The organism is Thermocatellispora tengchongensis (genome assembly GCF_014202315.1).
Classification (GTDB): Bacteria; Actinomycetota; Actinomycetes; order Streptosporangiales; family Streptosporangiaceae; genus Thermocatellispora; species Thermocatellispora tengchongensis.
This window is the reverse complement of sequence record NZ_JACHGN010000002.1, coordinates 632,346-686,797: the sequence shown is the minus strand read 5'-3', so window position 1 is coordinate 686,797 and position 54,452 is coordinate 632,346. Positions and strand designations below refer to the sequence as shown.

The window sequence follows — 54,452 nt, the reverse complement described above, 5'->3', positions numbered from 1 at the left end:
CGTTACTCGAAAGGATCACGCGATGGCCGTCGTCTTTTCACGACGCCGCGCTTGTGACCAGGTCAAACTCGTACACCACTTCCGTGGACGCAACCCAGCTCGGCGCGGCCCGGCCCCACCCGGCACCGCCTGGCACAACCCCACCGCCCGGCTGGCCCGGCCCCGCCCGGCCCGCACCGCCCGGCCCGCCACAGCTCGGCGCGGCCCGGCCCCACCCGGCACCGCCTGGCACAACCCCACCGCCCGGCAGGCCCGGCCCCGCCCGGCCCATGCTCTCCGGCCCGCCACAGCTCGGCGCGGCCCGGCCCCGCCCGGCACCGCCTGGCACGACACCCCACCGCCCGGCTGGCCTGGCCGGGCGGGGCCGCGCTGTCCGTTCTGGCACGGCTCGGCGCGGCCCGGTCTGGCCCAGCGCGGCCTGGGGCGGTTCTGCGTGGCCTGGCTCCGTCTGGCGCGGCGCGGTTCGGCGTGGCCCGCTCCCGATGGCGGTGGGGGGAGAAGGCGGGGGCGTCGCGTTCGGGCGGGCTCCGGCACTCCGCCGCATCTCCCTTGTGGAGGATCCGCCCACTCCCCCGCCCCGTTCTGAGGGGAATCGCGACGGGCTGGGGCTTCACTGCTGGGGCCTCGCGGTGGGTTGCGGAGGGAAAGTAATGAGGTTCGGGGTGTGAAGGGGATTGGGGGGATTTATGATTCCTGTCCCATGATGGAGTTCGCGCCGGTCGGGGAACTGGCCGAGGTGACTGCCGCGGAGCAGGGTGGGTCGTCGTCCGGGGGGCGGATTCTCGGGATCGATCTGGCCCGGGCTCTGGCGGTGTTCGGGATGTTCGCGGTGCATGTGGGGCCCGATCCGGAGAGTGTGTCCCGGCTCGCGGGGGTCGTGCTCTGGCTGGCGCAGGGGCGGTCGGCGGCGTTGTTCGCGACGTTGGCGGGGTTGTCGCTGGTGCTGCTCGCGGGGCGGGTGCGGCCGGTGGACTCGCGGCGCAGGGTGCGGCGGGTCGCGGTGCGGGGTGGGATCCTGCTGGTGCTGGGGACTCTGCTCACCATGCTGGGCACCCCGATCTCGGTGATCATCCCCTACTACGGCGTGTTCTTCCTGCTCGCGCTGCCGTTCCTGTGGTGGCGCGCCTCCGCGCTCGCGGTGGCGGCGCTCGTGGTCGCGGCCGTCGGGCCGGTGGTGGCGCTGGCGCCGATGGTGATCCCCGGGGAGTGGCTGGACACCTTCGCCGCGTACGACCCGGTCAACATGATGAGCGGGCGGGGCTTCATCGACCTGCTGCTGGCCGGGGCGTTCCCGGCGGTGAGCTGGATGGCGTACGTGCTGGCCGGGATGGCGCTGGGGCGGATGGACCTGGCCTCCACCGCGGCGCGGGTGCGGCTGGCGGGGGCCGGGGCGGGGCTGTGCCTGGCCGGGTACGGCGTGTCGTGGCTGGTCGTCAACGTGTTCACCGGCGTGGGCGCGGAGGTCGCCCAGGGGTCGGCCGCCGCCGCCGCGGCCGGGTCGGAGTACATCGTGCAGGACCAGGGGTCGGTGGCCGCCAGGCTGCTGGTCGCCCTGCCGCACAGCAACACCTTCTTCGAGATCGCCGGGAACATCGGGGTGGCGATCCTGGTGATCGTGGCCGCGTCGGCGGCCATGGACGCGCTGCCCCGGCTGCGGCGGCTCGCGGCGCCGGTGGTGGCGGTCGGCGCGATGTCGCTCACCGCGTACGTCGCGCACCTGCTGGTGATCCGGTTCGTGGAGGCCGAGCGGTACCTCGGCTCGCCCACCGCGGTGCTGGTCGCGTTCGTGCTGACGATCACGGTGTTCGCGGCGGTGTGGAGCCGGTTCTTCCGGCGCGGGCCGCTGGAGTACCTGCTGTACGTGGCCTCGGGCGGCCGGCGGCGGGCGCCGCGGCATCCCGCCCCCGCCGCCGTGTCCTGACCCGCGTGCCGTCCGGATGGGGCATGCTGGGGGTGGACGCGACTGGCGGCACGAGGATGGCGGCAACCATCGGGGAGCTTGTCGCGGGAGTCGCCCGCCTGGGCTCCCGCCGGGAGGAGCCGCCATGTCCGCCGTCGCCCACACCGCCCGCATGCTGCCCGGCGGCCCGGTCGCCGAGGCCGTGCTCGCCGACGTACGCGCCCGGGTCGCGGCGCTGCGCGACCGGGGGGTGATCCCGGCCCTGGCCACGGTGCTCGTCGGCGACGACGACGCCAGCGCCGGGTACATCCGGATCAAGCAGCGCCAGGCCGCCGAGCTGGGCTTCGTCTCGCCGCACGAGCACCTGCCCGCCACCGCGACGCAGGCCGACCTGCACGCGGTGATCGCGGCGTTCAACGCCGACCCGGCGGTGCACGGCCTGCTGGTGCAGTACCCGGTGCCGGGGCATCTCGACTACGACCGGGCGCTGCAGGAGGTCGATCCGGACAAGGACGTCGATGGCATGCACCCGCTGAACATGGGCAGGCTCGCGCTCGGCATGCCGGGGCCGCTGCCGTGCACCCCGGCCGGGATCGAGGCGCTGCTGGCGCACTACGAGATCCCGGTGGCCGGGCGCGAGGTGGTGATCCTGGGCCGCGGGGCGACGCTCGGCCGGCCGCTGGCCATGATGCTGGCGCAGAAGCGGCCCACGGCCAACGCGGCGGTCACGGTGGTGCACACCGGCGTGCCCGACTGGCCGCGCTACACCCGGCGCGCCGACATCCTGGTGGCGGCGGCGGGCGTGCCGGGGATCATCCAGCCGGAGCACGTACGGCCGGGCGCGGTGGTGATCGGCGGCGGCGTCCGGTACGAGGGCCGCCGCCTGCTCCCGGACGTGGACGAGTCCTGCGAGCGGGTGGCCGGGGCCATCACGCCGCGCGTCGGCGGGGTCGGCCCCACCACGGTCGCCATGCTGTTCCGCAACGCCGTCGCCGCCGCCGAGCGCGCCCGGTCACGTATGCCGTGAACGTTCTGTAATGGGGTGCGTCGGACAGCGATTCCGATCTAAGATGTCGCTGGTAGTCCGGGTGAGGCCGTCTGGGGAGTTGGCGAGTGAGCGACGAGGGAGAGGTTCCCCGCCACGTCGGTGGCTTCAGCGCCAGGACCCCCAACGCCGCCCGCATGAACGACTACTACCTCGGCGGCAAGGACAACTTCGCCGCCGACCGTGAGGCCGCCGAGAAGGCCCTGGCCATCGCCCCGGAGATCAGGGAGATGGCCCTGGAGAACCAGGCGTTCCGGGCCCGCTCCGTCCGCTACCTCATCGAGGCGGGCGTCACCCAGTTCGTCACCGTGAGCGGGGGCCTGCCGACGCAGCGGAACATCCACGAGGTCGCCCGGGAGCTCGATCCCGACGCCCGGGTGGCCTACGTGGACGACGACCCGGTGGTGCTGACCCACGCCCGCGCGCTGCTGGCCACCGACCCCCGCACCGCTGTGGTGAAGGGCGACGTCATGCACCCGGAGGAGTTCCTGGCCGATCCGGCGCTGCAGGCCGTCATCGACCTGGAGCGCCCGGTCGGGGTGCTGATCTACGGGGTGCTGCAGTACATCCCCGACGAGGACGACCCGTACAAGAGCATGGCCCGGTTGCGCGAACTGCTCGCCCCGGGCAGCCACCTCGTCATCGCGCACGTCGTCTTCGACTCCCGGCCCGACGCCGCCGAGCCGCTGGTGCGCATCTACCAGGAGGTCTTCGGCCGCACCGAGGACGCCTCCCGCACCAAGGCCGAGGTGGCCCGCTTCTTCGACGGCTGGGAGCTGGTGGAGCCGGGCCTGACCTACATCCGCGAGTGGCGTCCCGACTCCCCCAACGCGTACGGCCGCCCCGACCGCGCCTGGGTGGCCGTCGGCGTGGCCCGCAAGCCCGCCTGATCCCGGCCGCAGGCCCTCATCCGCGCGTCGCGCACGTGCGCCTCGCCGGCGTGCCCGTCCGCACGCCCGGCCGGCGGGCACACGCGATCTGAATCAGTCGGCAAACTGACTATTTCAAAACCTGCACCGGCGCTATATGGTCGCGTTGCGTCCTGAAGCGCTCAACTTCGGTCGCTTCCGGGCGCGCTCCGTGGGGGGATCCGGCTCGTTCAGGTCAAGGAGACGACATGAACAGACCCTCCTGGTGGGGCCGCCGCGCCGCGGTGGCGTTACTCGTGGCGGCCGGCGTGCTGACGGGCGTGCAGCAGCCCGCCGCCGCCGCACCGCCGCTGACCACGCCGTGGACCGCGCAGGTCTCCACCTCCAACCCGCTGCCGGAGTATCCCCGGCCGCAGCTCGTACGCTCCGAGTGGCAGAGCCTGAACGGCATGTGGCAGTTCGCCGGGACCGGCTCGATCGACAGCCCGCCCACCGGGCAGAACCTGGCCGAGCGGGTGCTGGTGCCGTACCCGATCGAGTCGGGGTTGTCGCAGATCCAGCGGCACGAGGACCGCATGTGGTACCGGCGCACGTTCACCGTCCCGGCCTCCTGGTCGGGCAGGCGGGTGCAGCTCAACTTCGGCGCGGTGAACTGGGAGGCCCGGGTCTGGGTGAACGGGACCGCGGTGGGCTCCCACACCGGCGCGTACGACCCGTTCAGCCTGGACATCACCGGCGCGCTGCGGGCGGGCGAGAACGAGATCATCGTCGGGGTGTGGTCCCCCGTGGACGCGGCCGGCATCCCGGTGGGCAAGCAGCGCCGCTCGCCCGGCGGGATCTTCTACACCGCGGCGTCCGGGATCTGGCAGAGCGTGTGGATCGAGCCGGTGAACCCGGCCAGGATCACCCGCCTCGACACCACGCCCGACGTCGCGGCCGGGCAGCTCGACCTGGTCGTGCACGGGGCGGGGATCAGCGGCCAGCAGGTGCGCGCCGAGGCCCTGAGCGGCGGGCAGGTGGTCGGCACGGCGACGGGCGCGGTGGGGGCGCACCTGCGGGTGCCCGTGCCGAACGCCCGGCTGTGGACCCCCGACGACCCCTTCCTGTACGACCTGCGCGTGACGCTCACCGGCACCGGCGGCGGTGACACGGTGACCGGCTACTTCGGCATGCGCTCGGTCGGCAAGGCCATGGTCGGCGGCGTGCTGCGGCCCACGCTCAACGGCAGGTTCGTCTTCCAGTTCGGCACCCTCGACCAGGGCTACTGGCCCGACGGCATCTACACCGCGCCCACTGACGCCGCGCTCCGCTTCGACCTGGAGCAGCAGAAGGCCCTGGGCTACAACACCGTGCGCAAGCACGTGAAGGTCGAGCCCGCCCGCTGGTACTACTGGGCCGACCGGCTGGGCCTGATGGTGTGGCAGGACATGCCGTCGATGCGCACCGGCGTCAGCCCGTCGGCGTCCGACCGGGCCAACTTCGAGTCCGAGCTGCGCCGCATGGTGGACCACCTGCGCGGCTTCCCCTCGATCGTGCAGTGGGTGCCGTTCAACGAGGGCTGGGGCGAGTACGACCCGGCCCGCATCGCCGACCTGGTCAAGGGCTGGGACCCGTCGCGGCTGGTGAACAACAACTCCGGGTCCAACTGCTGCGGCTTCGACGGCGGCAACGGCGACGTGATCGACGACCACATCTACGTCGGGCCGGGCAACCCGCAGCGGCCGACGGCCACGCGGGTGGCGGTGCTGGGCGAGTACGGCGGGTTCGGCCTGCGCAGCCCGGGGCACGAGTGGCCGGGCACCGGCTTCGCCTACGAGATGGCGCCCGACGCGGCCACGCTCACCGACCGCTACGTCCTGGCGGCCGAGCGGCTCAAGCCGCTGCTGCTCGACTACGGGCTGTCCGCGGCGGTCTACACCCAGCCCACCGACGTGGAGAACGAGGTCAACGGCATCTGGACCTATGACCGGGTGGTGCGCAAGATGGACGCGGCCCGGGTGCGGGCGGCGAACCTGGGGGTGCTGGCCGCGGCCTCCGGCCTGGTGCCCGACCGGCTGGTCTCGCTGCGGGTGACCACGCCGGGCTACACCGACCGCTCGCTGCGCCACCAGGACTCCCTGGCCCGCACCGACGTGATCGCCGCCGGGAGCGGCGACACGCCCAGGCAGGACGCGTCGTTCTTCGTACGCCGGGGCCTGGCCGACCCCGCCTGCCACTCCTTCGAGTCGCGCAACTTCCCCGGCCACTACCTGCGGCACAGCGGTTACCGGGTGCGCAAGGACGCCCGCGACGGCACCGCGCTGTTCGACCGCGACGCCACCTTCTGCGCCCGCGAGCCGAGGGCGGGCGCGGGCGTGACGCTGGAGCCGGTCAACCTGCCCGGCCACTTCCTGCGGCACTACAACGAGGCCGTGTACGTGGCGCGCGAGGGCGGCCCGAACCCCTGGGACGCGCCCGCCTCCTTCGCGGCGGACGTCACCTGGGCGGTCACGACGCCGTGGTGGCGCAGCGGGGCGAACCTGGCCGAGGGCGCGGCGGTGTCGCTGCGGGTGACGACGCCCGGGTTCACCGACCGCTACCTGCGCCACCAGGACTCCCTGGCCCGCACGGACGTCGTCACCGCCTCCAGCGGCGCCACGCTGAAGCAGGACGCCACCTTCCTGGTGCGCCGGGGCCTGGCCGACGGGAGCTGCTACTCCCTGGAGTCGCGCAACTTCCCCGGCCACTACCTGCGGCACAGCGACTTCCGGGTGCGCAAGGACGCCCGCGACGGCACCGCCCTGTTCGACCAGGACGCCACCTTCTGCGCCCAGCCGCCGCGCGCGGGCGGCACCGGGGTGGCGCTCGCGTCGTACAACATCCCGGGGCACCACGTGCGGCACTTCGCCGAGGCGGTGCACATCGCGGTCCCGGGCGGCTCGCACGCCTTCGACGCCCCGGCCCGCTACGACGAGGACGTGACCTGGGCGGTCGCGCCTGCCTGGGCGCCCTGATCAATCTCCGGCAATCCGCCGGTCAGGCGGGCTCCCGCAACCGATCCGAAGATCGTCAACGCCCGCGCGGCCCCGGCCGCGCGGGCGTCCGCGGCGCCTACCGTCCGGCGCGTGAAGATCACACGAATCGCTTTCGCATTCGCCGCGGCGGCGTTCACGGCCCCGCTGTGCACCGCCGCCCAGGCCGCACCCGCCGCGCCGGGGGCACCGGCCGTGCCGGCCGCACCGGCGGCACTGGCGGCACCGGCCCTGCCTCCGCCCCCGGCGTCCGCCGCGGTCGCGCTGGTCCGGCTCGGCGAGCTCCAGGTCCGCCCGGCCGGGCCCGCCACCGGGTACTCGCGCAAGAAGTTCCCGCACTGGTCCACCGTGTCGGGCGCCTGCGACACCAGGGAGGTCGTGCTGCGCCGCGACGGCTCCGGCGTCACCACCGACGCCGAGTGCCGGGCCGTCGAGGGGACCTGGCTGTCCCCGTACGACGGTGCGGTCTGGCAGCGGTCTTCCGACATCGACATCGACCACATGGTGCCGCTGTCGGAGGCGTGGAAGTCGGGCGCGTCCGAGTGGACGACGCAGCGGCGCGAGCGGTTCGCCAACGACCTGGACTCCAGCCAGCTCTGGTCGGTCACCGACAACGTGAACCAGGCCAAGGGCGACAAGGACCCGGCCGTGTGGCGCCCGCCGCTGCGCGGCTTCCACTGCATGTACGCCCGCTCCTGGATCGACGTCAAGGCCACCTGGGAGCTGTCGGTGGACGAGAAGGAGAAGCAGGCGCTGGAGGAGATGCTGCGCACCTGCGGCTGACCGAAGCACCGTAAATCCCACATGTGACCCCAGACGGCCGCTACGCTGCGCTCTCGTGATCAAATCGCGGTGGGCGGGCGCGGTCGTCTGGGTGCTGGTGGCGCCGTTCGCGGTGTGGACCGCGCTGTGGTTCGGGGGATGGACGCCCGTCTGGCAGTGGGTGGCCCTGGTGGCCTTCACGCCGTACGTCGCCGCCGCCTCACTCGTGCCGCTGCTGGCGGCCCTGGCCATGCGGCGGCGCCTCGCCGCCGGGGTCGCCCTGCTGGTCTGCGTGGCGCTGGCGCTGGCCGTGGTGCCCAGGCAGGTGCCCGACGGCGGGGACGCGGCCGAGGCCGACGCGGGGCGGCGGCTGCGGGTGCTCGCCGCCAACCTCGCGGTGGGCGCGGCCGACACCGTCATGCTGATGGACCTGGTGCGGGACCTGGACCCGGACGTCCTGGCGATCCAGGAGCTCACCCCCGAGGCGCGGGAGCGGCTGGAGGAGCGCGGGCTGCGCAAGACGCTGCCGCACCGCGTCAACCGCGCCGAGCCGGGCGTGGGCGGCTCGGGGATCTACGCCAGGCACCCCCTCCGCGAGCTGCCGATCATCAAGGAGGGCAACTTCGGCCAGGCCAGGGCGGTGCTGACGCACCCGGGCGGGCTTCAGGTCGAGATCGTCTCGGTGCACCCGTGCGCGCCCCGCTACGACTACAAGGTGCCGTGCTGGGACAGCGGCCTGGCCGAGCTGCCCCGCGCCGGCGGGATGCCGCGCGTGCTCGCGGGCGACTTCAACGCCACCCTCGACCACGCGCGGCTCCGGGAGCTGCTGGCGAGCGGCTACCGCGACGCGGCCGACGTCACCGGGCAGGGCTGGACACCGACCTGGCCGCGCCAGGGCTGGGAGCCGGTCCCGGGCGTCACGATCGACCACGTGTTCGCCGACGAGCGGATCGCGATCCGCGACTTCCGGGTGCTCGACCTGACCGGCACCGACCACCGCCCGGTGTACGCCGATCTCGTGCTGCCCGCCGCCGGCGGGTCACAGCGCGAGTAGCCGCCCCGCCTGCACGATCCGGCGGGCGCCCTGCCACAGCAGCGAGGGCTCCTCCAGCGGGTTCCCCTCGAACAGCACCAGGTCGGCGACCGCGCCGGCGCGCACCCGGCCCAGGTCGGCCCGGCCGATCAGCTCGGCGTTCACGGAGGTCGCCGAGCGCAGCGTCTCCAGCGGACCTTCGACCTCCACCTGCAACCGCAGGCCCTGGAGCTGCTCGTCCTCCAGCGCGCCCATCAGGTCGGTGCCGAAGCCGATCCGCACCCCGGCCGCCCGCGCCAGCTCCACCGCGCGCCGCCCGGAGTCCAGCACCTCGCGGTTCTTCTGCTGCGAGATGGGCGCCAGGCCCAGCTCGGGCCCGCGCCGGTCCAGCGCGTCGTACGCGGCCAGCGTCGGCACCAGGAACGCCCCGTGCTCGGCCATCAGCGCGGCCGTCGGCTCGTCCATCAGGTTGCCGTGCTCGATGGAGCGCACGCCGTTGGTCACCGAGTGCGCGATGGCCTCCGGCGAGTACGCGTGCGCGGCGACGTAGCTGCCACGCCGCGTGGCCTCCTCGGTGACCGCGCGCACCTCCTCCGGCGAGTACTGCGGGATGCGGATCGGGTCGGTCAGCGACACGACCCCGCCGGAGGTCATGATCTTGATGGCGTGCGCGCCGCGCCGGAACCGCTCGCGCACCGCCCGGCGCAGCGGGTCCACGCCGTCCACGATCTCCCCGGTGTGGGCCCAGCAGCCGCACAGGTCGGAGTCGCCGGGACGCGGGTCGCCGTGGCCGCCGGTCTGGGTGAGCGCCGGCCCGGTGTACAGGTAGCGCGGGGCCGGGATCATGCCCTCGGCGATGGCCCGCGCCAGGCCGGGGTCGCCGCCGGCCACGTCGCGCACGGTGGTGAAGCCGCGCGCCAGCGCCGCGCCCAGCCTCCTGGCGCCCGACAGCGCGACGTAGCTGAGCGGGGTGGACTCGATCTCCAGCAGGCCGAGCCCGATGCCGTACGCGTGGCAGTGCGCGTCGATCAGGCCGGGGATCACGGTGCCGCCGCGGGCGTCGATCACCTCGTCGGCGTCGCCGGGCGCGTCGCCCACCGAGACGATCCGGTCGCCCTCGATGTGCACCGGGCCGTCGAGCAGGTCCGCGGACTCCCCGTCGAAGACCTGGGCATTGACGATCGTGAGACTCATGCGCGGAGCCTAGCGGTCGCCTCGGCGTCCACCTCGAACGTGGCCGGGTCCACGGCCACGCCGTAGTCGCGGGCGGCGGCCTCGACGCTGACGAAGCCGTTGCGTACGTCCCTGGCCACCCGCGCCGGATCGCGCAGGAACGGATCGCCGTAGCCTCCGCCGCCGCCGGTGTTGTTGACCAGCACCTCCCCGGCCTCCAGCCGGTTGTAGCTGCCGCCCTGCACGACCTCGCGCTCGGTGCCGGGGTTGAGCACGATCTGGTTGGGCTTGCCGGGGCGTCCCCCGCCGATCGCCCACGGCTCGGTCTTGGTCTTGTAGACCAGGCAGATGCCGGTGGACGGCGCGGTGAACCGGTACGTACGCCCGACGCCCACTCCGCCCCGGTGCAGCCCCGGCCCGCCGGTGTCGGGGCGGTAGCCGTAGGACTCGATGAACATCGGCGACTTGGTCTCCAGCACCTCCACCGGGTTGTTGCGGCAGCCCGGCTCCGACAGGTGCATGATGCCGTCCTCGCCGTCGCCGCCCGCGTGGGCGCCGAAGCCGACGGCCTCGTTGGTGGCCTCCAGCCACGCCTCGCCGGTGCGCGGGTTGACGCCCAGGCCCATCATCGAGCAGACGTCGCCGCCGGAGCAGGCGGGCACCTTGTCCGGCATGCCCTGGGCCAGCGCCTTCAGCACGACCTCGCCGCCGAGCAGGCCGGTCCACAGGGTGAAGGTGGGCATCGGCGGCACCGCGTGCACCACCGAGCCGGGCTCGGTGATCACCCGCAGCGGCCGGAAGTTGCCCGCGACCACCGGGGTGTCGGGGGTGGTCATCGCCTTGAAGATCAGGCTGCAGAACGCCTCGGTCTGGCCCACCGGCAGGTTGATCGGGCCGCGCACGTCCTTCTCGCTGCCCGTCCAGTCGATGATCATCTCGTCGTCGGTGATGGTCACCGTGGCGTTGAGCTTGATCAGCCGGTCGGTGTCCACGCCGTCGCTGTCCACGAAGTCGTGCGCGGTCCAGGTGCCCTTGGGCAGCTTGGCCAGCGCGAGGCGGGCCAGCCGCTCGCCGTGGTCGTTGATGGCGTCCATGGCGGCCAGCAGGGTGCCGGCGCCGTACTTGGCGGCGATCTCGCGGGTCCGGCGCACCCCGGTGACGCAGGCGGAGACCTGGGCCTGGATGTCACCGATGGTGCGCTCGGGCATGCGGCTGTTGAACCGGACGATGTTGAACACGTCCTCGTTCAGCACCCCGCGCCGGTACAGCTTGGAGCAGGGGAAGAACAGCCCTTCCTGGTACATGTCCGTGGAGTCCAGGACGTACCCGGCGTCCTTCTGCTTCAGGTCCAGCACGTGGATGCGGCAGGAGGCGAAGCCGATCAGCCGGTCCTCGTGGTGGATGGGCGCGAACACCAGCGGGTCCAGCGTGTGCGCGGAGGCCCAGTAGGGGTAGTTCAGGATGAACACGTCGCCGGGTTCCATCTTGTCCTCGCCCAGGAACTCCAGCGCCCGCTTGATGCCGTGGTCGTTGCCCCGGGTGAACACCGCGATGCCGGGCGCGTCGGCCACCACGTCTCCGGCGGCGTCGTGGATGCCGATGCCGTAGTCGTGGATCTCGTAGACGACGGTGTTGTACGCCGTGCGGCACAGGTTGCGGGCCATCTCCTCGGCCGCGGCCAGCAGGCCGTGCCGGATGATCTCGGTGGTGATGGAGTCGGTGCTCGCCGCGGTGCTCGCTGTGGTGCTCGCTGTGGTGCTCACTTGGTGACCTCCTCGGTCCGGTCGTGCACGGAGATGACCAGCTCGCCGTACTGCCCCACGCGGAGCGTGTCGCCGGCGTGGATGACGGTGGTCGCGGTGTGCTCGGCGATCACGGCCGGGCCCGCCACCTCGTCGCCGGCGAGCAGCGCCTCGCGCGTGTAGAGGGCGTAGGGGACCTCCGGCTCGTCCTGGGAGAGGTAGACCGGGCGGGCGCCCTCGGCCTGCGGCCCCTCCCCCGCCGGGCGGGCGGCGATGCGCGGCAGCTCGGGCTTGTCCACCGAGCCGGTCGCGCGCAGCCGCAGCGTGGTGATCTCGATCGGGTCGTCCATGGTGTGGCCGTACTGGCGCTCGTGCAGCTCGGCGAAGCTCGCCGAGACCGCCTCCGCCATCGCGGCCGGATCGGCGGGGAAGGCGACGGTGACCGAGTGCTCCTGCCCGGCGTAACGCACGTCCAGGGTGCGGGTGAGCGTGCGGCCCTCCGGCCCGAAGCCCTCCTCGGCCAGCCGCGCCTCGGCCTCGGCCTCCATCTCCCGGTACGCCGCGTCGGCGGCGGCCGGGTCGAGCGCGTCCAGCGGGGTGACGGCCGTACGGGCGTAGTCGTGCTGCACGTCGGCCATGAGCATGCCGAAGGCGGAGAACGCGCCCTGGCCCGGCGGCACGATCACGGTGGGGATGCCCAGCTCCCGGGCCACCTCGACCGCGACCAGGCCGCCACCGCCGCCGAAGGACAGCAGCGCGAAGTCCTTGGGGTCGCGGCCCAGCTCGACGGTGATGGCGCGCACCGCGCCCATGATCTTCATGTTGGAGATCCGCACCACGCCGCGGGCCAGCGCCTGGACGGTCATGCAGAGGCGGTCGGCGATCGGCTGCAGCGCCTTGGCGGCGAGGTCCGCGTCCAGGGTGAGCTTGCCGCCGAGCGGGGTCTCCGCGCCGAGGTAGCCGATGGCGAGCGCGGCGTCGGTGAAGGTCGGCGCGGTGCCGCCGCGCCCGTACGAGGCGGGGCCGGGGGCCGCGCCCGCGCTCTGCGGGCCGACCTGCAGCGCGCCCGCCTCGTCCAGCCAGGCGATGGAGCCGCCGCCCGCGCCGATGGTGTGGATGTACAGCGACGGCGTGTTGATCGGCAGGCCCTCGAACTCCGCGCCCTGGTACAGCACGGGCTCGTGGTCCAGGATCAGCGAGGCGTCCAGGCTGGTGCCGCCCATGTCGATGGTGATCAGGTTGGGCGTGCCCAGCGCCCGCGACAGCGCCGCGGCGCCGATCACCCCGCCCGCCGGGCCGGACAGGATCAGGCTGACCGGCTGCTCGCGGGCCGCGGTGGCGGTCATCGCGCCGCCGCCGGAGCGGGTCATCAGGAACCGGCCGCCGAAGCCGCCCCCGGCCAGCTCGCCCTCCAGCGCGTGCAGGTAGCGCCGCACGATCGGCTTGACGTAGGCGTCGAGCACGGCGGTGCTGGTGCGCTCGTACTCGCGGTACTCGCGCGACAGCTCGTGCGAGAGGGTGACCGCGACGTCCGGGGCGACCTCGGCGAGCACCTCGCGCATCTTCAGCTCGTGCGCCGGGTTGGCGTAGGAGTGCAGGAAGGCGACCGCCACCGACTGGTAGCCGCGCTCGGCGACGATCTCGGCGACCCGGCGGGCGTCGTCCAGGTCGATCGGGGTGTGCACGCTGCCGTCGAACAGGCTGCGCTCGGCGACCTCGAAGGTGTCGTAGCGCTCCAGCAGCGCCGGGGGCTTGCGGTAGGTGATGTCGTAGTTGGTGCGCCGGTCGGTGCGGCCCAGCAGGTAGACGTCACGGAACCCCTTGGTGCCGATCACGGCGGTGCGGGCGCCGGTGCGGGTGAGCAGCGCGTTCAGGCCGAGCGTGGTGCCGTGGGTGAACATCCCGATCTCCGGCACCGGCGCCTCGGCGAGGCCGAAGGCGTTCATCACGCCGCGCGTGGGCTCGTCGGGGGTGGTGGGCACCTTGTCGAAGCGGAGCACCCCGGTCTCCGGGTTCAGCTCGACGACGTCGGTGAAGGTGCCGCCGACGTCGATGGCGAGCCTGCTCGTCCTATTCATCGTGTTCTGCCTTCCTTGTGGAATCTGCGGGGCCGGGCAGGTGCACGGCGGCGAGGTACGCCAGCGCGTGCTCCGGCACGCCCCTGCCGTCGTCGTGGCGGGGCCAGTGGACGGCGATCTCGTCGAAGCCCAGCTCGGCCAGGCGGCCGGCGAAGTCCGCGTACGCGCCCGCGCCGCGGAACGGCCAGGTCACGTCCAGCGCGACCTGGGCGATGCGGCGTACCGCGCCCGGGGGCCTGCCCTCGGCGGCCAGCGCCTCGTCCAGTGCGGCGCCCTGCGCGGCCAGCGCGGCGAACCACTCCTCCGGGTCGTCCCGCCCCCGGTACGGCCCGTACGTCACCCATGCCTGCCCGTGCCGGGCCGCCAGCCGCAGCGCCCGGGGGCCCGCGGCGCCCACCGTGAGCGGCACGCGGGGCCGCTGCACGCAGCCGGGGATGCGCCGGGCCTCCACGGCGCTGTAGCGGGGCCCGCGCACCGTGGTCACCTCGTGGGTGAGCAGGTGGTCCAGCAGGCCCAGCCACTCGGCGAAGCGGGCGAAGCGCTCGCCCAGCGTGCGCTGCGGGTCGCCGAGCACCCGGGAGTCGGAGCTCTCCGCGCCCGCGCCCACGCCGATCTCCAGCCGGCCGCCGCTGAGGTGGTCCAGGGTCACGATCTCCTTGGCGAAGGTGACCGGGTGCCGGTAGTTCGGCGTGGCGACCTGGGTGCCGAGGCGCACCCGGGTGGTGGAGACGGCCGCGGCGGCGAGCATGGGCACGGCGGCGTGCCAGGGCGCGTCCTGCAACGGCTGCCAGGTCAGGTGGTCGTAGGTCCACACGGTGCGTACGCCCATCGCCTCCGCGGCGCGCACGTCGGCGACGAAGCGCGCCGGGTCGCGGTCGGGCAGGACCAGGACCGACAGGTCGGGCACGGTGTCATCCTTCACGGGCGTCGTCCCCACGGGGTCTTCTCCCACGGGGTCTTCTCCCACGGGGTCTTCTCCCACGGGCGTCCTCCGTCATGGGCCTGTTCGCTCATGGGCGTGTTCCCTCGTGGGCGGGCCGCCGCTCGTCCCGCCCGGCCCAGCTCCCGCGCACGTGGCCGATGTGCGCGGTCATGAGCCGGTTCAGGCCGTCCGGGTCGGCGGCGGCGATCAGGTCCAGCATGGTCAGGTGCTCCCGCGCCGAGGCGGTCAGCTCGCCGCTGTCGGCCAGGCGCGTCAGGCCGTACAGGCGGGTGCGGGCGCGCAGCTCGCCCACCAGCGCGACCAGGTGCTCGTTGCCCGCGAGCGACAGCAGCTCCAGGTGGAACCTGCGGTCGTGCTCGACGTAGGCGATGAGGTCCTTCTCCCCGGCCGCCGCCACGATCCGCTCGGCCATCGGGCGCAGCCTGGCCAGGTCGCGGGCGGCCGCGGCGCCCGCGGCGCGGACCGTGGTGGGCACCTCGATCAGCAGCCGGATCTCGGTGATCTCGTCCAGCTCCCGATCGGACAGGTCGGTGACCCGGAACCCCTTGTTCGGCACGGTCTCGACCAGGCCCTCGTGCGCGAGGTCGAGCATCGCCTCGCGCACGGGGGTGGCGGACACGCCGAACCTCGCGGCCAGCGCCGGCGCGGAGTAGATCTCGCCGGGGCGCATGTGCCCGGCGACGAGCGCGGCGCGCAGGGCGTGCGCGACCTGCTCGCGCACGTTGCGCCTGGCCCCGATCGGGGCCAGGGAGAGGGACGGCTCTGCCATGGCCGGGCGCGGGTTACCGGCAGCCGGCGGCGAGTGCCTTCTCGGTGGCCTCGCGCACGATCCGGGCGTGCTCCTCGGTGAGCGGCACCCGGGGCGGGCGGCACGGGCCGCCGTACCGGCCGGCGATGTCCATGGACAGCTTGATCGCCTGCACGAACTCGGTCTTGGAGTCCCAGCGCAGCAGCGGGTGCAGCGTGCGGTACAGCGGCAGCGCGGTCTCCAGGTCGCCGGCCGCGGCGGCCTCGTACAGCGTCACGCAGGAGCGCGGCAGCGCGTTGGGGTAGCCGGAGATCCAGCCGGTGGCCCCGGCGATCACCAGTTCCAGCGTCACGTCGTCGGAGCCGGCCAGCACGTCCAGCTCCGGCGCCAGCTCGGCGATCCGGTACGCCCTGCGCACGTCGCCGGAGAACTCCTTGACCCCGACGATCAGGCCCTCCTCGTGCAGGCGGGCGAGCAGTTCGGGGGTGAGGTCCACCTTGGTGTCGATCGGGTTGTTGTAGGCCACTACCGGCAGGCCGGCCTTGGCGACCTCCCGGTAGTGCCCGAGCACGGCCCGCTCGTCGGCGCGGTAGGCGTTGGGCGGCAGCAGCATCACCGCCTGGCAGCCGGCCTCGGCGGCGTCCTCGGCCCAGCGGCGGGCCTCCTGGGCGCCGTACGCCGCGATGCCCGGCATGACGGTGAAGCCCTCGGGGGCGGCGGCCACGGCCGTGCGCACGACCGCGCGCCGCTCCTCGGGGGTGAGGGTCTGGTACTCGCCCAGCGACCCGTTCGGCGTGACGCCGTGGCAGCCCTCGGCGGCGAGCCACCGCACGTGCTCCGCGAACCGGTCCAGGTCGATGCCGAGACCGTCGTCCATGGGCAGCGCCGTGGCCACCAGCACCCCGTGCCAGGGCTGTCGTCGCGCTCGCATTGGTAAGGCTCCAATCGTCGGGAGGGGTTCTGTGGCGTCTATCTGCGTTTGCTCGCGGCGCTCAGCGCGACCGCGGCGAGGATGACGACGCCGGTGGTGAGGTCCTTGAAGAAGGGGTTGGCGTTGAGGATGTCGAAGCCGTTGTCGATCAGGGCGAGCAGGTACACGCCGCAGACCGAGCGCCAGATCGCGCCCACGCCGCCGTAGATGCTGGTGCCGCCGAGGATGACCGCGGCGATGGCCAGCAGTTGCAGCCCGTCGCCCGCCTGGGGCTGGCCGCTGCCGATCCGGGAGACCCCGATCGCGGCGGCGACGCCGGCGGCCAGGCCGCTGAACAGGAAGGTGTACAGCTTGACCCGGTCCACCCGGATGCCGGACAGCTCGGCCGCCTCGGCGTTGCCGCCGACCGACAGGACGTACCTGCCGAAGGTGGTGTAGTTCAGCAGGAAGCCGGCCAGCAGCGCGAACAGCAGCAGGATCACGATCGCGTAGTAGACCGGGCCGATGCCGCCCCGGCCGAGCGCGGTGAACCCGGGGGCCTCCACGCTGATCAGGAAGCCGCCGGTGATCAGCACCGCGAGGCCGCCGTAGACCAGGCTGGAGGCCAGGGTGGCCAGGAAGGAGTGGATGCGCAGCCGGGTGATCGCGGCCCCGTTGACCGCGCCGAGCGCGGCGCCGACCAGGGGCGCGCAGAGCAGCCCGAGCACCGGGCTGCCGGTGTTGACCGCGACCCAGGCTGCGACCACATTGGCCACGCTGAAGATCGCGCCGGTGGACAGGTCGAAGCCGCCGCAGATGACGACCAGCGTCCCCGCGACCGCGATGATCGCCAGCGGCGCGTTCTGGTTGAGGATGTTCAGCAGGTTCGTCACCGTCAGGAACGACGAGGTCGAGACGCTGAGCACCACGAACAGCACCGCGAGCATGATGAGCACCGCGTAGCGGCGGATGAAGGGCAGCACGCCGGGCGGTGCCGCCGGCGCGGGGCGCGCCGATGCGCTGGCTGTCATGACTCTCCTCTGCTCTCTTCGCCGACCCCGAACAGGCGCTGCAGGATCTCGTCCACGCTGGTGTCCGCGGGCACCTCGCCGATGAGCGCGCCCTGGCGGACGAGGTGGACCCGGTGGCTCAGGCCGACCACCTCCTCAAGCTCGGAGGAGATGAGCAGCACGGCGGTGCCCGACGCGGCGATGTCCACGATGAGCTGGTAGATCTTGGCCTTGGCGCCCACGTCCACGCCGCGGGTCGGCTCGTCCAGGATCAGGAACTCCGGCCGGCCGAGCAGCCACTTGGCGAACAGCACCTTCTGCTGGTTGCCGCCGGAGTAGACCGACACGTCGCCGTCCACCTGCGCGGGCCGCACGCCCAGCCGGTCGATCAGCTCCTTGACGGCCGCGCGCTCCGCGCGCCGGGCCAGCACCCCGGCTCGGGAGAAGCCGCGCAGGTGCGGCAGCGTGACGTTCTCGAAGGTGGGGCGCAGCAGCACCAGGCCCTGCCCGCGCCGGTCCTCGGGGATCATGGCCATGCCCCGGGAGATGGACGCGCGCGGGGAGCGGGCGCCGACCGGACGGCCGCAGAAGCGGATCTCCCCCGAGTCCACCCGGTCGCAGCCGAACAGCGCCCGCGCGATCTCGGTGCGCCCGCTGCCGACCAGGCCGGCCAGCCCGACGATCTCGCCGGGCCGCACCGCGAGCGACACCCCGCGCACCGCCGTGCCGCTCCACACCTCGCGCATCTCGACCACGGGATCGGCCTCGGGCGACGGCGGCGGGGGACGCTCGGGCAGCAGCACGTCGGCGGGCTCGCCGAGCATCGCCTCCACCAGACCGGACTTGGTCTCGGTCGCGGTCTCGGACGTGCGGATGACCCGGCCGTCGCGCATCACGGTCACCCGGTCGCAGTTCTCCAGCACGTCTTCCAGGAAGTGCGTGACGTAGATGACCGTGGTGCCGCGCGAGCGCAGCCAGCGCATGATCTCGTGCAGCCGGGCGGCCTCGTCTGCGGTGAGGGAGGACGTGGGCTCGTCCATGACGATGATCCGCGCGTCGCGGGCCAGCGCGCGCATGATCTCGACCTTCTGCTGGTCGGCGATGGACAGGCTCTCCACCGGCGCGTCGGCCGGCAGGCCGAACCCGCAGACCTGCTCCAGTTCGGCGTACCGCTGGACGAGGCCGGGGTGCAGGACGCCGAACGTGCTGCGCTCCCGGCCCAGGAAGACGTTCTGGGCCACGCTGAGCGCGGGCACCAGGCACAGCTCCTGCGCGATGACGACGACCCCGGCGTCCTGGGCGCGCTTGGTGTCCCAGCGGCGCACCGGGCTGCCGAAGATCTCGATCTCCCCGGAGTCGGGGTGGTAGAGGCCGCCGATCATCTTGCCGAGCGTGGACTTGCCCGCGCCGTTCTCGCCGACCAGGCCGTGCACCTCGCCGGCGGCGAAGGAGAGCGTGACGGAGTCCAGGGCCTGGGTGGAGCCGAACCGCTTGGACAGGCCCCGGACCGCGGCGGCGACCGCCTCTCGCGTGGCCGCCGGCATCAGTCGGCCCACTCGCCCTTGAAGCCGGGGTGCTGGTCCAGCACCTCCTTGGTCACGATGACCGGGACGGGGCCGAGGGTGTCGGCGTCCACGACCGGGGTGACCGGCTTGCCGCGCACGGCGTTGACGACCTGCTCCAGGGCGGCCTTGCCCATGCTGTTGGGGAAGTCGATCTGGTCGGCCGCCCACTTGCCCGCGCGCACCTGCTTGACGGCCTCCTGGCTGCCGCCGCCGCCCGTGACGTACATCTTGCTCAGGTCCATGCCGGCGCTCTCCAGCGCGACCTGCGCGCCGATGGTCTGCTGGTCGGCGTTGGACAGCACCACGTCGAGATCGGGGTTGGCCTGGAGGATGTTCTGCATCGCCTTCAGTGAGGTGTCGCGGTCGTAGTTGCCCTGGCCGGTGGCCACGACCTTGATGTTCTTGTGCGGGTCCAGCACCGACCGGTACGCCTTGTTGCGCAGGTTGTCGAAGGGGAACTGGAGCTGGCCGATCAGGATCGCGACCTTGCAGGGGTCCTTGTCCCGGCAGTACTCCACGACGCCCTCGGCGAGCTTCTTGGAGTTCTCCTCGGTGTCGGCCGCGACCGTGGAGACCACGCCGTCCACCTGCGGCGTCAGCTCGGTGAGCTTGGGGCCGACCGGGAACAGCGTGGTGACGACCGGGATCTTGGCCTGGGCGGCGGCCGGGATGGCGGCGGCGATGCCCACGTTGTCGTTGGGCACCAGCACGATGCCGTCGTAGGTGCCCTGGCTGGCGACGTTCTGCACCTGGTTGAACTGGGTCTGGCTGTCGAACTTGCCGTCGAAGATGGTCACCTCGACATCGCCGAGCTCCTTGGCCTTGGCCACGGCGCCGTCGTAGACGGCCTTGTTGAAACCGTTCTGGCTGGAGGACGCCAGCAGCGCGATCTTCACCGGCCCGGTCTTGCCCGAGGGCGCCTCGCTCGCGCCGGAGTTCACCTGGGACACGTCGGAGTTGCAGGCGGCGAGCGCCAGGCCGAGCGCCGCGGCGGCGGCCGCGGCGACCCCCCGGCGGAGGAGGAGCGGAGTTCCGGACACGGTGGTACCTCACAGATTTCTTGGGGGCCCTGTGATGCGCTGAACGCGTTTTCCCAGGTCGAAGACCTTGAGGCCAGTACAATGTCACACTACAACAGCGCGGTCAATGGAACCGGGCCCCATCGTTCACGATCACTCGCTACACTCCCGCGCGGATCACAAGCGAAGCGGAGACCATGGACACCTCCCCCACGCGCCGTGCCTTCCTCGCGGGCACCGGCGGTCTGATGAGCCTGCCCCTGCTCGGGGCCGCCCCCGCCGCGCGGGCCGCCGCCGCGCCGGCGTCGTCGTCGGCCTCGCCGGCCTTGTCGTCGCCGGCATCGACATCGGCGGCGAGGCTGCCGAAACGGCCGAACTTCGTCATCGTGCTCGCCGACGACCTCGGCTGGGGCCAGCTCGGCTGCTACGGGCAGACGAAGATACGCACGCCCAACCTGGACCGGCTGGCCGCCGAGGGCATCCGGTTCACCAGCGCGTACGCCGGTGCGCCGCTGTGCGCCCCGTCGCGCACCACCCTGCTCACCGGCCTGCACGCCGGGCACTCGACCGTGCGCGAGAACCCGGAGGGCGGTGAGCAGCACTCCCTGGTCAAGGCCGACCTCACCTTCGCCGAGCTGCTCAGGCTCGCGGGCTACCGCACGGCGTGCATCGGCAAGTGGGGCTTCGGCCCCGAATTACCGGGACAGCCCTCCCACCCGAACGCGCGCGGGTTCGACGAGTTCTTCGGCTTCATCACCCACAAGCACGCCCACCAGTACTTCCCGCAGTACCTGTGGGAGAACGGCCGCACCGTGGAGCTGGGCGGGCGGGTCTACGCCCCCGACCTGTTCCTGAACCGGGCCAAGGAGTTCATCCGGCGCAACGCGGACGAGCCGTTCCTGCTCTACTTCCCCACCATCCTGCCCCACTCGCCGAGCGCCGTTCCCGACGGCTACGGCAGGTACCAGGACAAGCCGTGGGTCCGGGCCAACCGGGGGCACGCGGCGCAGGTGAGCCGGCTCGACGCGCACGTCGGCGAGATCGTGCGCACGCTGCGCGAGCTGGGCATCGCCAAGGACACCGTGCTGCTGTTCACCGGCGACAACGGCCCGCACCACGAGAAGGGCGTTACCCCCGAGCTGTTCCGGTCCAGCGGCCCGTTCCGGGGCGTGAAGCGCAACCTGTACGAGGGCGGCGTCCGCGTCCCGATGATCGCCTGGTCGCCGGGCCTGCCCCGGCGCGGCGCGGTGGAGGACACGCCGGTGATCTCCTACGACGTCCTGCCCACGCTGGCCGACATGGCGGGCGTGCCGCAGCCGGCCAACCTGGACGGCCGCTCCTTCCGCGGCCTGCTGACCGGCGGCGGCCACACCGGGCACGACTACCTGTTCTGGAACCGGCCCCGCAAGATGCAGGCCGTACGCCGGGGCTCGTGGAAGGCCATCCGCTTCGCCCCGAACATCGCCGGCGCGGGCCCCGAGGGCCGGATCGAGCTGTACGACCTCGACGGCGACCAGGGCGAGCGCAACGACCTGGCGGCCACCCTGCCCGACATCGCCGCCGAGCTGAACGGGCTGATGGACGCGTCGGTCGGCGACGACCCGCGCCTGCCGTACGGGATGCAGGTGACGGCCGGGCGGCAGGCCCCGCGCGGCGTGCCGCTCCAGGTGCGGGTGACCCTGCACAACGGCTCGGTGTCCACCTGGGACAACGTGCGGCTGCTGCTGGACGCGCCGGCGAGCTGGCGGGTGGAGGGCGGCGAGCGGCTGCCGTCGCTCGCGCCGGGGGCCTCGGCGACCGCGACGTTCACCGTCACCCCGCCGGCCACCGGCCCGGAGACGGTCACCAAGAACCTGTTCTCGCGGGCGGTGTTCTCGGCCGAGGGGCGCACCGTGCGTTTCGTCCGGCCGCGGAGCGTGACCGTGCTACCCGATCCCGCCGCGGTGTAACCACGGCAGGACATACCGTTACCTGGCAAACCTCTGGCGTACTCGCCACGCGGATCGCAGACTGGGAAGAGGACATATCGCGCAAACAACTGGAGGGTGTCGTGCACAGTCACCAGACTCAGATGCCCGCGCTGGTTCCTGTGCTGTCGCGCGGCAGGCACAGGAACCCCAACAAGGGCGCGTGCTTCATGGAGTTCGCGTCCTATCTCGCGGGGGAGCGCTGGAGTGACCATCCGGCCTGCACCCACCCCCTGCTGGCGGGCCTGGCGCGGCTCGTCAACGACTACACCTCGGACTCCGAGCGCAACAAGCTCGCCCCGCTGATCCCGCTGGTGATCGGGCTGACGAGCGACGACCTGCGGGTGGACGCCCGGATCGCGCTGCGCTGCGCGACCACGGCGCTGCCGGTCGTCGCCGCCGACCTCCAGCTCGCCATGGCCGTGTCGGTGCTCGCCTCCGAGCAGATGCTCGCCGAGCTGGAGGGCCGCGAGCCCGGCAGCATGGAGGATCAGAGCCGGGCCGCGCTCGCGCTGGTCCCGCGGGCCGCCGAGGGCGCGCGCAAGCTCAGGCGGGGCATCCGGGTCTCGGCCCGGGGCTTCCGCCGCTTCGCCGCGCCCAACACGGTGCAGCTCGCGGCCCGGGGCGTGGCGCACGCGTGCGTGAAGGACCCCGACGCGCTGCTGCGCACCATGCTCACCGAGGCCATCAACGACTGCCGCGCCCTGATCCTGCCCGAGCCCGCCCCGGCCCCGGCCCCTGCCCCGATGAGGGAGGCACGCACCCCGGTGTGAGCCACGGGATATTGAAAGAAAGGTAAGGCTAAGCTAAGTTCGGCGGTATCCGAGATCGCCGAGCGAAAGCAGCCTGATGAGCGTCACCAGCCCACAAGCCGTACAGAGCCGCGAAGAGCCCGTCTACCGCCCCTTCCATGTCGAGGTACGGCGGGCCGAGCGGCTGAGCCCGAGCTTCCTGCGCGTGACCTTCACCGGCGAACTGGACGACTTCGCCGACCACGGGCTCGACCAGCGGATCAAGCTGGTCCTGCCCCTGGCCGGCGAGGACCCCGGCTACGGGTTCCTCGACGGCACCCCCGACTGGTTCGGCGCCTGGCGCGCGCTGGCCGACGACCGGCGCAACCCGCTGCGCACCTACACCGTGCGCGGCCTGCGCCGCGACCCCGCCGAGCTGGACGTCGACTTCGTCCTGCACGGCGACTCCGGCCCCGCCACCCGCTGGGCCAACCGGGTCACGCCCGGCGACCGCCTCGTGGTGGTGGGCCCCAACGCGCGCTGCGCGGGCTCCACCCGGGCACTGGAGTGGGCCCCGCCACCCGGCGCCGACCGGCTGCTGCTGGCCGGCGACGAGACCGCCGTGCCCGCCATCTGCTCGATCGTCTCGGCGCTGCCCCCGGGCGTACGGGGACGCGTGCTGCTTGAAGTGCCCGACCCGGGCGACGCGCTGCCGCTGGCCGCGCCCGCCGGCGTGGAGGTCTCCTGGCTCCCCCGCCCCCACGGCGCGGCCCACGGCGACCTGCTGATCCCCGCCGTGGCCGGCGCGGTGCGCGACCTGGCCGCCCCCGCGGCCCCCGCGCCGGTGGACCTGGAGGACGTGGACATCGACACCGCCATCCTGTGGGAGTCGGCGGCCGGCGAGGGCGGCGACGGCTTCTACGCCTGGCTCGCCGGAGAGGCCGGCATGGTCAAGACCCTGCGCCGCGTCCTCGTCCGCGACGCGGGCGTGAACCGCTCCTCGGTGGCCTTCATGGGCTACTGGCGGCTGGGCCGCGCCGAGAACTGAGCCCGCCACCGGAAGGGATAAATCACCGCGACACCGAGGTCCAGGTCCGGTACCGTGGCCGATCAAGGGGCGGCTCCTGGACGTGCTTCCTTCTCCAGTCTGTAAAACTGCCTGAGCGCGTCCGATCTCCGCCCCCCTTTTCTTCGCTTCACCACGGCAAGGGGGGCCGCGATGGACCGTCTCGCAGCGATGCTGCTCCGGCACGGCCGCGTCGCCCCCTCCCTGCTCGCGCGCGAGCCGGCGCCCGAACTGCCCGGCGGCACCCCCGAGTGGCTGCGCGGGCGCGCGCTGAACCACGCCCCCGCGCCCGCCGACGGCCTGCTCGCGCTGGAGTCCGACCTGTTCGAGCTGGGCTTCGTGCTCTCGGCCCCGCTCCGGCGGCGCCTGGCGGCCATGGACGCCGGGGAGCTGCCCGCGGTGGGCCGCGCCCTCCTGGGCGGCCTGCTGGCCCGGCTCGGCGGCGCGGTGGACCACGTGCCGCTGTTCCGCGGCTTCCCCCGCAGCGTCCCGGCCGACACCTTCGAGCTGTACGTGCGCCGCGTGTTCAGCGTGCTGCTGCAGGAGCCGGAGCAGCCGTGCGTGCTGTGCGGGCGGGTCGCGACCGTGCACCCGGTGGCGCCGTGCGCCCACCTGGTGTGCCGGGCCTGCTGGGACGGCGCCGACTACAGCGCCTGCCCCATCTGCCACCGCCGTCTCGACCCTGCCGACCCCTTCCTCCGCCCTGCCTCCGAGCCGCCGGCCGACGCCCGCCCCCCGGTTGACCCGCGGCGCCGTACCCTGCTGTCGCTGTGCGAGGACCCGATGGAGGAGGCCGGCGCGATCGTGCGCGCCGTCCTCACCCGGCAGAGCCCGCCCCGCCCCGAGGACCGCGACGAGGTCCTGGCCGCGCTGGACGCCCACTGGCCCGCCGCGCCCTCGTGGCTCCCCGAGGCCATCCCGGTCCGCGAGACCCGCGCCGCCGTCCTCGCCGTCGCGCTGCGGCACGACCCGGCCGGGTTCGCCGAACTGCTCGACCGGCACGCGGGCACCGCGACCGACGTGCTGCGCGTCCTGTACGCGGCGATGGGCGGCGACCCCGGCCTGCGTACGCGCCCGCCGCGCCGCACCACGCTCCCCCGGCCCCTGCGCCGTACGCTGCTCGCCGCCCTGGACCGTCTCTCCCTGCCCCTGCTGGTGGAGGACCTGGAGCGGCACCGGGCGGCGTGGGTGCACATGGCCGAGGTGCTGCACCCGCACGAGCACCACCGCCGCTTCCCCACGGCCGCGCTCGCGTTCGCCGCGCTGCGCGGCACCCCGCTCGGCACCGGCACCCCCTTCGCCCGCGCGATGCTGGACCACGCGGCCGGGCACCCCGGCGTGCTCGCCTTCGACGGCGTACGCCTGCGGCCGGTCACGTTCGCCCGCCGGATCGAGTCCGCCCTGCGCGCCGGCGACCTGCCCGCCGCCCTGGCCCTGCTCCGCACCCGCCCCGGCGAGCTGGCCCGCCGCCTCGCCCACCTGGCCCGCCTCGCCGACGGACCGGACGCGGCGGCGGCCCTGGCCGCGGCGGTCACCGAGGCCGCGCCCCGCGTCTCACCCGCGGTGCTCGTCGCCGCACTCGGCCGGCTGCGCACCGCGCCCGGCGGCGCCCGCCTGTTCTTCCCGCGCGGCGGCGCGGCGAAGGCGATGAGCGTGCTCGACGAGCGCCCGCCGATCCCCGCCGCGACGGTGGCCGCCGTGTCCGGCGCGATCGAGGCGGAGATGCTGCGCCGCGCCGCCGCCCTCCCGCCGCTGCGCCTGGCCCTGCTCGACGAGGGCCTGACGGACCTGCTGGCCCCGGCCGCCGAGCGGTCGGCCTCGGCGGCGCTCGTCCGCATCCCGCGCGGCAGCGTGCAGCCGATCCCCGGCGGCGAGCGGATCAGGCTGTTCCTGCACTGGGCCGACTCCCCGGACGAGCGGGTGGACCTCGACCTGTCGGTGGCGGTGTTCGACGAGCGCTGGCGGTTCGTCGGCCTGTGCGACTACACGAACCTGACCCTGGGCCCGAGGGCCGCGGTGCACTCGGGCGACCTGACCTCGGCCCCCGAGCCGCTCGGCAGCTCGGAGTTCGTCGATCTCGACGTACGCGCCGTACGCCGCCTCGGCGGGCGCTACGTGCTGCCCACGGTGCTCAGCTACAACGACGTCCCCTTCGAGAGGCTGGCCCGCGGCTTCGCCGGCTTCATGGAGACGCCGCCCGGCCAGTTCGGAGAGGACGGCGGGGACGGCGAGGCGTTCGACGCCCGCGCCGTACGCCAGCGCTTCGACCTCGCCGGCCCGGCCAAGGTGCTGCTCCCCCTGGTCGCCGACCTGTGGTCGCGCACCATGCGCTGGACCGACGTCAACCTCGGCGTCTCCGGCGAGATCCACGACATCGACCGCCACGCCCGCTCCCTGGCCCGCCTCGCCTCGGCCATGGAGGACGTCTACGGCCTGGGCGACCACGTCACCCTCTGGGAGCTCGCCCGCTGGCACGCCGCCGCCCGCGCCGAGGAGGTCCTGATCCGCCACCGCGACGGCACCACCACCCTGCACCGCCGCACCCCCGGCGAGCCCCCGGCCGCCTTCGCCGCCCGCCTGACCCCCCTCCCGTCCCCCGCCCCGGCCCCCACCGGCGACACCCCTCTCCCCGACTTCGCCGCCCTGGTCACCGCCGATGTCCCCCTGGCCCCCGGCGCCCAGGTCTACGCCCTCTACCCGGCCCTCCTCGACCCCACGACGACCACCCTCCTGGACGCCGCCGACCTCCTCACCCCCCTGACCCCCGCCACCCAGCTCACCCCCGCATAGCACGCCCCGCCCGATGCGCCGGCGGCGCGAAACGCGTCCGGATGACCGCCCTGCTGAAGGGGCGCACGGGGAGAGTCGCGCGGGACGCAGGGCGCAGTGCACGGACGCGCGTGACGAGCGCGCGCACCTCACACTCGGCCGCGGGCACGACGCCGGACGCGCCCACCCCATGGCGGGCACGACCACGGGCACACCCACCCCGTGGCGACGCGACGACGGGAGCGCCCACCCTGTGCCGGGCACGACCAACGCCGGGCACGACCACCCTCCACACCCATCCCACCGTACCCGGGACACCACCTACCCCCGGCACAACCACCCGCCACACCCACCCCACCCCACCCCGGACACCACCAACCCCCGGCACAACCACCCGCCACAATCGGCGGGGTGAGGATCGCCGCGGTCTGGAGGTAGTCGCCCTCGACCCGGGACCTCAGCATGGCCGGCAGCCGCTCGGCCTCGGGCTCGACCCCCGTCTCGACCAGGGCCGTCACCACGTCGGCCATGCCGCCGACCTCGGGGCACCCGTCGGGACGGTGTTCCAGCGTGCCCGGGTCGCATCCTCCCCTTGCACCAGGCAAAGAATCATGTCCGGAATGCGAACCTCGGCGGGGCTTCTCGGGTCGAACGGCGAGAGAGAGCACACGAACGAAAGCCGCGAATCCACAATTCACTTGTCGGATTGTTCAACGAAACCTACCGTGAAGGCGAAGGCGCTCCCCCACCGACGGAGGTGCTGTGCGAATGTGGCGCAAGGCAGCGGCGGTCGTGATCGGGTTACTCCTGGTCGGCTTCGGGGTGCCGAGCCTGATCGGGGCGCTGGGCGGGTTCGAGAGCACGGCCGCGGGCGAGGTGGCGGTGGTGCGTGACGGCGGGCCGTTCGACGACAGCGAGATCAGGGCGGTGCTCGATCCGGGCTCGGGGCTGACCTGGACCGGGCTGTGGTCCACCACGCACACCTATCCCGCCCAGCAACGGTTCTACACGATCACGGCCGACCCGAAGCGGGCGACCTCGCTGGGCGTGGACGTGGTGACGACCCCGAGCAGCGACGGCGTGAACCTCGGCATCGAGGGCACGCTGTACTTCACGCTCAACCTCGACCACGAGGTCCTCAAGCGCTTCGACGACAAGTTCGGCACCCGCACCTTCCGCGGCCAGGACAACCAGGCCAGGCACGCCTGGGAGGGCGATGAGGGCTGGTCGGCGTTCTTCGGCCAGGCCATCCGGCCGGTGGTGGACAACGCGCTGCGGGTGCAGGTCGGCGCGCTGCGCTGCGCCGAGCTGGTGCCCTCGTGCGCGCTGGTCGAGGGCACAGCCGACGGTCTTGAGGCGCGCGGCACCAACGCCAACGTGGCCAAGGTGCAGCAGGGCGTCAACGACACCCTCCAGCGCGACCTGCGTCAGGTGCTCGGCGAGGAGTTCCTGACCGGGCTGCGGTTCAACCTCGTCCGCGTGACCCTCCCGCCGGAGGTGCAGCAGGCGGTGGACCGCTCGCTGGCCGCCGCCGCGGCGGTCTCGGAGGCCAAGGCCAAGGTGGCGCAGGCCGAGGCGGAGGCGGAGGCCAACCGGGCCCGCCAGAAGGGGTACGACACCTGCCCCGCCTGCGCCGAGATCGACAAGCTGAAGTCGCTCCCGCAGGGCATCACCGTGTACGCCCCGGGCAACCAGGACGCGGTGGTCATCCCCGGCCGGTGACCCCGCAGGACCGGCAGAACGCCGTGAGGGCATCGGCAGGGCGCCGTGAGGACATCGGCAGGGCGCCGTGAGGACATCGGCAGGGCGCCGTGAGGACATCGGCAGGGCGCCGTGAGGGTATCGGCAGGGCTTCGGTAGCGGCGGGGGCCGGGGTCGGTAGCCGGGCGGGCCGGGGTCGGCACCCGGGCGGGCCGGGGGCTCTCGACCGGCGGGACGGGGCTCTCGGCCGGGAGGGCCTCGGCCGCCGGTGGCGGCGATCGGTCGCGGGACGTGGCCACGGCCCGAGCTCCACCGGCCCGTCCGGGGCGGGCCGGGGCCGCTAGGGTCTCCTAGCGTGACCGGTGCCGAGGTGATCGAGAAGTGGTCGGTGCTGCGCGTCGTGGTGGGCTCGCGGGCGTACGGGCTGGAGACCGGGGCGTCCGACACCGACAGGCGCGGGGTGTTCGTGCCGCCGACCGAGCTGCTGTGGCGGCTGGACAAGCCGCCCACGCACATCGAGGGGCCGCTGCCCGAGCAGTTCTCCTGGGAGGTGGAGCGGTTCTGCCGGCTCGCGCTCGGCGCCAACCCGACCGTGCTCGAATGCCTGTGGTCGCCCATGGTGGAGCAGGCCGAGCCCGCGGGGCGGGAGCTGCTGGCGATCCGCCGGGCGTTCCTGTCGGCCCGCGCGCACGAGACCTTCTGCGGGTACGCCGACGCCCAGTTCCGCCGGCTGGACCCGGAGCGGCCCAAGTGGAAGCAGGCGATGCACATGATCCGGCTGCTGCTCAGCGGCCTGCGGCTGGTGACGGAGGGCGAGCCCATGGTGCGGGTGGGCGGGCACCGCGACCGGCTGCTCGCCCTGCGCCGGGGCGAGATCCCGTGGGCGGAGGCCGTGGCCTGGCGCGAGGAGCTGACCCGGCGCATCCACGCGGCGATCCCCGGCAGCCCGCTGCCCGAGCGCCCCGACCGCGACCGGGTGGACGCCTTCCTGCTCGACGCGCGCAGGGCCGCGCTGTGACCGCCACACCGCCCGGCCTGCCCGGTCTGCCCGGTGTGCCCAGTCTGCCCGCTGTGCCCGGTCTGCCCGGCTGGCTGGGCGAGGTCGCCCAAGAGCAGCCGCACCGGCCGGCGTTCGCGACCGTCAGCGGCGCCCACCTGTACGGCTTCCCCTCCCGCGACTCCGACGTGGACCTGCGCGGCGTGCACGTGCTGCCGGTCGAGGACGTGATCGGGCTGCGGCCGGCCGAGGAGACGATCACCCGCTCGTGGACGCGCGAGGGGGTGGAGGTCGATCTGGTCACGCACGACCTGGTGAAGTTCTGCCGGCTGTTGCTGCGCCGCAACGGGTACGTGCTGGAGCAGTTGCTCTCACCGCTGGTGGTCAGCACCGGCCCGGTGCACGAGGAGCTGGCGGCGCTCGCGCCGGCCTGCCTGACCCGGCACCACGCCCACCACTACCTCGGCTTCGCCCGCACCCAGCGCCGCCTGTTCGAGGGCTCCGGGGAGCTCAAGCCCCTGCTGTACGCCTTCCGCGTGCTGCTGACCGGCATCCACCTGATGCGCAGCGGTGAGGTGGTGGCCGACCTGACCCGGCTCTACGCCGGCGGCCCGGCGTACCTGCCCGAACTCGTGGCCGCCAAGCGCGAGGCCGAGCACGGCGCGCTCGACGGCGGACCCGCCCGCGACGTGCTGGCGCGCGACCTGGACGCACTCACCGCGGAGCTGGAGGCCGCGCGCGACGCCTCGGCCCTGCCGGAGGCGCCCGCGGCGGCCGAAGCGCTGCACGACCTGGTGGTGCGCGCCCGGCTCGGCCGCTGACGCCCCGGGCGGGCGGGTGGAGCCGGTGGCGGTCAGGCGGGTGAGGCGGCGCAGCGGAAGCCGGTGTGGCCGGTGCTGCTGTCGGGGGTGTTGGAGGTGCGGGCGGCCACGCGGTACCGGGTGCAGTAGGAGTCGTGGCACATGTACGAGCCGCCGCGGATCACCCGCGCCTCGCCCTTCGGGGGCCCCTGGGGGTCCACGCGGGGGCCGGTCAGGTGGAAGTCGGGGCTCCACCAGTCGGCGCACCACTCCCAGACGTTGCCGGAGACGTTGTACAGGCCGAACCCGTTCGGCTCGTACGCCGTGACCGGGGCCGTGCCGCGGTAGCCGTCCTCGCCGGTGTTCTTGGCCGGGAAGGTGCCCTGCCAGATGTTGCACATGTGCCGGCCGCCGGGGGTCAGCTCGTCGCCCCACGGGTAGCGGCGCCCGGTGAGGCCGCCGCGGGCGGCGTACTCCCACTCGGCCTCGGTGGGCAGGCGGACGCCGGCCCAGCGGCAGAAGGCGTCGGCGTCGTGCCAGGAGACGTGCACGACCGGGTGGTCCCAGCGGTCCTCGACGGTGGAGCCGGGCCCCTCGGGCTGCCGCCAGTAGGCTCCCTGCACCGCGCACCACCAGGGCGTCTGGTCCACCCTCGGGGAGTCGCGGCGCAGCGGGCCCGGCAGGAAGCCGGCGTACACGTGGGACCAGCCGAACCGCTCCGCCTCGGTGACGTAGCCGGTGGCGTCCACGAACTCGGCGAAGCGGGCGTTGGTGACCGCGCAGGCGTCGATCAGGAACGGGCCGACCGTGACCTCGCGCACCGGGCCCTCGCCGTCGGCGGGGAACCCCGTGCCGTCCTCGTCGCCCATCAGGAAGGTCCCGCCCGGCAGGCCGACCATGCCCTCCGTACGCGGCTCGCCCGCGCGGGCCGCGCGCACCGGCACCGGCGCCGGAGCCGCGACGGGCATGGAGGGGGCACAGCAGGCAGGACGTTCCGTGGTCACCCCGACATTATGCGGTCCGCCCGGCGCACCCCCGTCACGCGCCCTTGATCGCGGCGTCGAAGCGGGCGCGCAGGCCGGCCAGGCGCTCGACGGGCTCCCTGCTGTAGACCAGCCGCACATAGTGCGGCGCCACCCGTTCCCCCCAGGCGGTCATGGGGGTGGCGGCGACGCGGCCGTGGGCGAGGAGGCGGGCCGACAGGTCGGGCGCGGTCAGGCCGAGCGGCCGGGCGTCCACCAGGCAGGACCAGCCGCCGCCTGCGGGCACCACCGGCAGCCCGGCGAGCTGGGCGAGCACGGTGTCGTGCCTGCGCCGGTACTCCGCCGCGGCCTCCGCGACCCCGCCGCCCGCCGGGTCGGTGAGCGCGGCGACCGCGCCGAGCTGGGCGAAGCCGCTCGCCACCGTGGTGTTGTAGATCACCGCCTGGGCCACCCGGGCCAGCAGCGGGCGCGGCCCGGCCACGTAGCCGATCCGCCAGCCGATCATCCGGTACTCCTTGGACATGGAGCCGATGATCAGGGTGCGCTCGGCCAGGCCGTCGAAGCGGCACGGGTGGAGGCGGGGGGAGCCGTCGTAGAGGATGCGCTCCATGGCGGCGTCGTAGACGAGGGCGGCCCCGGTGCGCTCGCACAGCTCGGCGACCGCGGTCCAGTCGTCCTCGTCCAGCACGCAGCCCGACGGCATGGACGGGCTCATCAGCACCAGTGCGGCCGGGCGCGCGGCCTCGGCGGCGCGCAGCGCGTCGCGGTCCAGGCGCCACCCGGCCGCGTCCGGGACGAGCGGGACGAGGTGGGGCCGGGCCCCGGCGAGCCGGGTCCGCTGGAGCAGGCCGGCGTACGTCGGGTCGGTCAGCACCACGGTGTCGCCGGGCTCGGACACGGCGAACAGGGCGGGCAGGACGCCGCTGGTGCCGCCCGAGGTGACGACCACCTCGGCGCCGGGGTCGTACCGGCGGCCGGACCTGCGCTCCAGGTCGGCGGCGATGGCCGCGCGCAGCTCGGGCAGCCCGGTGAACGGCAGCCAGCTGTTGCCGCGCGCCTCACCCACGGCCGCCCTGGTCGCCTCGACCGCGGCGGGCGGCGGGGCGAGGTCGGTGTCCAGGTTCTCCATCCGGAGCACGTCCGGGTCCTCGCCGGCCGCCGCGGCGACCTTGTCGATGTCGAAGGACCGCAGGCCCTCGAACCGCGTGTTCGGTCGTTCCATATACGGAACGATGCGAGGCGGACGCCCTCCTGTCAACCCTCCTCGGGGTAGCGCATCACCAGCGTGCCCTCGACCGGCTCGGCCCCGGCGGCGGCGTAGCCGTGCGGGACGGAGGCGTCCCAGCTCGCGTGCTCCCCGGCGCGTACGAGCAGCGGCGCGCCGAGCGCTCCCACCTCGGCGACGCCCGCGAAGACGGTCAGGAACTCCCGTACGCCCGGCGCGTGCGCCGGCGACTCCTGCCGCGCCCCCGGCCGGATGCGCACCCGGTACACCTCGGTGACCATCCCCGCGTCACGGAACCGCTCCAGCAGCACGGCGTCCACCGCCGCCCCGGAGACCTCGGGCGCGACCGCACCCACCGCGCCGGGCTTCGCCGCGGGCTCGTCCATCCACCCGCCCTCGGCGTCAGCCCGCGGGATCACGGCGCTGAGCGGCAGCCCCATGGCGGACGTCACCGCGAACAGCGTCTCCAGCGTCGGATTGCGGCGCCCCGCCTCCAGCTCCGACAGCGTCGCCTTGCCCAGCCCGGCGCGGCGGGCCAGCTCCGACAGCGACCAGCCCGCACGCCGGCGCAGCTCCGTGATCCGCGCCCCGACCAGCGCCGCCTGCCCTCCCGCCCGCGCCTGCTCCGCCATCGCTCACTCCAGCGGCCGGCGGCCGAGAAACCCCAGCTCGCTGCGGTGATACCAGGCCAGCTCGGCGTCCCCCTCCAGCCAGCACAACCGCACCGAGACCCCGTCGAGCTCGGCGGGGAAGTCGACCAGCAGCGGCGCCACGCCCTTCACCTCGATGCCGCGATCGTCGAACCAGCTCAGGATCTCGTCCATGCGCGCCTCGTACGCCTTGGCCTCGGCCAGGCCGCCCAGCGGCGAGGGCCGCCCCATCCGCAGGTCGTAGGAGAGCTCGGCCAGGTCGGCCCGCGCCCGCACGAACTCCGCGGCCCGCCGGCGCACTTCGGGCACCATGGCCCGCGCCTCATCGACAGTGAAGATCCGATCCACACCGGAACGCTACCCCCTCCCCCACCCCGGACGCCCCACCCGGGGACCCGCTCCCTCAGCTCATGGAGGCGCGGCGGGCCGCCTCGATGTGCGACTTGGCCGCCTGCCTGGCGGCCTGCGGGTTGCCCGCGCGGATCTCGGCCACGATGGCACGATGCTGGTCGCCGATGGTGGCGGCCCAGTGGGGGTCGTCCAGGTTGGCCACCGTGGTGACGGCGATGCGGTCCCAGACCCGGTGGAGGGCGTCTTCGAGGAAGGGATTGCCGGCCGCCGCGCCGATGGCGCGGTGCAGGGCGAGGTTGGCCTGCGCGGACGCCCGCGGGTCACGGGCCTCGACCGCGGCTTCGACCTTCTCCACCGCCCGGTCGAGCTCGTCGATCCGGGCCGGGGCCAACTGGCCCCGCGCCTGCCGCTCGGCGGCGAGCTCCGCGGCCAGGGCTTCGAGATCGGCGCGCAGCACGAACAGGTGCTCCGCCTCCTGGGGGGTCAGCGCCGCGACCGCGACGCCCCGGGCGGTCGGCACCACCAGTCCCTCGGTCAGCAGCCGTCCGATCGCCTCGCGTACCGGTGTGCGGCTGACGCCCAGCTCCGCCGCGATCACTTTCTCCATCAGGCGCTGGCCGGGCGCGTACTCGCCCTCTGCGAACCGGCGGCGCAGTGTTGCGTACACCGCTTGGGCGCTGCCGGGCTGCGATTCGAAGGTGCCGGTCATATGCTGAGCATACTCTGCATGCACGATCTTGTCGGTGGGTTCCGGTACGGCGCCGCCGCCGCTCCCCGGCCGCCATCGCCGCGGGCCGGGGAGCGGCGGCGGTCGCTCAGCGGGCCGCCATGGAGCCGCGCCCGGAAGCCGGCTCGGCAACGGGGACGGGCTCGGGAGCAGGCTCGGCAGCGGGAGCGGGCTCGGGGCGGGCGCGGCGATACCAGTCGAGGATCTGCTCGCCGGTCCACACCTGGACGTCCCGGTGGGCGCGGATGTGGTGCAGGGCCTGGTCGAAGTACTTCAGGCGATGCGGCGCGCCCATGATGTACGGGTGCACCACCAGGGCCATGACCCGGGCGGACCGGCTGGAGTCGGCGTAGAGCTGGTCGAACTGGTCCACCGCCCGCTGCAGGTATTCGCGGCCCGCATGATGCTGGATCAGCATCATGGCGACGTCGTTGCATTCCTGGGTGTAGGGAATGCTCACGATCGGCGAGGTGCGGGTGGCCAGTTCCACGGGCTGGTCGTCGAGGACCCAGTCGCAGACGTACTCGTATCCTTCCTCGACGAGGATGTCCGGCGTTTCCCAGGTCTCGGTCAGCCCGGGGCCCAGCCAGCCCCGGGGCCGGGTTCCGGTCGCCGACTCGATCGCCCGGGTGGTGGCCCGGATGTCGGCTCGTTCGTCGGCCACCTTCTGCATGTTCTTCTGCGTCAGGCCGTGCCCGATGAACTCCCAGCCGCGGTCGCGGGCCGCCCGGGTGATGTGGGGGTAGTGCTCGATGGCCTGGCCGTTGATGGCCAGGCAGGCCCGTACGCCGTGCCGGTCCAGCGTGTCGAGGATGCGCCAGAATCCGACCCGGTTGCCGTACTCGTGCCAGGCCCAGTTGGGGACGTCGGGGGCGGGGATGCCGCCGGCGGGCGGGGTGAGCACGGTCCGGGGCATGGGGTCGGTGTCGGACCAGGTCTCGACGTTGACGATGACCCATACGATCATCCGTCCCCCGTCGGGGAGGGTGAGCGCGGGGCGCCCCTCGATGGGGTCGTACGCGAGCCGTTCACTGGGACGCATGGGTGTCTCCTGGGCGGATGGTCACGGTCAGGGAGGGCAGGCCGGTGATCTCGACGTGGATCCGGTCGCCGGGCCGCACCGGGGCGACGCCGGCCGGGGTGCCGGTGTAGATCAGATCGCCCGGCATGAGCCGGTAGGAGCGGGACAGGTGGCTGATGATCTCCGGGACGTCCCAGATCATCAGCTTCAGGCTGGTGTGCTGGCGCAGCTCGCCGTTGACACTCAGGCGCAGCTCACCGGAGAGCGTCTGGGTGGCCTGCTGCGCCGGGAGGATCGGGCCGCAGGGCGCCGAGTGGTCGAAGGACTTGCCGGCCTCCCAGGGCCGCGCCATCGCCCGGCACTCGCGCTGCCGGTCGCGCCGCGTCAGGTCGATGCCGGCGGCGAAGCCGAAGACGTGATCGAGCGCGTCCTGCGGCCCGATGTCCACCCCCTCCCGCCCGATCGCGACGACCAGCTCGCCCTCGAACTGCAGGTCTTCGGTCTGCGGCGGATACGGGACGGCCGAGCCGTCGGGGACGACCGCGTCGGCGGGCTTGTGGAAGAAGAAGGGGTCGTCGCGCTCGTCGCCCTCGCGCATCTCGCGGATGTGGTCGAGGTAGTTGCGCCCGACGCAGTAGACGCGCCGGACCGGGAATGCCCCGGGCCGTCCGGCGACGGGGACGGCGGCCTGGTGTGGCCGCCAGAGCAGGGAGGTGGTCATGAGTCAGTGATCCCTTGTGGTGTCGGTCGTGCTGAACAGGTCCGGCCGCAGGACGAGGGCCAGGGCGGCGCCCAGGACGGAGAAGCCGACGATCTGCACCATGGCGGCGACCGTCCAGCCGGTGGCCGCGATCAGGCTGCTGAACATCAGCCCGGCGACGCTGGCCGCGATGTAGACGCAGGTGACGAACACGCCGGCGGCCCGGCTGACGCCCCGGGCGTCCACGGACTTGACGAGATAGCCGGCCGCGGCCACGTACACGCCGCTGCTGGCGAGAAGCCCGAACAGGAAGGAGAAGACGGCCTGCCAGGTGACCGATCCCGGCCCGAGGAACAGGGCGCACCCGCACGCCGCGACGCCGAGGTTCAGCATCGGCAGCACCAGCCGCGGGCTCCACCGATCGACCAGGTAGCCGCCGGCCGGTGACGCGAAGGCCGCCAGCCCCGACAGTCCCACCACGAACCCGGCCTGGCCCGAGCCGAAGTGCAGGTGCTCGCGCAGGTAGCTGGCGTACAGGCCGATGAAGGCGAAGTCGGCCAGGCCGAAGAGCGTGATGATGGCGGCGAGCAGGAGCGGGTTGCGCGACCACAACGTGGGCGCGCCGCCGACGTGCAGGGCCGCGCTTTTGGCCGGCTCGGCCTCGGTGAGCCGCCGTGACACCAGCAGCACGACGGCGAGCGCGAGCACGACGCCGATCGCGCCGAAGACCAGCATCGGCGACCGCCAGGTGCCGTGGCTTTCGAGCAGGCTGCTGCCCAGCGCCGGGCCGAGGAGCGACCCCGCGGCGAACGCCATGTTGATGCTGCCGATGGCCACGCCGCGCCGGGCGGGGAAGGCGCTCGACGCCACCGTGATGATCGCGGCGAGCTGCAGGGCCTCGCCGACTCCGGACAGGACGCGCCACAGCAGCATGTCGGCGAACCCGGCGGACGCGGCGGTCATGGCGGTCGCGGCCGAGAACAGCAGCGTTCCGCCGACGATCGTCCACTTGCGGCCGAGCATCCGCTCCACGCGGCCGGCGGGTATGCCGGCCAGGCCCATGCCGAGGGCGAACACGGTGGCCTGCAGACCGGCCGCCTCCAGGCTGAAGCCGTACTCCGTACGGACCTCGACGAGCAGTACCGGGAAGACCATGCGGTCCATCGCGTTGACGGCGTAGGCCAGCAGGAGCAGGCCGAACATGGCGATGGCCGCGGAGGGTGCGAGAGCCTCTCGCCGGGAGGGTGATGTACGGGGGACGGAGGTGGCGCTCATGGCAGTGTTCCTTCGGTGGGGGATGGGCCCGGGGCGCCGGCAGGGCGGGCCGGCCAGTCGCCCGCGGCGGCGGCCCTGCGCAGCAGCGCGTCGCGACGCGCCGCGGCCACCGCGACGGGGTCCTGCTCGCCGGGGGCGAGGACCCGCTTGCCGTGCCGCTTGAGAATGCGGCCGTCGGCGATGACGGTGTCGATGTTGTCGATCTGGCCGGTGTAGACCAGCGCCTCGGCCGGGTCGCCGGAGGGGACCAGGTTGATGTCGCCGGAGCGCAGGATCACCAGGTCCGCGCGCTTGCCGGGGGTGACGGACCCGGTGACGTGCTCCAGCCCGAGATCGCGGGCGCCGTCGAGCGTGGCGAGCCGGAGCAGTCTGCGCGGGGTCAGGGCGTTCGATCCGGTGCGCGCGGCCTCGACCGAGATGATCGCGCGCAGGTGTCCCAGGATGTCCGCGCTCGTGGGCATGGCCAGGGTGTCCAGCGACAGCGAGACCGGCACGCCCGCCTGGAGGAGTTCGGTCAGCAGCGGGAACCCCATCGTGCGCATCTCGGTCATCGGGCTCAGGGAGACCCGGGTGCGCGTGCGGGCCAGCGCCCGGATGTCCTGCTCGCCGGCGTGCACGGCATGGATGACCTGCACGTCCTCCCCGAGCAGCCCCAGCTCTTCGAGCCGGACCAGGCCGCAGCTACGGCAGCCCTCCTCCCGCAGGCACCGGTCGCAGTGCATGGTGATCGGCAGGCCGAGCGATCGTGCCGTCCGCCACTCCCGCTCGTACACCGAGGGCGGCGTCCGGTACGGGCCGCGCAGGGCGACGCCGAAGTCCAGCCTCCCGTCCAGACGGGACGCCGGCCAGCGCTCGCGCAGCGCCGCCCAGTCGTCGAGGTCGTTGGTCGCGTCGGGCGCGGCCGAGTCGGGCGGGCCGTAGGAGAAGCGCCCGCGCAGGCCGGAGTCGAGATGCGCCTGGATGTTGGCGTCGGCGTCCTGCGGGCTGCGCACGTTGTGGTCGAAGTTGTGCACGGTGGTGATGCCGCCGCTGACGGCCTCGGCCAGCCCGAACCGCGCCGCCCAGTAGAAGTCCTCCACCTCGAAGTGCGGCGCGAGCGCCCGTTTGACGGTGAAGTAGTCGGTGCCCGGCCGGTCGCCCACCGTGCCGCGCAGCAGCGAGTTCCACAGGTGCCAGTGCGTGTCCACGAAGCCGGGCAGGGTCAGCGTCCCGGACGCGTCGATGACCTGTACGTCGCCCACCTCCCGATCCGGTCGGTGCGGGCCGGCGTCGATGATCCGGCCCTCGCGGATGAGGATGTCCGCCCTCGGGATGTCGCCGACGTCGGCGTCCATCGAGATCAGGTGGGTGCCCGAGACGAGAAGGTCGGTTCGCTGCTGGATCATGGCTACCTCAGGAAGAGCACGGTGGACAGGACGAGCCCGACGCCGACGACCAGCCGGCGGAGGACATGGGGGGACACGCGCCGGGCGAGCGCCACTCCGCCGCGTCCGCCGAACAGGCCGGCCAGCGACATGACGGCGACCGGGAGCCACTGCACGGGCCCGAAGACGGCGAAGCACAGGGCCGAGACCGATCCGACGACGAGCGACAGGGCGCCCTTGAGCGCGTTGAGGCGGTGCAGGTCCTCGGTCATGAAGGCCCCGAGGATCGCGAGCATCATCACGCCCAGCCCCGCGGCGAAGTAGCCGCCGTACACCGAGACCACGAACTGGGCGATGAGCAGGCCGGGACCGCCGCCGGCCGCACGGGCCCGTACCAGCCGCCGCGCCACCACGTTCTGCAGGGCCAGGGCGAGGGCGGAGGCGAGGACGAGAACCGGCACCGCCGACGTGAAGTGCTCGGGCGGCGCGCCCAGCAGGAGCGCCGAGCCGCAGGCCGCGCCCGCGACGCTCACCCCCGCCAGCCCGAGCGCGCGCGAGCGGATGGCGGGCCACTCGTCGCGGTAGCCGGCGAGTCCGCCGACGTAGCCGGGCAGGGTCGTCAGCGCGCTGGTGACGTTGGCGGTCACCGGCGGATAGCCCACCGCCAGCAGCGCGGGGAACGAGATCAGGGAACCACCGCCGGCGACCCCGTTGACGGCGCCCGCGAGAAACCCCGCGACGGCCAGGACGGTCAGGTGCACAGGATCGAGCACGGCGTTCTCTTTCTCCTCGGAACTGCCATCTGAGTATGCTGTGCATGCACTGCATGGACAAGAGGGAGTTTCCGGGGATTCGAGAAATTTTAACGATCGTTCCAGAACGTGCTAGGGTCACCCGCATGCCCCGACCCAAAGGCTTCGACCCCGGCGCGGTCGTCGATGCCGCCATGGCCGCTTTCTGGAGCAAGGGCTATGCCGCCACCTCCGCCCAGGACCTCGTGGACCACACCGGGCTCGGGCGCGGCAGCCTGTACAACGCCTTCACCAGCAAACATCACCTGTTCCTCGAAGCGCTGCGCCGCTACGACGAGGAGTGGACGACACGGCAGGTCAAGGTGCTGGAGGGCGACGGCCCGGTCCGCGACCGCGTTCGGCGCGTCCTGATGACCGTCGTCGAGGAGGAGTCGGCCGAGGCTCCCCCGCGCCGCGGCTGCCTGGCGGTCAACGCCGCCATCGAGCTGGCCGGTCGCGACCCGGGCGTAACCGACCTCGTGCGGGCCATCTTCGGCCGCATGGAGGCCGCCTTCCGCGACGCCCTGGAACGCGCCCGGCACGACGGCGAGATCGCGGCGGACCGTGATCCGGCCGTCCTGGCCCGGTACCTGCTCAACTCCATGTACGGCCTGCGGGTGCTGGGCAAGACCGCGGGCCGAGCCTCCATGATCGACATCGTCGAGACGACCCTGACCTGTCTCTGAGCCCGCCTTTCCACACGCCAGTCCCCTCCCGAGGAGGTTCCCCATGACCGTGACCACCCCCGCCTCATCCGGCACGAGCACGGTCGCGGTGCTCGGCACCGGGATCATCGGCGCGCCCGTGGCGAAGAACCTGCGCAAGACCTTCGCGGTGAACGCCTGGAACCGCACCCGCGCCAAAGCGGACCGGCTGGCCGAGTCCGGCGGCATCAAGGTGTTCGACACCCCGGCCGAGGCCGTCGCCGGCGCCGAGATCATCGTGACCGTCCTGACGGACGGGGACACGGTGCTGGAGACGATGACGGCGGCCGCCCCCGGGCTCACGAAGGGGGCGATCTGGATCCAGCTCAGCACGGTCGGCGCGACCGCCACCGAGCAACTGGCCGGCTTCGCCGACCGGCACGGCCTGGTCTTCTACGACGCCCCGGTGCAGGGGACGAAGCAACCGGCGGAGAACGCCCGGCTGGTGATCCTCGCCGCCGGCCCCGAGAGCGCCCGCCGGCAGGCGGAGGCGGTCTTCGACGCCATCGGCAGCAGGACCGTCTGGGTCTCCACGGAGCCGCCGGCCGCCAGCCGTCTCAAGCTCGCGCTCAACAGCCTGGTCTTCGCCCTCACCCACGGAACCGCCGAAAGCCTGTCCCTCGCCCGAGCACTCGGCGTCGATCCCCGCCTGGTGGTGGACGTGGTGACGGGCGGCCCGCTCGACAGCCCGTTCTTCCAGAGCAAGGCCGCCGCCGTCCTCGGGGGCGACTACGAGCCGTCCTTCTCCGTCGCCAACGCGGTGAAGGACGCGCGACTGGTCGCCCAGGCCGCCGAGCAGGCAGGGGTCAAGGCCGACGTGGCCACCGCCGGCCTGGAGCGCTTCCGCCGCGCGGCACGAGAAGGACACGGCGAGAAGGACATGGCCGCCTCCTACCTGGCGAGCTGACCACCCGCCCCGACCTCACGGGCTCGCGCGCCGCGCCGGCCATGGGCCCTGTCCAGTTCCGGACAGAGTTTGTGGAGATCTTGTAAAGGCGCGAGCTTTGTCCTAGAACTGTTGATCTAGTGCACGCCCTGAGCAGAAATGAGCAGGAAGTGAAGAAGATCATCGTTCATAAGCCCGGCCCGGTCACTCTCAAGGGCGCCGCGAGCGCCAAGCACGAGGGCTGATCCGAGACGGGGACCGGCGGCCCGCGCGGGTGGCCGCCGGCCCCGTGGACGGTCCCGGGGACAGGACGATCGAGGACGCCGTCTGTGGAAGGTGTGCGTGGTGGGCGAGACGGCCTTTCCGGTGATCGACGCCGATCGGAGGCGGCACGGCCCGTACACGGCCGCGGGTGACCTGCTGGAACTCCTGGTGCCGGAGGCGATGCGGCACTGGCCGGAGCTGGTGACGGCGTACGACATCGAGATCCGTACGGCCGCGCCCGACCTGCGGGAGGTCGTGCCCGAGGTGCGCGGGTCCATCGCCTCGGAGCTGCCCAAGCCCGAGCGCATCCTGGTGCACGCGCCCCGGCGGACGCTGCGGATCGCCAACGGGCTGGCCGAGTTCGTGCGCGAGCATCTCACGCGCGCGGGCGGCGGGCCGTACACGCTGGCCGTGGCGAACGAACGCCTGGCCGACCCCACCGACCGCGAGTTCCTGGGCGTGCTGCGCCGCAGGGTCCCGGCGGCGCTGCTCTCGGTCGTCGAGGCGCCGCCGGTGCCGGGGCCGTGGGAGGGCCTGTCCCCGGAGGAGCACGCCCGCCGCGCCGCCGAACTGGAGGCCATGGGCCGGATCGGGCCGCGGCTGGGCGCGATCCCGTACCACCGCGAGCGCGCCGGGGACCCCGGGCGTGCCCTGGACGCGCTCAGCCGGGCCGTGGAATGGTGCTTCGACGCGGGCTGCCACGACGCGGTCGCCGACCTCGGAACGCGGGCGCTGCGGTTCGCCGACCCCGAGCGGGGACACGAGACCTGGTGGCGGCTGATCCACCGCACGGCGACGGCGCTCGGCGCGCTGGGGCGGGAGGAGGCGGCGCTGGACCTGTTCGACCGCGCCCGGCGGGGCAGCGTCGAGCCCTCGGTGCACGCCGCCGCCGCGTACTCCACGGCCATGCTGCTGGTACGCCACCACGACCCGGCCCGCCGGGACCCGGAGACGGCGCTCGGCTGGATCAACGAGGCCATCGCGATCTCCACGCTGCTGCCCGACAAGCGGGTACGCGCGTTCAAGCTGGGCTTCGACCTCAACGGGCGGGCCCTGATCGAGATGCGGCTCGGGCGGTCGGACGCGGCGGCGGAGCTGGTGCAGCAGGCGATCGACCTGGCCGACCAGGATCTCGACCCGGGCGAGCACCCGGTGCACCGGCTGGTGCTGCGCGCCAACCGGGCCCAGCTCGCCGTCAAGCGGGGCGAGCTGGAGCCGGCGCTGGCCGACCTGGACGCGGTGATCGCGGCCGACCCCGGCTATCCGGACTACTACATCGACCGGGGCAATCTGCACTTCACGCTGGGCCGCCTGGAGGAGGCGGTGGCCGACTACGAGACCGCGATGCGGGCCGGGCCGCCGTTCCCGGAGGCGTACCACAACCGGGCCGAGGCCCGCTTCGCGGCCGGGGACCACGAGGGCGCCTTGGCCGACCTCGGCCACGCGCTGGAGCTGGACCCGGAGTTCGTGGACGCCCTGGTCAACCGGGCCGGGCTGCTCGCCGCGGCGGGCGACCACGCGGGCGCGCGCCGCGACGCGAAGGCCGGTCTCGCGATCGAGCCGGGCAACCCGTACCTGCTGTGCGCGCTGGGGCAGGCCGAGCACGCCGAGGGGCGTACGAGCGAGGCCCGCGCGGCCTTCGACGCGGCGTTGGCGCGGGACCCGGGCATGGCGACCGCTTGGGCCTGCCGGGGCGTGCTCGCGCACGAGGGCGGCGACCAGGAGGCGGCGATAGCCGACCTCACCCGGGCCCTGGACCTGACCGAGGACGCCGCCTTCCGCTACCACCGCGCCCTGGCGCTGCGGGCGGCGGGACGTGAAGAGGAGGCCGTGGCCGACCTGCGCCGGGCCCACGACCTGGCCCCGCAGGACGAGGACGTCCGCGCCGCCCTGGGCCTCGGCTAGCCGAGCGGCCTCACCGGGCCTCCCGGGCGGCGAGGAAGGCGTCGATGCTCTCGCGCGCGGGCATCGAGGTGCTGGCGCCCTCGCGCTGCACCGACAGCGCGGCGGCGGCCGAGGCGAAGCGCAGCGCCTCGGCGGGCGGGCGGCCCTCGCCGCGGGCCACGGCCAGGGCGCCGACGAAGGTGTCGCCGGCGGCGGTGGTGTCCACCGCCTCCACCGCGAACGCCGGGACGCGCACGGGCTCGGCGCCGCGCGCGCCGTACAGCGCGCCCTCGGCGCCGAGGGTGATCACCGCCTCGGGCACCCGTTCCAGCAGCGCGGCCAGCGCCTCGGCGGGGTCGCGCCGGCCGGTGATGGCGGCGGCCTCGTGCTCGTTGGGCACGATCAGGTCCACGGCGTCCAGCAGCTCGGCGGGCAGCGGACGCGCGGGCGCGGGGGTCAGCACGACCTCGGCGCCGCCCGCCGAGACCGCCGCGGCGACCACGGCCTCCATCGGCAGTTCGAGCTGGAGCAGCACCGCGTCCGTACGCCCGATCGCCGCGGCCTCGGCCTCGGTCGGGCCCTCGATCGTGCCGTTCGCGCCCGGCACCACGATGATCGAGTTGCCGCCCCGGTCGTCCACGACGATGTGCGCGATCCCGGACGGGCCCGGGATCGCCCGCAGGTGGCTCACGTCCACGCCCGCCTCCTCCAGCGTGGCGCGCATCGCCGGACCGAACGCGTCGTCGCCGACCGCGCCCACGAAGATCACCTCCGCCCCGGCGCGGGCGGCGGCGATGGCCTGGTTCGCGCCCTTGCCGCCGGGGATGGTGCGGAAGGCGCGCCCGGTGACGGTCTCGCCGAGCGCGGGCGCCTTGTCCACGTAGGCGACGAGGTCCATGTTGGCGCTGCCGAAAACGCTGATCATGCAATCTCCAAGGTACGGCGGGCGAACTCGTCCAGCCCGATGCCGTCGAGGCCGGTGACGCTGCTGGCCAGACGATTGTCCACCGCCCCCGCTCCCGGATGGTGCGGACCCGTCAGGTGGGCGGCAGGTGGATCAGGCGGCCCCGCTCGCCGTGACCTGCGGCGGTGCCGCTGCTGCGGACCAGGAACGCGGTCCTGTCGCCGCGGAAGAGGTCGTGGGAGAACTCGAACGGGGTGCCGTCCTCGGCGGAGGCGGTGCGGGTGACGGACAGCAGGGGCACGCCGGGGGCGACGCCGAGGACGGCGGCCTGGGTGTCGGTGGCGGGGACCGCCTCGATGCGCTCCACCGCCTCCGCGGGGCGCACGCCGTAGCGGGCGGCGAGGAGTTCGTAGATGGAGCCGCCGAGGGGGAGCTCCAGGAGGCCGGGGAAGCGCAGGGCGGGGAAGCGGGCGTTCTCCAGGCTGATGGGTTCGCCGTCGGCCAGGCGGATGCGGACGATCTCGGTGACCAGCTCGCCGGGCTGGAGCGACAGGGCCGCGGCGGTGGGCTCGTCGGCCCCCACGATGGCGGCGCCGACGACCCGGGAGCCCGCGGTGTAGCCCTGGTCGCGCAGCAGGGCGGGCACGCCTGCCACACTGGACAGGTCACGCTCGATCTTGGGCCGGCCGACGAACGTGCCGCCGCCGCGGCCCGGCACCCGGCGTACCGCGCCCTGCTGCTCCAGCAGGCTCAGGGCCTGGCGCAGGGTCGCGCGGCTGACGCCCAGGTCGGCGGCGAGGGCGCGTTCGGCGCCCAGGCGCTGGCCGGGGCGGAGCCGCCCGGAGGTGATCATCTCCTGGAGGCGCCGGCGGGCCTCGGCCACGGCCGACTGCGCCGACTGTGCCCTCTGTGCCGCCTGTGCCCCTTGTGCCCCTTGTGCCCCATGTGCCCCCTCTGCCGCCTCGCGGTCGGTGCGCGTCATCAGGGCCGTCACATGCTCGTCAGCGCCTCGGCCGACTCCGGGAGCACCTGGCCGCCGTCCACGCCCAGGGCCTGGCCGGTGATGTACGCCGCCTCGTCGGTGGCCAGGAACAGGCAGGCGCTGCCGATCTCCTCCACGGTGCCCAGGCGGGCCATGGGGATCGCGGCCTCCATGCCGCGGATGTAGTCCTCGCCCAGCTCGGCCAGGCCCTCGGTCATGATGTTGCCCGGGAGCACGGCGTTGACGGTGATGCCCTTCGGCGCCAGCTCCATCGCGGCGGTGCGCATGAAGCCGAGCTGGCCGGCCTTGCTGGCGCCGTAGTGGGACCAGCCGGGGTAGCCCGTGATGGGGCCGGTGATGGAGGAGGTCAGGATCACCCGGCCCCGGCCCGACGCCTCCAGGGCGGGCAGGCAGGCGCGGACGCTGAGGATGGTCCCCTTGAGGTTGACGCCCAGCACCTCGTCGATGTCGGCCTCGGTCATCCGCGCGAGGGGCTTCTCGGGAAAGATGCCGGCGTTGGCGCACAGGACGTCGATGCCGCCGTGGCGCTCGACCGCCGCCTCGGCCATGCGGGCGCAGTCGTCCGGGTGGGAGACGTCGGCGAGGACGTAGGAGACCTCTCCGGGGATGGCGGCGACCGCGGCCTTGGCGGCGGCCTCGTCCCGGCCCACCAGGAGCACCTTCGCGCCGGCGGCGGCGAACACGCGGCCGATGCCCTTGCCGATGCCCTTGGTGCCGCCGGTGACGACCACCGATCTGCCGGTTACGGGGGTGAACATGGGCGGCTCCTCGTCAGATAGCGTTCGGCCAGCTCACAGCTCTGCTCGGTGTAGCCGGCGCCCAGCTCGCGGGCGATGTCCACCGCCGAGTGCGAGCCGATCCAGGCCACCAGCAGCAGGCGGCGCATCAGGACGAAGGTCCAGATCTCGGCCTCGTCCTCGGCGGGCAGGTCCAGGACCGTGCGGTAGCCGCGGGTCCAGGAGTCGATCATCTCGGGCACCTTGGGGTGGTGCTCGATGAAGCTGAGGGCGGCGCCGAGGTCGTACAGGTACCAGCCGAAGCCGCAGTCGTCGAAGTCGATCACGCTGGGCGGGGCGTCGCCGTGCACGAGCAGGTTGGCCAGGCGCAGGTCGGCGTGGATGAGGCCGTACCTGGACGGGCCGGCGCCGAAGCGGGCGAGCCTGGCGCGCAGCTCCTCGGCCAGGCGGCCGAGCACGTCCGCGGCCTCCCCGTGCACGCCCGCGCCGTCCTGCCACCTGCCCCACCGGCTCTCGGCGCCGAAGGCGGCGTCGTAGTCCCAGTGGAAGCGGGTGAAGCCGGGCGGGCGGCGCCAGGCGCGGGCGTGCCGGTGCATGCGCGCGGTCAGCGCGCCCAGGCGCTCGAACTCCTCGACCAGGCGCTCCTCGGCGGGCTCGGTCCCGGGCAGGTGCTCGAACATGACGCAGGTGCGCTCACCGACCCGCACCATCCTGTCGCCGCCGGCGGCCGGCAGCACGCGGGGCGTGCGGACGCCCTCGTCGTCACGCAGCGCGGCCAGCCAGTCCAGCTCCGAGGCGATGGCCTCGGGCGAGTGGTAGCCGAGCCGGTGCACCCGCAGGATGGCCCGCTCCCCCGTCTCCGGGTCGTCCACCCGGTACGTCGCGTTCTCCGAGACGTTGATCAACGTCGCGGTCGCGGCCGGGGAGAGCGGGTAGTGGCGCAGCGCCCGGCGCGCCACGTCGTCCACCCGGGCCAGGACGTCCTCTCCGCCGGACAGGTCGTGGACGGTCAAGGTGCTCTCTCCTCATGGTGATGCCGACGCCGCCCCCGAGCGCAGTACGGAGGCGGCGGTCCTTGGGGTACCGGGCTCCCCCGCCAGGTTGGAGGCGACGGGATAGCCGGGCACGGGGCCCCGGGGGGCCGTCCACGGGTCGATGGGGGCCTTGGCGCCGGGGAAGCGGGTCCAGCGGACCAGGTCGGCGGGCTCCAGCGGGCCGCGCGGGCCGATCAGGAACGGGTGGGGGCGTCCGGCCGCGTCCAGGGCGGCGCCCTCGTTGACCCGCACCTGCGCGGCCGGCAGCGCCGCCGCGTACGTCATGATCGCCTCGGGGTCGGCGCTGTGGATCGCGGCGGTGTGACCCGCCCCGGCGACGCGCAGGACCGCGCGCGCGGCGGCGATGCCCCGCGCGGCCGAGGGCACGCGCACCACGCCGAGCACCGGGCAGCGCGTGGGGCCGGTGAGCGGGTCCTCGGGCACCGCGAGCGGCATCGGCGCGAGCAGCAGGCGGGTCCCGGCCGGCACCCGCGCCCCGGCGCGCTCGGCGATCCAGACGGCGTCGCGGCCCACCGCCTCGGGCAGCAGTTCCCTGACCCGGTCGGCCTCGGCCGCCCCCAGCGGGTACGCGCCCGCCGCGCGCAGCGCCGCGACCAGGGCGTCGGCCGCGGCCTCCGGCACGATCAGCACCGACTCCGCGGCCCGCGACAGCCCGTTGTCGAAGGACGCGCTGGCCACGATGTGCCCGGCCGCGGCCCGCGGGTCGGCGGTGCCGTCCACGAGGACCGGCGCGTTGCCGGGCCCGAGGCCGAGCGCGGGCACGCCGGAGCGGTACGCCGCGCGCACCTCCTCCTCGTCCCCGGCGGCCAGCACCAGGTCCACCCTCGGGTCGCCGAGCAGCCCGTCGTCGTCCGCCACCTGGATCGCGCCGTCGGGGGCGCCGGCCTCCACGGCCGCGCCGGCCAGCGCGCGCACGGCCTCGGCGCACGAGCGCGCCACCGAGGGGTGCGGGCGGACCACGATCGCGTTGCGGGTCATCGCCGCGAGCAGCACCATGTGGTACGCCGCCGCCACCGGGGCCCCGGTCGCCGGGGTCAGCGCCAGGATCAGCCCGGCCGGTCGCGGCACCGAGACCGTGCGGCCGTCGCCGACCGGCGTGACGAGGTCCGCGCCGACGTGCACCTTGGCCACCCCGGAGGAGCAGGCGTGCCCGGCCAGCTCCTGGTGGGCGGGCACGCCGAGCCCGCTCTCCGCCACGGCCAGCGCCGCGTGGCCGGCCGCGCCCGAGGCCGCCGCGCGCGCCACGGCGCGGACGATCCGGTCCACGGTGGCCGCGTCGTAGCCCGCGTACGCGCGCGCCGCCCACCGGCCGCGCTCCAGCACCGCCCCCGCGCGGCTCATGCCGCGGCCTTCGCGCCCGCGGCGGCCTTGGCGATGGCGGCGGCGGTGCGGTCCAGCAGTTCCTCGGCCAGCTCCGGGCGCAGCAGTATGCCCGGCTTGTACTGCAGCACCGCCGGGTCGAGCGTGGAGAAGATCGCCCAGACCCCATGCTGGTACAGGTGCCGCATCACGTGCTTCGCCCCTTCCGGATGGCCGAACTCCAGGCCGAAGACCAGGCCGTTCTGCCGGATCCCGGTGAAGTATCCGGGGTGGGCCGCCCGGATCTCGCGCAGGCCCGCGCCGATCACGGCCGCGGCGTGGTGCACGATCGAGCGGGTCTCCGGCCTCGTGCAGATCTCCAGCGTCTTCAGCGCGGCGACGCAGCCCAGCTCGGCGCCGCCGAAGGACGCCATGTGCGCGAAGCCGTCCTCGCGCAGCCATCCGGCGGCGTGCTCGGCGACGAGCACCGCCGCGATCGGGTAGACGCCGCCGGACAGGCCCTTGCCGGTGACCATGATGTCGGGGGCGATGCCGTGCTTGGTGATGCCCCACAGCTCGCCGGTGCGCATCAGCCCGGTCTGCACCTCGTCGGCGATGTAGAGCGTGCCGTGCTCCTCGCACATCCGCTTGACCGCCTCCAGGTAGCCGGGGGCGGGCAGCGGGAAGCCGTACGTCGCCGGGATCGTCTCCATGATCACGGCGGCGGCGTCGCCGGGCGCGAGCGCGGCCCGCATGGCGTCGAGGTCGTTGAAGGGCACGTGGGTGAACTCGTCGGGGCGGTCGGCGAGGAACAGCCGGGAGAACCGGTCGTCGCCGGTGCCCACGGCGAGGCCGGTGTGCCCGTGGTACGCCTTGACGATGGAGACGATCCTGCGCCTTCCGGTGGCGTGGCGGGCGGTCTTGAGCGCGATGTCGATGGCCTCGCCGCCGCCGCTGGCGTAGACGACCTTGCTCATGCCGGGCGGCCCGGTGGTGACCAGCGCCTCGGCGAGCGCGGTGCGCGCGAGCGAGGGGAAGTGGTGGTTGCCGATGTCGAAGCGCTGCATGGCCGTGGTGACGGCTTCGACGACCTCGGGGTTGCGGTGGCCCACGTTGTAGGTGCCGCCGTTGAGGTGCACGTCGATGAGCCGCTTGCCCGACACGTCGTACAGGAAGTACTCCTCCCTGCGGTCGATCACCAGCGGGACGCCCGACTCCTCCCAGAAGGTGGTCTTGTCCGGGTTCCAGAACTCCTTGGACTTGGCCAGAACCTCGTCCTTGGAGGCGAACGTGAAGATCCCGTAGTCGAGCATGCGCCGCCGTCCCCACGCTTCGCCGATCGGTACGGCCGTAAGCGTGCATCGGTCGGACCTTAGCCGTCAACGGTTCTCGTTGTGAAGAAGAATAAACATGCCGGGTATTGCCGCACAGAGCGGGCAAATGCCACGATTCGCGCACATCAGCCGCATGTCACATTATTTGCGGAAGGAGCGGTGCCCGTGAGCACCGTCGAGAGCAAGAGCGGGCAGCAGCCCGCCGCCCCCGAGGTCCAGCGGCTCAAGTCCGGCGCGATCGGGCTGTTCGCCGTGTTGTTCATGGCCGTGGCCAACGCCGCCCCCATCACCGCCATGACCGGCAACGTGCCGATCGTGGTCGGCTACGGCAACGGCACCGGAGTCCCGGCCGCGTACCTGTTCGCCACGATCGTGCTGAGCATCTTCGCGGTGGGCTACACCGCGATGGCCCGGCACATCACCGCCACCGGCGCCTTCTACGGCTTCATCTCCCACGGCCTGGGTCAGTTGTGGGGCCTGGTGTCCGGCCTGCTGGCCACGGTCGCGTACATCGTGTTCGAGGCGTCGCTGATCGGCATCTTCGCCTCCTTCGCCAAGACCACCGTCGAGACCTTCGGCGGCCCGGAGCTGAGCTGGATCGTCTACGCCCTGATCGGCATCGCGGCCATCGCGCTGCTCGGCTACTTCGACATCGAGATCTCCGGCCGGGTGCTGGCGGTCTTCCTGATCACCGAGATCGTCATCCTGGGCCTGCTCAGCCTGTCGGTGCTGATCCGCGGCGGCGGCCCGGACGGGCTCATGGCGCAGGTGCTCAACCCGGCCAACGCCTTCACCGCCGTCGCCGACGACCCGGCCGCGGCCATCACGGGGAGCGCCGCCATCGGCCTGTTCTTCGCCTTCTGGTCCTGGGTCGGCTTCGAGACCACCGCGGTGTACGGCGAGGAGTCCAAGGACCCCAAGAAGATCATCCCCCGGGCCACCATGATGGCGGTGATCGGCCTGGGCGTCTTCTACACGATCGTGTCCTGGCTGGCCATCGCAGGCAACGGCGCCGAGCAGTCGGTCGCGATCTCGCGCGGCAGCACCGGCAACCCGTTCGACCTGTTCTTCGGCATCACCGACAGCTACGTCGGCGGCTGGGCACTGGTGATCTACAAGGTCCTCACCGTGCTCGGCTCCTTCGCCTGCGCGCTCGCCTTCCACAACGCCGCCTCGCGCTACATCTACGCGATCGGCCGCGAGGGGCTGACCCCGGGCCTGCGCCGGACGCTGGGCGCGACGCACGGCACGCACAAGTCGCCGCACATCGCCTCGATCACCCAGTCGGTGATCTGCCTGCTGATCACGCTGGCGTTCTTCGCCCTTCAGGAGCCGACCGAGAGCGCGCCCGACGTGGCGTACTTCTACCTCTACGGCCTGATGGCGATCCTGGGCACGGCGATGATCCTGATCGTGCAGACGGTCTGCTCGATCGCGGTGATCTTCTACTTCCACGTGAAGGGCAACCATCCGGAGACCCGGCACTGGTGGCGCACGCTGGTCGCGCCAGCGATCGGCGCGGTGGGCATGGGGTACGTCGTCTACCTGCTGGTGGACAACCTGGAGTTCGCGGCCGGCGCCGCGGCCGACAGCCCGGTCTTCCACGCGATCCCGTACATCATCGGCGGGGTGGTCCTGTTCGGCATCGTGATCGGCCTGATCTTGCGCTCGAAGGACCAGGAGAGGTACCAACGAATCGGTCGCGTCGTGATGGAGGAGGACGCGCCACCACGAACCAGTGCGGAGGAACCCGAGCGCGCGTGAACCTGGAACTGGCCCTGCGGATGTGCGAGGCCGCGATCAAAGAGGCCGCGCGCGCGGGCGCGCTGGTGTCGGTGGCCGTGGTGGACGCGGGCGGGCACCTCGTCGCCTTCCAGCGCATGGACGGCGCCGAGATCGCCGGCCCCGCGCTCGCGCCCGGCAAGGCGTACACGGCGGTGGCGCACCGGATCGCCACCGCCGACCTCGCCCCCATGGTGCAGCCCGGCGGCGAGCTGTACGGCCTCGCCGCCGACGGCAGGTACGTCTGCTTCGGCGGCGGCATCCCGCTGTGGGACGGCCACGGCGAGGGGGAACGGGTGGTCGGCGGGGTCGGGGTCAGCGGCGGCACGGTGGAGCAGGACGTGGCCTGCGCCGAGGCCGCCGCGGCGCTGTGGGAGACGGCATGACTCGGGAACGGGTCGGGCGTATCCGGTTCATGGACGCCCAGCGGGTCAACCTGGACGGGTTCGCGGTGGAGAACCCGGAGCTGGGCCTGGTGGCGCTGGCCTCGCCGTACGATCCGGAGCCCGGCCTGACCGTCGTGGACGGGCGGGTCACGGAGATGGACGGGGTCAAGGCCGCCGACTTCGACGCCATCGACGCGTTCATCGCCGCCCACGGCCTGGACCTGTCGGTGGCCGAGGAGGCCATGGCGCTGCCCGACGTGGCCGTGGCCCGGATGATGGTCGCGCCCGACGTGCCGCGCGCGGAGGTCGTACGGCTGTGCGCGGGCATGACCCCGGCCAAGCTGGCCCGGGTGCTGGCGCTGCTGCGCCCGCCCGAGCTGGTGATGGCCATGACCAAGCTGCGCGCCCGGCGCACCCCGAGCAACCAGGCGCACGTCACCAACCGGCTGGACGACCCGCTGCTGCTCGCGGCCGACGCCGCCACGGCCGCGGCGTACGGGTTCCGGGAGCTGGAGACCACGGTGCCGGTGCTGGCCGACGCGCCGTCCAACGCGGTCGCGGTCGCCATCGGCGCGGCGGTCGGCTCGCCCGGGGTGCTGGTGCAGTGCTCGGTGGAGGAGGCGCAGGAGCTGGAGCTGGGCCTGCGCGGCTTCGTGTCGTACGCCGAGACGGTCAGCCTGTACGGCACCGAGCGGGTCTTCACCGACGGCGACGACACGCCGTGGTCCAAAGCCTTCCTGACCAGCGCGTACGCCTCGCGCGGGATCAAGATGCGGGTGTCCTCCGGGGCCGGGGCCGAGGTGCTGATGGGCGGCGCGGAGCGGCGCTCGATGCTGTACCTGGAGTCGCGGTGCGTGGCGCTGGCGCGGGCGATGGGCGCGCAGGGCGTGCAGAACGGCGGCATCGACGGGGCCAGCGTGGCCGGGGCGGTGCCGCGCGGGGTGCGCGAGCTGATGGCCGAGAACGTCATGGTGATGGCGCGCAACCTGGAGTCGTGCTCGGGCAACGACGCGCTGATGTCGGAGTCGGACGTGCGCAGGACCTCGCGCACGCTGCCGATCTTCCTGGCCGGCTCCGACTTCGTGTGCAGCGGCTTCGGCTCGATCCAGCGCTATGACAACATGTTCGGCCCGTCCAACTGGAACGCCGAGGACATCGACGACTACCTCGCCATGCAGCGCGACTGGGGCGTGGACGGCGGGCTGCGCACCGCCTCGCCGGAGGAGGTCGAGGCGCTGCGCCGCCGCGCGGCCGAGGCGGCGCGGGCGGTGTACTCCTGGTTCGGCCTGGCCGACTTCACCGACGAGCAGGTGGAGGCGGCGGTGGACGCGGCCGGGTCCAAGGACCTGGCGGGCACCGACGCCACGGCCGTGCTGAGCGCGGCCCGCACCATCATGGACAGCGGGCTGACCATGGCCGACGTGGTGACGGCCCTGGTCGAGACGGGGTTCGAGCCCGAGGCCGAGCGGCTGCTGGCCATGCTCAGGGCCCGGGTCGAGGGCGACTACCTCCAGACCGCGGCGATCTTCACCCCGTCGATGCGGGTCCTGTCGCTGGTCACCGACCCCAACGACTACGCGGGCCCCGGCACCGGGTACGAGCCGGCGCCGGAGCGCCAGGCCGAGATCGACGCGATCCGCCAGCAGCGCTCGGTGCGGGACCTGCGGGCCGCGCAGCTCGCGCACCGCGCCGACGCGCTGCGTCCCGTGCGCGAGGCGGCCCCGGGCGGCGACCCGCGCGAGGTCGTGATCGGGGTGTCCCCCGCGACCGGCCGCGACGTGTGGCTGACGCTGTCGGGCCTGCCGGTGGTGGACGCGCTGCGCGAGCTGATGGCGGGCCTGGAGGAGGAGGGCTGCGCCGGACGGATCGTCCGCTTCAACGACACCATCGACCTGGGCATGATCGGGCTGTCGGCCGCCCGGCTGTCGGGCTCGGGCATCGGCATCGGGCTCCAGGCCAAGGGCACCGCGCTGATCCACCGCCGCGACCTGGCCCCGTTGGCCAACCTGGAGCTGTACTCCATCGCCCCCGCGCTCGCCCCGGAGGACTACCGGCTCATGGGCGTGAACGCCGGCCGCCACGCCAAGGGCGCGACCCCGGAGCCCGCCCGCAACCCGTACACCGACGAGGCCATCGAGGCGCGCTACCACACCACCGTGGTGTCGCTGGTGGCCATCGAGCGCTCCCACTGCACGGGCGCCCCGGCCGAGGAGCTGGCCCTGTGACCGGCCGGGGGCGTGAGGGCCGCGAGAGCGCCGAGGGCGCCGAGGGCCCGGAGAACACGGAGAGCACGGAGGTCCGGGCGTACTCGGGCCGTCCGGTCGGCTCGATCGACCTCAACGCGGTGCGCCGGGGCGAGGTGGGCCCCGACGACCTGCGCATCCACCCCGACGTGCTGGAGCGCCAGGCGATCGTGGCGGCCGAGCACGGCAACCCGCAGCTCGCGGCCAACCTGCGCCGGGCGGCGGAGCTGACCAGGATCTCCGACACCGACGTGATGCGGGTGTACGAGGCGCTGCGCCCGCACCGCTCCACCGCCGACGAGCTGACCGCGCTGGCCGCCTGGCTGGCCGCGAGCGGCTGCCCGCTCAACGCCACGCTGGTGCGCGAGGCCCGCGACGTGTACGCCCGCCGCGGCCTGCTCAAGCCCGCGCAGGCCCCCTGAGCGCATGATCGCCGGGGTGGACGTCGGCAACGCGACGACCGAGGTCGTCGTGGTGAAGGACGGCGTGCCGGTCGCCTGGGACCGTGTGCTGACCCGGGGCCCCAAGGGCGGGCCGGCCTCGCTGCGCGGCGCGGCGGCGCTGGTGGACCGGCTGGAGCGGGAGACCGGCGAGCGGGTGGAGGAGGTCGTGCTGGCCCCGCTGCGCCCGGTCTCCACGGCCACGCTCGCGCTGCCAGCCGCGGCCCCGGACACCGGGCGGCTGCGCGTGGTCGCCGCGGCCTCCCCCACCCCCGCAGGCGAGGGCGTCGCCGTCGGCCGCCCCCTCCTGCCCGGCGACCAGACGCCCGGGGACGCCGCTCCTGGGGACAAGACGCCTGGGGACAAGACGCCTGGGGACACTGCTCCTGGGGACGCGGCGGTGGTCGCGCTGGTGCCGCGGGCGATGGGCTACGAGCGGGCGGCGGCCTGGGTCCGCACGCTGCTCGCCGCGGGCGTCCGGGTCGCCGGCGTGCTCGCCGAGGGCGACGAGGCGCGGCTGATCGGCAACCGGATCGGCGCCCCGCTGCCGGTCGTGGACCAGGTGGACCTGTCGGCCCTGGCGGACGCCGAGCTGGTCGCGGTGG

Annotated in this window: 46 protein-coding genes and 1 riboswitch (1 of these 47 only partly in view); of the genes, 21 read left to right on the top strand and 25 right to left on the bottom strand. The window is 73.7% G+C overall.

From position 1 onward, the window contains the following. Positions 1–700 precede the first annotated feature (700 nt). The 6 genes from HNP84_RS06435 to HNP84_RS55865 all read left to right on the top strand — a co-directional run bounded on the left by HNP84_RS06435 (position 701) and on the right by HNP84_RS55865 (position 8,641). Entirely contained in the window at positions 701–1,921 is a 1,221-nt protein-coding gene (locus HNP84_RS06435) for a heparan-alpha-glucosaminide N-acetyltransferase domain-containing protein (RefSeq protein WP_221335894.1), read from the top strand. A 33-nt stretch (positions 1,922–1,954) separates the two neighbouring features. After that, a riboswitch (ZMP/ZTP riboswitch) is annotated at positions 1,955–2,032 on the top strand. A gap of 13 nt (positions 2,033–2,045) precedes the next feature. Then, the gene (locus tag HNP84_RS06430) at positions 2,046–2,927 is read left to right on the top strand and encodes a bifunctional 5,10-methylenetetrahydrofolate dehydrogenase/5,10-methenyltetrahydrofolate cyclohydrolase (protein WP_185048405.1); all 882 of its coding nucleotides are present in this window, start codon (positions 2,046–2,048) and stop codon (positions 2,925–2,927) included. Positions 2,928–3,013: 86 nt separating this feature from the next. After that, positions 3,014–3,835, top strand: a complete 822-nt coding sequence (locus HNP84_RS06425) for an SAM-dependent methyltransferase (RefSeq protein WP_312923985.1) — start codon at positions 3,014–3,016, stop codon at positions 3,833–3,835. A 227-nt stretch (positions 3,836–4,062) separates the two neighbouring features. Further along, the gene (locus HNP84_RS06420) at positions 4,063–6,807 is read left to right on the top strand and encodes an AbfB domain-containing protein (protein WP_185048404.1); all 2,745 of its coding nucleotides are present in this window, start codon (positions 4,063–4,065) and stop codon (positions 6,805–6,807) included. A gap of 111 nt (positions 6,808–6,918) precedes the next feature. After that, a complete protein-coding gene (locus tag HNP84_RS06415; protein WP_312923983.1) occupies positions 6,919–7,608 on the top strand; it encodes an HNH endonuclease family protein in 690 nt (229 codons plus the stop codon). 55 nt (positions 7,609–7,663) lie between these two features. After that, entirely contained in the window at positions 7,664–8,641 is a 978-nt protein-coding gene (locus HNP84_RS55865) for an endonuclease/exonuclease/phosphatase family protein (RefSeq protein WP_185048403.1), read from the top strand. Here the strand turns inward: HNP84_RS55865 and HNP84_RS06405 are convergent. The 9 genes from HNP84_RS06405 to HNP84_RS06365 form a co-directional block, all read right to left on the bottom strand. Further along, positions 8,627–9,814 (bottom strand): metal-dependent hydrolase family protein, encoded by a 1,188-nt coding sequence (locus HNP84_RS06405; RefSeq protein WP_185048402.1) that lies wholly within the window; start codon positions 9,812–9,814, stop codon positions 8,627–8,629. The genes HNP84_RS55865 and HNP84_RS06405 overlap by 15 nt on opposite strands. Continuing rightward, positions 9,811–11,556, bottom strand: coding sequence for a hydantoinase B/oxoprolinase family protein (locus HNP84_RS06400; protein WP_185048401.1), 1,746 nt, complete (start codon positions 11,554–11,556; stop codon positions 9,811–9,813). The genes HNP84_RS06405 and HNP84_RS06400 overlap by 4 nt, the downstream gene beginning before the upstream one ends. Beyond that, a complete protein-coding gene (locus HNP84_RS06395) occupies positions 11,553–13,613 on the bottom strand; it encodes a hydantoinase/oxoprolinase family protein (RefSeq protein WP_185048400.1) in 2,061 nt (686 codons plus the stop codon). The genes HNP84_RS06400 and HNP84_RS06395 overlap by 4 nt, the downstream gene beginning before the upstream one ends. After that, a complete protein-coding gene (locus HNP84_RS06390; protein ID WP_221335893.1) occupies positions 13,606–14,535 on the bottom strand; it encodes an LLM class flavin-dependent oxidoreductase in 930 nt (309 codons plus the stop codon). The genes HNP84_RS06395 and HNP84_RS06390 overlap by 8 nt, the downstream gene beginning before the upstream one ends. A gap of 88 nt (positions 14,536–14,623) precedes the next feature. After that, positions 14,624–15,325, bottom strand: a complete 702-nt coding sequence (locus tag HNP84_RS06385) for a GntR family transcriptional regulator (protein WP_185048399.1) — start codon at positions 15,323–15,325, stop codon at positions 14,624–14,626. 13 nt (positions 15,326–15,338) lie between these two features. Beyond that, positions 15,339–16,235, bottom strand: a complete 897-nt coding sequence (locus HNP84_RS06380) for a dihydrodipicolinate synthase family protein (RefSeq protein ID WP_185048398.1) — start codon at positions 16,233–16,235, stop codon at positions 15,339–15,341. Positions 16,236–16,273: 38 nt separating this feature from the next. After that, the gene (locus tag HNP84_RS06375; RefSeq protein WP_185048397.1) at positions 16,274–17,245 is read right to left on the bottom strand and encodes an ABC transporter permease; all 972 of its coding nucleotides are present in this window, start codon (positions 17,243–17,245) and stop codon (positions 16,274–16,276) included. Further along, complete coding sequence (locus HNP84_RS06370; protein WP_185048396.1) at positions 17,242–18,768, bottom strand: sugar ABC transporter ATP-binding protein; 1,527 nt, start codon at positions 18,766–18,768, stop codon at positions 17,242–17,244. Before HNP84_RS06370 ends, HNP84_RS06375 begins: the two co-directional genes overlap by 4 nt. Next, the gene (locus HNP84_RS06365; RefSeq protein WP_185048395.1) at positions 18,768–19,829 is read right to left on the bottom strand and encodes a sugar ABC transporter substrate-binding protein; all 1,062 of its coding nucleotides are present in this window, start codon (positions 19,827–19,829) and stop codon (positions 18,768–18,770) included. The genes HNP84_RS06370 and HNP84_RS06365 overlap by 1 nt, the downstream gene beginning before the upstream one ends. 176 nt (positions 19,830–20,005) lie before the next feature. Between HNP84_RS06365 and HNP84_RS06360 the strand changes: the two genes are divergently transcribed. The 7 genes from HNP84_RS06360 (at position 20,006) to HNP84_RS06325 (ending at position 29,860) form a co-directional block, all read left to right on the top strand. Then, on the top strand, positions 20,006–21,757 hold the full coding sequence (locus tag HNP84_RS06360; protein WP_185048394.1) for a sulfatase-like hydrolase/transferase: 1,752 nt from the start codon (positions 20,006–20,008) through the stop codon (positions 21,755–21,757). Between the two features lie 101 nt (positions 21,758–21,858). Further along, entirely contained in the window at positions 21,859–22,548 is a 690-nt protein-coding gene (locus tag HNP84_RS06355; protein WP_221335892.1) for a hypothetical protein, read from the top strand. 76 nt (positions 22,549–22,624) lie between these two features. Continuing rightward, positions 22,625–23,554: a siderophore-interacting protein gene (locus HNP84_RS06350; protein WP_185048392.1), complete on the top strand. Its 930-nt coding sequence runs from the start codon at positions 22,625–22,627 to the stop codon at positions 23,552–23,554. A 171-nt stretch (positions 23,555–23,725) separates the two neighbouring features. Continuing rightward, entirely contained in the window at positions 23,726–26,362 is a 2,637-nt protein-coding gene (locus HNP84_RS06345; protein ID WP_185048391.1) for an MXAN_6230/SCO0854 family RING domain-containing protein, read from the top strand. Between the two features lie 747 nt (positions 26,363–27,109). Next, on the top strand, positions 27,110–28,063 hold the full coding sequence (locus HNP84_RS06335; RefSeq protein WP_185048390.1) for an SPFH domain-containing protein: 954 nt from the start codon (positions 27,110–27,112) through the stop codon (positions 28,061–28,063). A gap of 334 nt (positions 28,064–28,397) precedes the next feature. Next, positions 28,398–29,060 (top strand): nucleotidyltransferase domain-containing protein, encoded by a 663-nt coding sequence (locus HNP84_RS06330; protein ID WP_185048389.1) that lies wholly within the window; start codon positions 28,398–28,400, stop codon positions 29,058–29,060. Beyond that, positions 29,057–29,860: a nucleotidyltransferase domain-containing protein gene (locus HNP84_RS06325; RefSeq protein WP_312923974.1), complete on the top strand. Its 804-nt coding sequence runs from the start codon at positions 29,057–29,059 to the stop codon at positions 29,858–29,860. The genes HNP84_RS06330 and HNP84_RS06325 overlap by 4 nt, the downstream gene beginning before the upstream one ends. 32 nt (positions 29,861–29,892) lie before the next feature. Here the strand turns inward: HNP84_RS06325 and HNP84_RS06320 are convergent, their stop codons facing one another. From HNP84_RS06320 to HNP84_RS06275, 10 genes are all read right to left on the bottom strand, one after another. Continuing rightward, positions 29,893–30,807 carry a formylglycine-generating enzyme family protein gene (locus HNP84_RS06320; RefSeq protein WP_185048471.1) on the bottom strand — a complete coding sequence of 305 codons (915 nt, stop codon included), beginning with the start codon at positions 30,805–30,807 and terminating at the stop codon, positions 29,893–29,895. A gap of 70 nt (positions 30,808–30,877) precedes the next feature. After that, positions 30,878–32,044 (bottom strand): pyridoxal phosphate-dependent aminotransferase, encoded by a 1,167-nt coding sequence (locus HNP84_RS06315; protein WP_185048388.1) that lies wholly within the window; start codon positions 32,042–32,044, stop codon positions 30,878–30,880. Between the two features lie 32 nt (positions 32,045–32,076). Next, on the bottom strand, positions 32,077–32,679 hold the full coding sequence (locus HNP84_RS06310; RefSeq protein WP_185048387.1) for a helix-turn-helix domain-containing protein: 603 nt from the start codon (positions 32,677–32,679) through the stop codon (positions 32,077–32,079). A 3-nt stretch (positions 32,680–32,682) separates the two neighbouring features. Beyond that, positions 32,683–33,045, bottom strand: a complete 363-nt coding sequence (locus HNP84_RS06305) for a DUF2203 domain-containing protein (RefSeq protein WP_185048386.1) — start codon at positions 33,043–33,045, stop codon at positions 32,683–32,685. Between the two features lie 55 nt (positions 33,046–33,100). Further along, the gene (locus HNP84_RS06300) at positions 33,101–33,757 is read right to left on the bottom strand and encodes a GntR family transcriptional regulator (protein WP_185048385.1); all 657 of its coding nucleotides are present in this window, start codon (positions 33,755–33,757) and stop codon (positions 33,101–33,103) included. 106 nt (positions 33,758–33,863) lie between these two features. Then, on the bottom strand, positions 33,864–34,817 hold the full coding sequence (locus tag HNP84_RS06295) for a polysaccharide deacetylase family protein (RefSeq protein WP_185048384.1): 954 nt from the start codon (positions 34,815–34,817) through the stop codon (positions 33,864–33,866). Further along, positions 34,804–35,517, bottom strand: a complete 714-nt coding sequence (locus tag HNP84_RS06290; RefSeq protein WP_185048383.1) for a fumarylacetoacetate hydrolase family protein — start codon at positions 35,515–35,517, stop codon at positions 34,804–34,806. The genes HNP84_RS06295 and HNP84_RS06290 overlap by 14 nt, the downstream gene beginning before the upstream one ends. A 3-nt stretch (positions 35,518–35,520) precedes the next feature. Beyond that, positions 35,521–36,771, bottom strand: a complete 1,251-nt coding sequence (locus tag HNP84_RS06285; RefSeq protein ID WP_185048382.1) for an MFS transporter — start codon at positions 36,769–36,771, stop codon at positions 35,521–35,523. Then, entirely contained in the window at positions 36,768–38,156 is a 1,389-nt protein-coding gene (locus HNP84_RS06280; protein WP_185048381.1) for an amidohydrolase family protein, read from the bottom strand. The genes HNP84_RS06285 and HNP84_RS06280 overlap by 4 nt, the downstream gene beginning before the upstream one ends. 2 nt (positions 38,157–38,158) lie before the next feature. Further along, positions 38,159–38,908 (bottom strand): sulfite exporter TauE/SafE family protein, encoded by a 750-nt coding sequence (locus HNP84_RS06275; protein ID WP_221335890.1) that lies wholly within the window; start codon positions 38,906–38,908, stop codon positions 38,159–38,161. A 125-nt stretch (positions 38,909–39,033) separates the two neighbouring features. Between HNP84_RS06275 and HNP84_RS06270 the strand changes: the two genes are divergently transcribed. The 3 genes from HNP84_RS06270 to HNP84_RS55860 all read left to right on the top strand — a co-directional run bounded on the left by HNP84_RS06270 (position 39,034) and on the right by HNP84_RS55860 (position 42,685). Further along, positions 39,034–39,612, top strand: a complete 579-nt coding sequence (locus HNP84_RS06270) for a TetR/AcrR family transcriptional regulator (protein ID WP_185048380.1) — start codon at positions 39,034–39,036, stop codon at positions 39,610–39,612. A gap of 43 nt (positions 39,613–39,655) precedes the next feature. Continuing rightward, a complete protein-coding gene (locus tag HNP84_RS06265) occupies positions 39,656–40,537 on the top strand; it encodes an NAD(P)-dependent oxidoreductase (RefSeq protein WP_185048379.1) in 882 nt (293 codons plus the stop codon). Positions 40,538–40,861: 324 nt separating this feature from the next. Beyond that, a complete protein-coding gene (locus tag HNP84_RS55860; RefSeq protein ID WP_312923969.1) occupies positions 40,862–42,685 on the top strand; it encodes a tetratricopeptide repeat protein in 1,824 nt (607 codons plus the stop codon). 10 nt (positions 42,686–42,695) lie between these two features. Here the strand turns inward: HNP84_RS55860 and HNP84_RS06255 are convergent, their stop codons facing one another. The 6 genes from HNP84_RS06255 to HNP84_RS06230 all read right to left on the bottom strand — a co-directional run bounded on the left by HNP84_RS06255 (position 42,696) and on the right by HNP84_RS06230 (position 48,975). Then, positions 42,696–43,589 (bottom strand): ribokinase, encoded by an 894-nt coding sequence (locus HNP84_RS06255; RefSeq protein WP_185048378.1) that lies wholly within the window; start codon positions 43,587–43,589, stop codon positions 42,696–42,698. Positions 43,590–43,701: 112 nt separating this feature from the next. Next, entirely contained in the window at positions 43,702–44,451 is a 750-nt protein-coding gene (locus HNP84_RS06250) for a GntR family transcriptional regulator (protein WP_221335889.1), read from the bottom strand. Between the two features lie 107 nt (positions 44,452–44,558). After that, entirely contained in the window at positions 44,559–45,329 is a 771-nt protein-coding gene (gene fabG / locus HNP84_RS06245; protein WP_185048376.1) for a 3-oxoacyl-ACP reductase FabG, read from the bottom strand. Further along, positions 45,314–46,321 carry a phosphotransferase enzyme family protein gene (locus HNP84_RS06240; protein ID WP_185048375.1) on the bottom strand — a complete coding sequence of 336 codons (1,008 nt, stop codon included), beginning with the start codon at positions 46,319–46,321 and terminating at the stop codon, positions 45,314–45,316. The genes fabG and HNP84_RS06240 overlap by 16 nt, the downstream gene beginning before the upstream one ends. 12 nt (positions 46,322–46,333) lie before the next feature. After that, positions 46,334–47,704, bottom strand: a complete 1,371-nt coding sequence (locus tag HNP84_RS06235) for an aldehyde dehydrogenase family protein (protein ID WP_185048374.1) — start codon at positions 47,702–47,704, stop codon at positions 46,334–46,336. Further along, positions 47,701–48,975 carry a class-III pyridoxal-phosphate-dependent aminotransferase gene (locus tag HNP84_RS06230; RefSeq protein WP_185048373.1) on the bottom strand — a complete coding sequence of 425 codons (1,275 nt, stop codon included), beginning with the start codon at positions 48,973–48,975 and terminating at the stop codon, positions 47,701–47,703. Before HNP84_RS06230 ends, HNP84_RS06235 begins: the two co-directional genes overlap by 4 nt. Before the next feature lie 186 nt (positions 48,976–49,161). Here HNP84_RS06230 and HNP84_RS06225 point away from each other — a divergent pair, with 186 nt between their 5' ends. The 5 genes in view from HNP84_RS06225 to HNP84_RS06205 are tightly spaced (at most 4 nt apart) and all read left to right on the top strand, a layout consistent with a single transcriptional unit that may run on beyond the window. Then, complete coding sequence (locus tag HNP84_RS06225) at positions 49,162–50,760, top strand: APC family permease (protein ID WP_221335888.1); 1,599 nt, start codon at positions 49,162–49,164, stop codon at positions 50,758–50,760. Further along, positions 50,757–51,164, top strand: a complete 408-nt coding sequence (locus HNP84_RS06220; RefSeq protein ID WP_185048372.1) for a GlcG/HbpS family heme-binding protein — start codon at positions 50,757–50,759, stop codon at positions 51,162–51,164. The genes HNP84_RS06225 and HNP84_RS06220 overlap by 4 nt, the downstream gene beginning before the upstream one ends. Then, complete coding sequence (locus tag HNP84_RS06215) at positions 51,161–53,389, top strand: propanediol/glycerol family dehydratase large subunit (RefSeq protein WP_185048371.1); 2,229 nt, start codon at positions 51,161–51,163, stop codon at positions 53,387–53,389. The genes HNP84_RS06220 and HNP84_RS06215 overlap by 4 nt, the downstream gene beginning before the upstream one ends. After that, the gene (locus tag HNP84_RS06210) at positions 53,386–53,829 is read left to right on the top strand and encodes a diol dehydratase small subunit (protein ID WP_185048370.1); all 444 of its coding nucleotides are present in this window, start codon (positions 53,386–53,388) and stop codon (positions 53,827–53,829) included. The genes HNP84_RS06215 and HNP84_RS06210 overlap by 4 nt, the downstream gene beginning before the upstream one ends. A gap of 4 nt (positions 53,830–53,833) precedes the next feature. Continuing rightward, positions 53,834–54,452: the 5' portion of a diol dehydratase reactivase ATPase-like domain-containing protein gene (locus tag HNP84_RS06205; RefSeq protein ID WP_185048369.1), read on the top strand. 1,028 nt of this gene lie beyond the right edge of the window; only the first 619 of its 1,647 coding nucleotides appear in the window; its start codon is at positions 53,834–53,836; its stop codon lies off the right edge, out of view.

What these genes read in the sequence shown, in the direction of transcription:
- HNP84_RS06435 (WP_221335894.1), top strand. Translation starts at nt 701, where the DNA reads ATGATGGAGTTCGCGCCGGTCGGGGAACTGGCCGAGGTGACTGCCGCG.
- HNP84_RS06430 (WP_185048405.1), top strand. Translation starts at nt 2,046, where the DNA reads ATGTCCGCCGTCGCCCACACCGCCCGCATGCTGCCCGGCGGCCCGGTC.
- HNP84_RS06420 (WP_185048404.1), top strand. Translation starts at nt 4,063, where the DNA reads ATGAACAGACCCTCCTGGTGGGGCCGCCGCGCCGCGGTGGCGTTACTC.
- HNP84_RS06405 (WP_185048402.1), bottom strand. Translation starts at nt 9,814, where the DNA reads ATGAGTCTCACGATCGTCAATGCCCAGGTCTTCGACGGGGAGTCCGCG.
- HNP84_RS06395 (WP_185048400.1), bottom strand. Translation starts at nt 13,613, where the DNA reads ATGAATAGGACGAGCAGGCTCGCCATCGACGTCGGCGGCACCTTCACC.
- HNP84_RS06385 (WP_185048399.1), bottom strand. Translation starts at nt 15,325, where the DNA reads ATGGCAGAGCCGTCCCTCTCCCTGGCCCCGATCGGGGCCAGGCGCAAC.
- HNP84_RS06380 (WP_185048398.1), bottom strand. Translation starts at nt 16,235, where the DNA reads ATGCGAGCGCGACGACAGCCCTGGCACGGGGTGCTGGTGGCCACGGCG.
- HNP84_RS06375 (WP_185048397.1), bottom strand. Translation starts at nt 17,245, where the DNA reads ATGACAGCCAGCGCATCGGCGCGCCCCGCGCCGGCGGCACCGCCCGGC.
- HNP84_RS06370 (WP_185048396.1), bottom strand. Translation starts at nt 18,768, where the DNA reads ATGCCGGCGGCCACGCGAGAGGCGGTCGCCGCCGCGGTCCGGGGCCTG.
- HNP84_RS06360 (WP_185048394.1), top strand. Translation starts at nt 20,006, where the DNA reads ATGGACACCTCCCCCACGCGCCGTGCCTTCCTCGCGGGCACCGGCGGT.
- HNP84_RS06350 (WP_185048392.1), top strand. Translation starts at nt 22,625, where the DNA reads ATGAGCGTCACCAGCCCACAAGCCGTACAGAGCCGCGAAGAGCCCGTC.
- HNP84_RS06345 (WP_185048391.1), top strand. Translation starts at nt 23,726, where the DNA reads ATGGACCGTCTCGCAGCGATGCTGCTCCGGCACGGCCGCGTCGCCCCC.
- HNP84_RS06335 (WP_185048390.1), top strand. Translation starts at nt 27,110, where the DNA reads ATGTGGCGCAAGGCAGCGGCGGTCGTGATCGGGTTACTCCTGGTCGGC.
- HNP84_RS06320 (WP_185048471.1), bottom strand. Translation starts at nt 30,807, where the DNA reads ATGCCCGTCGCGGCTCCGGCGCCGGTGCCGGTGCGCGCGGCCCGCGCG.
- HNP84_RS06315 (WP_185048388.1), bottom strand. Translation starts at nt 32,044, where the DNA reads ATGGAACGACCGAACACGCGGTTCGAGGGCCTGCGGTCCTTCGACATC.
- HNP84_RS06310 (WP_185048387.1), bottom strand. Translation starts at nt 32,679, where the DNA reads ATGGCGGAGCAGGCGCGGGCGGGAGGGCAGGCGGCGCTGGTCGGGGCG.
- HNP84_RS06300 (WP_185048385.1), bottom strand. Translation starts at nt 33,757, where the DNA reads ATGACCGGCACCTTCGAATCGCAGCCCGGCAGCGCCCAAGCGGTGTAC.
- HNP84_RS06295 (WP_185048384.1), bottom strand. Translation starts at nt 34,817, where the DNA reads ATGCGTCCCAGTGAACGGCTCGCGTACGACCCCATCGAGGGGCGCCCC.
- HNP84_RS06290 (WP_185048383.1), bottom strand. Translation starts at nt 35,517, where the DNA reads ATGACCACCTCCCTGCTCTGGCGGCCACACCAGGCCGCCGTCCCCGTC.
- HNP84_RS06285 (WP_185048382.1), bottom strand. Translation starts at nt 36,771, where the DNA reads ATGAGCGCCACCTCCGTCCCCCGTACATCACCCTCCCGGCGAGAGGCT.
- HNP84_RS06280 (WP_185048381.1), bottom strand. Translation starts at nt 38,156, where the DNA reads ATGATCCAGCAGCGAACCGACCTTCTCGTCTCGGGCACCCACCTGATC.
- HNP84_RS06270 (WP_185048380.1), top strand. Translation starts at nt 39,034, where the DNA reads ATGCCCCGACCCAAAGGCTTCGACCCCGGCGCGGTCGTCGATGCCGCC.
- HNP84_RS06265 (WP_185048379.1), top strand. Translation starts at nt 39,656, where the DNA reads ATGACCGTGACCACCCCCGCCTCATCCGGCACGAGCACGGTCGCGGTG.
- HNP84_RS06255 (WP_185048378.1), bottom strand. Translation starts at nt 43,589, where the DNA reads ATGATCAGCGTTTTCGGCAGCGCCAACATGGACCTCGTCGCCTACGTG.
- fabG (WP_185048376.1), bottom strand. Translation starts at nt 45,329, where the DNA reads ATGTTCACCCCCGTAACCGGCAGATCGGTGGTCGTCACCGGCGGCACC.
- HNP84_RS06235 (WP_185048374.1), bottom strand. Translation starts at nt 47,704, where the DNA reads ATGAGCCGCGCGGGGGCGGTGCTGGAGCGCGGCCGGTGGGCGGCGCGC.
- HNP84_RS06230 (WP_185048373.1), bottom strand. Translation starts at nt 48,975, where the DNA reads ATGCTCGACTACGGGATCTTCACGTTCGCCTCCAAGGACGAGGTTCTG.
- HNP84_RS06215 (WP_185048371.1), top strand. Translation starts at nt 51,161, where the DNA reads ATGACTCGGGAACGGGTCGGGCGTATCCGGTTCATGGACGCCCAGCGG.